The 55,631-nt window shown below is 74.3% G+C and carries 56 protein-coding genes and 1 pseudogene (2 of these 57 only partly in view); 27 read left to right on the top strand and 30 right to left on the bottom strand.

Annotated elements, in window-relative coordinates:
- Positions 1-1,553: the 3' portion of a sacsin N-terminal ATP-binding-like domain-containing protein gene (locus CRP29_RS15160; RefSeq protein WP_097195883.1), read on the top strand. It extends 1,423 nt beyond the left edge of the window; only the last 1,553 of its 2,976 coding nucleotides appear in the window; its start codon lies beyond the left edge, outside the window; it ends in the stop codon at positions 1,551-1,553.
- 10 nt (positions 1,554-1,563) lie between these two features.
- On the opposite strand, the gene CRP29_RS22825 is transcribed toward CRP29_RS15160, so the two are convergent.
- Both CRP29_RS22825 and CRP29_RS22820 read right to left on the bottom strand, forming a co-directional pair.
- Positions 1,564-1,932, bottom strand: coding sequence for a hypothetical protein (locus tag CRP29_RS22825; protein ID WP_101541100.1), 369 nt, complete (start codon positions 1,930-1,932; stop codon positions 1,564-1,566).
- 162 nt (positions 1,933-2,094) lie between these two features.
- Positions 2,095-2,427 carry a hypothetical protein gene (locus tag CRP29_RS22820; protein ID WP_176522989.1) on the bottom strand — a complete coding sequence of 111 codons (333 nt, stop codon included), beginning with the start codon at positions 2,425-2,427 and terminating at the stop codon, positions 2,095-2,097.
- A 193-nt stretch (positions 2,428-2,620) separates the two neighbouring features.
- Here CRP29_RS22820 and CRP29_RS22815 point away from each other — a divergent pair, with 193 nt between their 5' ends.
- The 3 genes from CRP29_RS22815 to fabG all read left to right on the top strand — a co-directional run bounded on the left by CRP29_RS22815 (position 2,621) and on the right by fabG (position 5,111).
- Positions 2,621-2,998 (top strand): STAS domain-containing protein, encoded by a 378-nt coding sequence (locus CRP29_RS22815; protein ID WP_176522988.1) that lies wholly within the window; start codon positions 2,621-2,623, stop codon positions 2,996-2,998.
- A gap of 108 nt (positions 2,999-3,106) precedes the next feature.
- Positions 3,107-4,321, top strand: a complete 1,215-nt coding sequence (locus CRP29_RS15150) for an acetyl-CoA C-acetyltransferase (RefSeq protein WP_097195881.1) — start codon at positions 3,107-3,109, stop codon at positions 4,319-4,321.
- A gap of 40 nt (positions 4,322-4,361) precedes the next feature.
- Positions 4,362-5,111, top strand: a complete 750-nt coding sequence (gene fabG, locus CRP29_RS15145; protein ID WP_097195880.1) for a 3-oxoacyl-ACP reductase FabG — start codon at positions 4,362-4,364, stop codon at positions 5,109-5,111.
- A gap of 3 nt (positions 5,112-5,114) precedes the next feature.
- Here the strand turns inward: fabG and CRP29_RS15140 are convergent, their stop codons facing one another.
- The 3 genes from CRP29_RS15140 to CRP29_RS15130 are packed head-to-tail and all read right to left on the bottom strand — an operon-like array spanning position 5,115 to position 8,208.
- A complete protein-coding gene (locus CRP29_RS15140) occupies positions 5,115-6,482 on the bottom strand; it encodes a DUF2254 domain-containing protein (RefSeq protein WP_097195879.1) in 1,368 nt (455 codons plus the stop codon).
- The gene (locus tag CRP29_RS15135; RefSeq protein WP_097195878.1) at positions 6,479-7,345 is read right to left on the bottom strand and encodes a DUF1206 domain-containing protein; all 867 of its coding nucleotides are present in this window, start codon (positions 7,343-7,345) and stop codon (positions 6,479-6,481) included. Before CRP29_RS15135 ends, CRP29_RS15140 begins: the two co-directional genes overlap by 4 nt.
- Positions 7,346-7,368: 23 nt before the next feature.
- Entirely contained in the window at positions 7,369-8,208 is an 840-nt protein-coding gene (locus CRP29_RS15130; RefSeq protein WP_097195877.1) for a DUF1206 domain-containing protein, read from the bottom strand.
- A 100-nt stretch (positions 8,209-8,308) separates the two neighbouring features.
- Here CRP29_RS15130 and CRP29_RS15125 point away from each other — a divergent pair, with 100 nt between their 5' ends.
- Positions 8,309-8,959, top strand: coding sequence for a hypothetical protein (locus tag CRP29_RS15125; protein WP_097195876.1), 651 nt, complete (start codon positions 8,309-8,311; stop codon positions 8,957-8,959).
- Positions 8,960-8,980: 21 nt separating this feature from the next.
- Here CRP29_RS15125 and CRP29_RS15120 read toward each other — a convergent pair whose 3' ends face one another.
- Both CRP29_RS15120 and CRP29_RS15115 read right to left on the bottom strand, forming a co-directional pair.
- A complete protein-coding gene (locus tag CRP29_RS15120) occupies positions 8,981-11,293 on the bottom strand; it encodes a helicase domain-containing protein (RefSeq protein WP_176522987.1) in 2,313 nt (770 codons plus the stop codon).
- Positions 11,294-11,375: 82 nt separating this feature from the next.
- On the bottom strand, positions 11,376-12,044 hold the full coding sequence (locus tag CRP29_RS15115) for an alpha/beta fold hydrolase (protein ID WP_245852837.1): 669 nt from the start codon (positions 12,042-12,044) through the stop codon (positions 11,376-11,378).
- A 107-nt stretch (positions 12,045-12,151) separates the two neighbouring features.
- Here CRP29_RS15115 and CRP29_RS22810 point away from each other — a divergent pair, with 107 nt between their 5' ends.
- Positions 12,152-12,295 (top strand): hypothetical protein, encoded by a 144-nt coding sequence (locus tag CRP29_RS22810; RefSeq protein WP_176522986.1) that lies wholly within the window; start codon positions 12,152-12,154, stop codon positions 12,293-12,295.
- 4 nt (positions 12,296-12,299) lie between these two features.
- Here CRP29_RS22810 and CRP29_RS15110 read toward each other — a convergent pair whose 3' ends face one another.
- Positions 12,300-13,082 carry a hemerythrin domain-containing protein gene (locus CRP29_RS15110; protein ID WP_097195875.1) on the bottom strand — a complete coding sequence of 261 codons (783 nt, stop codon included), beginning with the start codon at positions 13,080-13,082 and terminating at the stop codon, positions 12,300-12,302.
- Positions 13,083-13,315: 233 nt separating this feature from the next.
- Here CRP29_RS15110 and CRP29_RS15105 point away from each other — a divergent pair, with 233 nt between their 5' ends.
- The 4 genes from CRP29_RS15105 (at position 13,316) to CRP29_RS15090 (ending at position 18,788) form a co-directional block, all read left to right on the top strand.
- Complete coding sequence (locus CRP29_RS15105; protein ID WP_245852836.1) at positions 13,316-14,116, top strand: alpha/beta fold hydrolase; 801 nt, start codon at positions 13,316-13,318, stop codon at positions 14,114-14,116.
- Positions 14,113-16,377 (top strand): SpoIIE family protein phosphatase, encoded by a 2,265-nt coding sequence (locus tag CRP29_RS15100; protein ID WP_245852835.1) that lies wholly within the window; start codon positions 14,113-14,115, stop codon positions 16,375-16,377. Before CRP29_RS15105 ends, CRP29_RS15100 begins: the two co-directional genes overlap by 4 nt.
- A gap of 204 nt (positions 16,378-16,581) precedes the next feature.
- The gene (locus tag CRP29_RS15095) at positions 16,582-17,742 is read left to right on the top strand and encodes an acyl-CoA dehydrogenase family protein (RefSeq protein WP_097195873.1); all 1,161 of its coding nucleotides are present in this window, start codon (positions 16,582-16,584) and stop codon (positions 17,740-17,742) included.
- Positions 17,739-18,788 carry an acyl-CoA dehydrogenase family protein gene (locus CRP29_RS15090; RefSeq protein ID WP_097195872.1) on the top strand — a complete coding sequence of 350 codons (1,050 nt, stop codon included), beginning with the start codon at positions 17,739-17,741 and terminating at the stop codon, positions 18,786-18,788. Before CRP29_RS15095 ends, CRP29_RS15090 begins: the two co-directional genes overlap by 4 nt.
- Positions 18,789-18,794: 6 nt before the next feature.
- Here the strand turns inward: CRP29_RS15090 and CRP29_RS15085 are convergent, their stop codons facing one another.
- The 6 genes from CRP29_RS15085 to CRP29_RS15060 form a co-directional block, all read right to left on the bottom strand.
- Entirely contained in the window at positions 18,795-19,847 is a 1,053-nt protein-coding gene (locus tag CRP29_RS15085; RefSeq protein WP_097195871.1) for a hypothetical protein, read from the bottom strand.
- Between the two features lie 31 nt (positions 19,848-19,878).
- Complete coding sequence (locus tag CRP29_RS15080) at positions 19,879-20,499, bottom strand: hypothetical protein (RefSeq protein ID WP_097195870.1); 621 nt, start codon at positions 20,497-20,499, stop codon at positions 19,879-19,881.
- Between the two features lie 102 nt (positions 20,500-20,601).
- Positions 20,602-21,339, bottom strand: a complete 738-nt coding sequence (locus CRP29_RS15075; RefSeq protein ID WP_217991613.1) for an acyl-CoA thioesterase domain-containing protein — start codon at positions 21,337-21,339, stop codon at positions 20,602-20,604.
- Position 21,340: 1 nt separating this feature from the next.
- Complete coding sequence (locus tag CRP29_RS15070; protein ID WP_217991612.1) at positions 21,341-22,078, bottom strand: acyl-CoA thioesterase domain-containing protein; 738 nt, start codon at positions 22,076-22,078, stop codon at positions 21,341-21,343.
- A gap of 95 nt (positions 22,079-22,173) precedes the next feature.
- Positions 22,174-22,935: an AAA family ATPase gene (locus CRP29_RS15065; RefSeq protein ID WP_217991611.1), complete on the bottom strand. Its 762-nt coding sequence runs from the start codon at positions 22,933-22,935 to the stop codon at positions 22,174-22,176.
- A 21-nt stretch (positions 22,936-22,956) separates the two neighbouring features.
- Positions 22,957-23,994, bottom strand: coding sequence for a glutathione S-transferase family protein (locus CRP29_RS15060; protein ID WP_097196015.1), 1,038 nt, complete (start codon positions 23,992-23,994; stop codon positions 22,957-22,959).
- A 142-nt stretch (positions 23,995-24,136) separates the two neighbouring features.
- Here CRP29_RS15060 and CRP29_RS15055 point away from each other — a divergent pair, with 142 nt between their 5' ends.
- Positions 24,137-25,666 (top strand): class I adenylate-forming enzyme family protein, encoded by a 1,530-nt coding sequence (locus CRP29_RS15055; protein WP_245852834.1) that lies wholly within the window; start codon positions 24,137-24,139, stop codon positions 25,664-25,666.
- 12 nt (positions 25,667-25,678) lie between these two features.
- On the opposite strand, the gene CRP29_RS15050 is transcribed toward CRP29_RS15055, so the two are convergent.
- Together CRP29_RS15050 and CRP29_RS15045 are read right to left on the bottom strand one after the other, a co-directional pair.
- A complete protein-coding gene (locus CRP29_RS15050) occupies positions 25,679-26,893 on the bottom strand; it encodes an HNH endonuclease signature motif containing protein (protein ID WP_097195869.1) in 1,215 nt (404 codons plus the stop codon).
- A gap of 144 nt (positions 26,894-27,037) precedes the next feature.
- Positions 27,038-28,594: an amidase gene (locus CRP29_RS15045; RefSeq protein WP_097195868.1), complete on the bottom strand. Its 1,557-nt coding sequence runs from the start codon at positions 28,592-28,594 to the stop codon at positions 27,038-27,040.
- 289 nt (positions 28,595-28,883) lie between these two features.
- Between CRP29_RS15045 and CRP29_RS15040 the strand changes: the two genes are divergently transcribed.
- From CRP29_RS15040 to CRP29_RS15005, 8 genes are read left to right on the top strand one after another with little or no spacing between them, the layout of a single operon-like run.
- Positions 28,884-30,533 carry an ABC transporter substrate-binding protein gene (locus CRP29_RS15040; protein ID WP_217991610.1) on the top strand — a complete coding sequence of 550 codons (1,650 nt, stop codon included), beginning with the start codon at positions 28,884-28,886 and terminating at the stop codon, positions 30,531-30,533.
- Positions 30,521-31,489: an ABC transporter permease gene (locus tag CRP29_RS15035; protein ID WP_217991609.1), complete on the top strand. Its 969-nt coding sequence runs from the start codon at positions 30,521-30,523 to the stop codon at positions 31,487-31,489. The genes CRP29_RS15040 and CRP29_RS15035 overlap by 13 nt, the downstream gene beginning before the upstream one ends.
- Entirely contained in the window at positions 31,486-32,412 is a 927-nt protein-coding gene (locus CRP29_RS15030; protein WP_097195866.1) for an ABC transporter permease, read from the top strand. The genes CRP29_RS15035 and CRP29_RS15030 overlap by 4 nt, the downstream gene beginning before the upstream one ends.
- Positions 32,413-32,432: 20 nt before the next feature.
- Positions 32,433-33,467: an ABC transporter ATP-binding protein gene (locus CRP29_RS15025; protein ID WP_097195865.1), complete on the top strand. Its 1,035-nt coding sequence runs from the start codon at positions 32,433-32,435 to the stop codon at positions 33,465-33,467.
- Positions 33,454-34,251: an ATP-binding cassette domain-containing protein gene (locus CRP29_RS15020; RefSeq protein ID WP_097195864.1), complete on the top strand. Its 798-nt coding sequence runs from the start codon at positions 33,454-33,456 to the stop codon at positions 34,249-34,251. The genes CRP29_RS15025 and CRP29_RS15020 overlap by 14 nt, the downstream gene beginning before the upstream one ends.
- A complete protein-coding gene (locus tag CRP29_RS15015; protein ID WP_097195863.1) occupies positions 34,248-35,819 on the top strand; it encodes an amidase in 1,572 nt (523 codons plus the stop codon). The genes CRP29_RS15020 and CRP29_RS15015 overlap by 4 nt, the downstream gene beginning before the upstream one ends.
- 33 nt (positions 35,820-35,852) lie before the next feature.
- Positions 35,853-36,050, top strand: a complete 198-nt coding sequence (locus tag CRP29_RS15010) for a hypothetical protein (RefSeq protein ID WP_091984048.1) — start codon at positions 35,853-35,855, stop codon at positions 36,048-36,050.
- Between the two features lie 2 nt (positions 36,051-36,052).
- Positions 36,053-37,453: an amidase gene (locus CRP29_RS15005; protein ID WP_097195862.1), complete on the top strand. Its 1,401-nt coding sequence runs from the start codon at positions 36,053-36,055 to the stop codon at positions 37,451-37,453.
- An 89-nt stretch (positions 37,454-37,542) separates the two neighbouring features.
- Here the strand turns inward: CRP29_RS15005 and CRP29_RS15000 are convergent, their stop codons facing one another.
- Genes CRP29_RS15000 through CRP29_RS14980 form a run of 5 tightly spaced genes read right to left on the bottom strand, consistent with a single transcriptional unit; the run spans position 37,543 to position 41,993 of the window.
- Complete coding sequence (locus CRP29_RS15000; RefSeq protein ID WP_176522985.1) at positions 37,543-38,355, bottom strand: urease accessory protein UreD; 813 nt, start codon at positions 38,353-38,355, stop codon at positions 37,543-37,545.
- Positions 38,352-39,056, bottom strand: a complete 705-nt coding sequence (gene ureG, locus CRP29_RS14995; RefSeq protein WP_097195860.1) for an urease accessory protein UreG — start codon at positions 39,054-39,056, stop codon at positions 38,352-38,354. Before ureG ends, CRP29_RS15000 begins: the two co-directional genes overlap by 4 nt.
- Positions 38,971-39,633, bottom strand: a complete 663-nt coding sequence (locus tag CRP29_RS14990) for an urease accessory protein UreF (RefSeq protein ID WP_097195859.1) — start codon at positions 39,631-39,633, stop codon at positions 38,971-38,973. The genes ureG and CRP29_RS14990 overlap by 86 nt, the downstream gene beginning before the upstream one ends.
- A gap of 6 nt (positions 39,634-39,639) precedes the next feature.
- The gene (locus tag CRP29_RS14985; RefSeq protein WP_097195858.1) at positions 39,640-41,322 is read right to left on the bottom strand and encodes an urease subunit alpha; all 1,683 of its coding nucleotides are present in this window, start codon (positions 41,320-41,322) and stop codon (positions 39,640-39,642) included.
- Positions 41,319-41,993: an urease subunit beta gene (locus CRP29_RS14980; RefSeq protein ID WP_097195857.1), complete on the bottom strand. Its 675-nt coding sequence runs from the start codon at positions 41,991-41,993 to the stop codon at positions 41,319-41,321. The genes CRP29_RS14985 and CRP29_RS14980 overlap by 4 nt, the downstream gene beginning before the upstream one ends.
- Positions 41,994-42,282: 289 nt before the next feature.
- On the opposite strand from CRP29_RS14980, the gene CRP29_RS14975 reads away from it, so the two are divergent.
- Positions 42,283-43,401 (top strand): class II histone deacetylase, encoded by a 1,119-nt coding sequence (locus CRP29_RS14975; RefSeq protein ID WP_097195856.1) that lies wholly within the window; start codon positions 42,283-42,285, stop codon positions 43,399-43,401.
- A 43-nt stretch (positions 43,402-43,444) separates the two neighbouring features.
- Positions 43,445-44,839: an amidase gene (locus CRP29_RS14970; RefSeq protein WP_097195855.1), complete on the top strand. Its 1,395-nt coding sequence runs from the start codon at positions 43,445-43,447 to the stop codon at positions 44,837-44,839.
- 76 nt (positions 44,840-44,915) lie between these two features.
- Here the strand turns inward: CRP29_RS14970 and CRP29_RS23595 are convergent, their stop codons facing one another.
- From CRP29_RS23595 to CRP29_RS14960, 3 genes and pseudogenes are all read right to left on the bottom strand, one after another.
- Entirely contained in the window at positions 44,916-46,064 is a 1,149-nt protein-coding gene (locus tag CRP29_RS23595) for a copper amine oxidase (RefSeq protein WP_281256808.1), read from the bottom strand.
- 91 nt (positions 46,065-46,155) lie between these two features.
- A pseudogene (locus CRP29_RS23590) lies at positions 46,156-46,929 on the bottom strand (primary-amine oxidase); the annotation flags it as partial.
- A 185-nt stretch (positions 46,930-47,114) separates the two neighbouring features.
- Positions 47,115-47,534 carry a DUF1810 domain-containing protein gene (locus CRP29_RS14960; protein WP_097196012.1) on the bottom strand — a complete coding sequence of 140 codons (420 nt, stop codon included), beginning with the start codon at positions 47,532-47,534 and terminating at the stop codon, positions 47,115-47,117.
- A gap of 48 nt (positions 47,535-47,582) precedes the next feature.
- Between CRP29_RS14960 and CRP29_RS14955 the strand changes: the two genes are divergently transcribed.
- Both CRP29_RS14955 and CRP29_RS14950 read left to right on the top strand, forming a co-directional pair.
- Positions 47,583-47,792 carry a hypothetical protein gene (locus tag CRP29_RS14955; RefSeq protein ID WP_097195854.1) on the top strand — a complete coding sequence of 70 codons (210 nt, stop codon included), beginning with the start codon at positions 47,583-47,585 and terminating at the stop codon, positions 47,790-47,792.
- A 39-nt stretch (positions 47,793-47,831) separates the two neighbouring features.
- Entirely contained in the window at positions 47,832-48,410 is a 579-nt protein-coding gene (locus tag CRP29_RS14950) for a TIGR03086 family metal-binding protein (RefSeq protein WP_097195853.1), read from the top strand.
- A gap of 19 nt (positions 48,411-48,429) precedes the next feature.
- On the opposite strand, the gene CRP29_RS14945 is transcribed toward CRP29_RS14950, so the two are convergent.
- Positions 48,430-48,822 carry a hypothetical protein gene (locus CRP29_RS14945; protein WP_141437146.1) on the bottom strand — a complete coding sequence of 131 codons (393 nt, stop codon included), beginning with the start codon at positions 48,820-48,822 and terminating at the stop codon, positions 48,430-48,432.
- A 74-nt stretch (positions 48,823-48,896) separates the two neighbouring features.
- Complete coding sequence (locus CRP29_RS14940; RefSeq protein WP_245852832.1) at positions 48,897-49,640, bottom strand: hypothetical protein; 744 nt, start codon at positions 49,638-49,640, stop codon at positions 48,897-48,899.
- Between the two features lie 255 nt (positions 49,641-49,895).
- On the opposite strand from CRP29_RS14940, the gene CRP29_RS14935 reads away from it, so the two are divergent.
- From CRP29_RS14935 to CRP29_RS14920, 4 genes are all read left to right on the top strand, one after another.
- Positions 49,896-51,326, top strand: coding sequence for a DUF4407 domain-containing protein (locus CRP29_RS14935; RefSeq protein WP_097195850.1), 1,431 nt, complete (start codon positions 49,896-49,898; stop codon positions 51,324-51,326).
- Between the two features lie 56 nt (positions 51,327-51,382).
- Entirely contained in the window at positions 51,383-51,613 is a 231-nt protein-coding gene (locus tag CRP29_RS14930; RefSeq protein ID WP_097195849.1) for a hypothetical protein, read from the top strand.
- Between the two features lie 99 nt (positions 51,614-51,712).
- The gene (locus tag CRP29_RS14925) at positions 51,713-52,123 is read left to right on the top strand and encodes a hypothetical protein (protein WP_097195848.1); all 411 of its coding nucleotides are present in this window, start codon (positions 51,713-51,715) and stop codon (positions 52,121-52,123) included.
- A gap of 65 nt (positions 52,124-52,188) precedes the next feature.
- Positions 52,189-52,719 carry an NUDIX hydrolase family protein gene (locus tag CRP29_RS14920; protein ID WP_097195847.1) on the top strand — a complete coding sequence of 177 codons (531 nt, stop codon included), beginning with the start codon at positions 52,189-52,191 and terminating at the stop codon, positions 52,717-52,719.
- Between the two features lie 48 nt (positions 52,720-52,767).
- Here CRP29_RS14920 and fmdA read toward each other — a convergent pair whose 3' ends face one another.
- The 4 genes from fmdA to CRP29_RS14900 form a co-directional block, all read right to left on the bottom strand.
- The gene (gene fmdA, locus CRP29_RS14915) at positions 52,768-54,021 is read right to left on the bottom strand and encodes a formamidase (RefSeq protein ID WP_097195846.1); all 1,254 of its coding nucleotides are present in this window, start codon (positions 54,019-54,021) and stop codon (positions 52,768-52,770) included.
- Between the two features lie 79 nt (positions 54,022-54,100).
- Positions 54,101-54,802 (bottom strand): AmiS/UreI family transporter, encoded by a 702-nt coding sequence (locus tag CRP29_RS14910; protein ID WP_097195845.1) that lies wholly within the window; start codon positions 54,800-54,802, stop codon positions 54,101-54,103.
- A gap of 68 nt (positions 54,803-54,870) precedes the next feature.
- Entirely contained in the window at positions 54,871-55,155 is a 285-nt protein-coding gene (locus CRP29_RS14905) for an FmdB family zinc ribbon protein (RefSeq protein ID WP_097195844.1), read from the bottom strand.
- Between the two features lie 217 nt (positions 55,156-55,372).
- Positions 55,373-55,631 carry the final stretch of an antibiotic biosynthesis monooxygenase family protein gene (locus tag CRP29_RS14900; protein WP_097195843.1) on the bottom strand. The gene runs 365 nt beyond the window's last position, so 259 of the gene's 624 nt are visible here — the last part of the coding sequence; its start codon lies off the right edge, out of view — the gene reads right to left on this strand; the stop codon is at positions 55,373-55,375.

Here is a 55,631-nt window from a genome sequence, read left to right as displayed (position 1 = left end):
CCGCGCTGGACGGGGCCGACCGGGAGGAGCTCGGGGCGCTGCCGGTACCGCTGGCCGACGGGCGGACCGCGCACGGACCGGCGGGCGTGCTGCTGCCCGACGAGGGGCTGCCCGCCGCCCGGCTCGCCCCGCTGGGCCTGCGGCTGGCCGACCCCGAGGCCGTCGGGACGCCGGAGGCCCGGCGACCGCTGGAGCGGCTGGGCGCGCGGCCGGCGACGGCGGCCGCGGTGCTGGCGGACCCGACGGTGCGGGCCGTCGTGGAGGGCTCGCTGGAGGCGGTCGAGGACGGCGGGCCGGAGCCGGCCGACCTCGCCGACGCGATGCTCGCGCTGGTCGCGGCCGCCGGACCCGCGGCGGACGGGTCGACCTGGCTGGCCGAGCTCGCGCTGCCCGACGCCGACGGCGGCTGGGCGCCGGCGGGGGAGCTGCTGCTGCCCGGATCCCCCCTGGCCGACGTCCTCGAGCCGGGTGCGCTGGGCGTGCTCGACCCCGCGTTCGCCGCGGCGGCCGACGTCGACGTCCTGCGCCGGATCGGGGTGCTGGACACGTTCGCGCTCGTGACCGCCGACGACCCGGACGGGCTCGACGCCGACGCCGCCGAGGAGTGGGCCGACGCCGTCCTCGACCGGCTGCCCGCGGGCGCGCCGCCGCCGGAGTGGCCGGCGCTCACCGCCGTCCGCGACCTGGAGCTGGTGGCCGACTGGCCGGGCGCGCTCCGGCTGCTGGCCGCGCTGCCCGCTGCCGCCTGGGACGACGTGCTGCTCGACGGGACGGCGGTGCCGGGCTACCTCCGGTGGTGGCTCGCCACCCACCCGGTGCTCGACGGGCGCCGCCCCGATCGGCTGAGAGCACCGGGACCAGGCCCGTTACAGGGACTGTACGAACCGGCCGACATCGCGCCGGAGCTGCTCGCGCTGCTGCGCCCGCCCGCGACGCTCGACGACGTGCTGGCCGACGTCGACGGCGCGATCGACCTGCTGCGCCGGCTGGGCGACCCCTCGCGCACCGTTCGGCTGGGCGTGCTCGCGACGGTCTACGCCCGGCTCGCCGAGGTGCTCGACGGGCTGGAGGTCGATCCGCCGGAGCGGGTGCGCGCGGCCCCGGACCGCGTCGTCGACGACGCCGTCGTCCTCGACGCCCCGTGGTTGCAGCCACTGGTGCGAACCGCCGTCGTCCCCGGCGGCGGGCGGCCCGGATCCGTCGCGGACCTGCTCGACCTCCCGCTGGCCTCGGAGGAGGTGCGCGGCACGCCGACCGGGCGGCCCGGTACCGCCCGGCGCTGGGCGGAGCTGCCCGGCGCCGGCCTGGCTGCCACCCGGCTCGGGCTGGACGAGCTGACCGGTGAGGTGGTGGTCGACGAGCGGCTCGCCGTCGGCGGCACGCCGGTGCCGTGGTGGCCGGGGGAGCCGGACCGGGTGGACGGGACGCCGGGGGCGCTCGGCCGCGCGCTGGCCTGGCGGGCGGGGCGCTGGGAGCTGCGTCAGGCGCTGGCGGAAGCGTTCGCGCACCCCGATCGCGTCCTCGACCTGGCGGCCGAGGACGCGATCGGCTGAGCCGTGCGGGTCACTGACCCCAGCGCGGGATGGCGGTGGCTCCGGGCGCGTGCCCGTGCGTCGACGGCCGGCTGCCGCGCCCGGAGCGCGGCGCACCGGCGGCCGGTGCACGCGACGTCCGGGTCCAGCAGTCGAACAGCGAGCGCCACTGCGGAGCGGTGAGCGCCGTCGGCCGGGCGGTCGGCGGCAGCCCCTCGTGCCGCAGCCACTGCACCCCGGCGGTGCCGGGCAGCTGGGCGCGGAGCAGCGGCCCCAGGGGAGCCGACGGCGACGCCAGCACGGCGTGGGCCAGCCGGTCGAAGGCGGCGGTCTCGGACTCGGGCAGGCCGGCGCGGGCGTCGGCCGCGGGGCCCTCGGGGAGCGGATTCGGACGTGACACGGGATACCTCCAGGCGAGGCGGTGCAGAGGGGCCGCGGGCAGCAGAGGGCCCGGCGGGCGAGGAGAGGGCGCGAGGGCCCGGATCTCAGGAGGAGGTGCGCAGCCGCACGACGTACCGCATGACCGGGACCCTACGAACGGGTCGCGGCGCCGTCGAGCGATTTACCGCGAGGAGTCCTCGGTGCCGGCCTGCTGGGCCTGCTGGGCCTGGTGCGCCTCCCAGCGGCGGCGGTCCCGCTCGCGGGCGCCGGCGTTCTGCTCCCACTTCTCCTTGCGCCGGAGGGCCCGCTCCTGCTCCCGCTCCTCGAAGGTGGAGTGCTCGTCCCAGCCGCGGGCGGCGAGGGCCATGCCGAGCACGGTCAGCAGCACCACGGTCACGGCCACGGCGATGATCGCGTCGAGGACGACGAAGGCGACGGCGGACAGGACGACCGCTCCGACCGCTCCGAGGACCGGTCCGGGGCTCCACCGTCCGCGCGCAGGCTCTGTCGTCACGCGCCCAGTATCCGCGCCGTCCCGGTGTACTGCCGCGGCCCCTTGCCAGGCGAGGGGTGGTGCTCTTACGGTGGGGCGGCGGTTCAACAGCAAGCCGTTCCCTTCGCGGTACGGATCTGTCGCGTCGCTCGTTCCGGGCACGATCGATCGGCTTCCCCTGGGGTTCCAGGCATCAATCGCCGAGAGGCTTCCCGTGGCCGCACTCTTCGCCGACTCGTCGGCTTCCCACCTGGTCAGCATCGATGTCGTCGCGCACGGCCCCGCCGTGCAGGTGACCGCCGCCGGCGAGATCGACTCCTCCTCGGCCCCTGTGCTCGAGCAGCGCCTCGAGGCCGTGCTCGCCGCCGAGCTCGAGCGGCTGACCATCGATCTGCGCGGCGTGAGCTTCCTCGACTCCGCCGGGCTCTGCGTCCTCGCGGCGGCGCACAAGCGCGCGGGGGAGAAGCAGGTCGCCCTGCGCGTGCTGGCCTCCTCCCGCGCGGTCATCCGGCCGCTCCAGATCACCGGCCTGTGGCAGTTGCTCGGCGCCGAGCAGGTCGCGGCTGTGTCCGACGACGCGAGCGTCGCCTGACCGGAGGAGGGTGCGTGCGCGCGCCCGTGTGCCGCGGGGCACACTTCTCCTGACGTGCGGCGGCCGTTCCAGGGGCCGTGGACGCGGACCTACCCCAGGAGGAACCCCGTGCGAGATGCGGTCATCTGCGAGCCCCTGCGGACCCCGGTCGGCGGCTTCGGCGGCTCGTTGCGCGACGTGCCCGTGCAGGAGCTCGCGGCGACGGTCATCCGTGCGCTGATCGAGCGCACCGGCATCCCCCCGGAGTCCGTCGAGGACATCCTGCTGGGCAACTGCTACCCGACGATGGACGCACCGGCCATCGGCCGCGTCGCCGGCCTGAACGCCGGCCTGCCGGTCACCGCCTCCGGGCTGCAGATCGACCGGCGCTGCGGCTCCGGGCTCCAGGCCGTCGTCAACGCCGCGATGCAGGTGCAGTCCGGCGCTTCCGACCTGGTCCTCGCCGGTGGCGCGGAGTCGATGAGCAACGCGCCCTTCTACTCGACGGCGATGCGCTGGGGCGTCCGGGCCGGCACCGGCGTGCTGCTCGAGGACGGTCTGGTGCGCGGCCGGGTCACCGCGGGCGGCACGAACCACCCGGTGCCCGGCGGCATGATCGAGACCGCGGAGAACCTGCGCCGCGAGTACGAGATCGGCCGCGGGGAGCAGGACGAGTACGCGGTGCGCAGCCACCAGCGCGCCGCCGCAGCCGTCGAGGCCGGCCGGTTCGCCGACGAGATCGTCCCCGTGACGGTGAAGGGCCGGAAGGGCGACACCGTGGTCGACCGGGACGAGCACATCCGCCCCGACGCGAACGTCGAGACCCTCGCCCGGCTGCGTCCGATCATGGGCAAGCAGGACGACGAGGCGACCGTCACCGCCGGCAACGCCAGCGGTCAGAACGACGGCGCCGCTCTCTGCATCGTGACCACGCCCGAGAAGGCGGCCGAGCTGGGGCTGCGCCCGCTGGCGAAGCTCGTCTCGTGGAGCGTCGCCGGCGTCCCGCCGCGGACCATGGGCATCGGCCCGGTCCCGGCGACGGCGAAGGCGCTCGCGATCGCCGGCCTGAGCCTCGCCGAGATCGACCTCATCGAGCTCAACGAGGCCTTCGCGAGCCAGGTGCTCGCCGTGGCCCGCGAGTGGGAGTTCACCGAGAAGGACTGGGAGCGCACCAACGTCAACGGCTCCGGCATCTCGCTGGGCCACCCGGTCGGCGCGACCGGCGGCCGGATCCTCGCCACGCTGCTGCGCGAGATGGACCGCCGCGAGGCCCGCTATGGCCTGGAGACGATGTGCATCGGCGGCGGGCAGGGCCTGGCCGCGGTGTTCGAGCGCGTGGCGTGAACGCCCGCACACCCACCACCACGACGAACGGGAGCAACGGATGAGCAAGGTCGCCATCGTCACCGGCGCAGCGCGCGGCATCGGGGCAGCCACCGCACAGCGGCTGGCCCAGGACGGCTTCGCCGTCGCGGTGCTGGACCTCAAGGCCGAGGACTGCGCCGACACCGTCGCCGCGATCGAGTCGGCCGGTGGCCGCGCGATGGCCGTCGGCGCGGATGTCAGCGACGCGGAGCAGGTCCAGGCCGCCGTCGACCGCATCGCCGCGGAGCTCGGCCCGCCGGTCGTGCTGGTCAACAACGCCGGCGTCACCCGCGACAACCTGCTGTTCAAGATGAGCGACGCCGACTGGGACGTCGTCATGAACGTGCACCTGCGCGGCTCGTTCCTCATGACCCGCGCCGCCCAGAAGCACATGATCGAGGCCAAGTGGGGCCGGATCGTCAACCTGTCGAGCGTCTCGGCGCTCGGCAACCGCGGCCAGGCCAACTACTCGACGGCGAAGGCGGGCCTGCAGGGCTTCACCAAGACCCTGGCCATCGAGCTCGGCAAGTTCGGCGTCACCGCCAACGCGATCGCGCCCGGCTTCATCGTCACCGACATGACGCGGGCCACCGCCGAGCGGATCGGCGAGGAGTGGGAGCCCTACGTGGCCAAGCGCGCCGCGGCGATCCCGGTCGCCCGGGCCGGTCAGCCCGAGGACATCGCGCACACCGTCTCGTTCTTCGTCAGCGAGGGTGCGGGCTTCATCTCGGGCCAGGTCATCTACGCCGCCGGCGGCCCGCGGACCTGACCGTCAGGGGCGGGGCCAGTCGCGCGCGAGAGCGCGGTCGACGGCCTCGCCCCGGCGGCGCACGTCCTCGGCCGTCCAGCCGACCGGGAGGTCGTCGCGGTACTGGGCGACCAGCAGGTCCCGCTCGCGGCGGACGGCGTCCTGCTGCGCCGATGCCCGGGTGTGCCACCCGACCTCGGAGAGCAGGGCGAACAGCCGGTCGGCGACGCCCGGATCGGTCCCGCCGTAGGCGCGTGGCTGGGTGACCGCCTGGGACAGCAGGGTCTCGAAGTCCCAGGACGGCGCCAGCAGCCGCAGCTCCCCGTCGTCGTCGGCGACCCGCCGGTGCCACGTCGTGCGCTGCGCGACCAGGCCGAGCAGGTCCGAGACGTGCGAGAGCGCGTGGACGGCGGTCGTCGGGTCGTTGATGCCGGGCGACAGTGCCCGGGCCGCGATGTCCACCAGCTTCCGGAGGCCGTAGCTGGGATCGCCGCGGTCGGCCCGCTCGTAGCCCACGACGAGGGCGCCGGCGAGCGCGTCCTCGAGCGCCTCCGTCGACGGATCGCCGCCGGGACCATCGCGCCACGCCCAGGCGACCGGGACGCCGGCGAGCACGGACTCGCCCGGGCGCGGGATCAGCCGCAGCACGACACCGGCATCCCTCGCCGCCGCGAGCAGGGGCGCCTCGGTCACCTGCACCAGGAAGCCGCTGTGCCGGGCGCACAGCGGCCAGGCGTCGGCCGGTACCGGGGGCAGGTCGGTGTCCGGCTGCTCGTCGTCGGCCTGCTCCCGCGTCAGTCGGCCCAGGGTGGCGCCGGCCTCCACGTGGACGTCGCGCAGCATCGTCTCGACGCGCAGCTGCCGGCTCTGGTGGCTGAGGAAGGCGACCAGCGCCCCGACCGAGACCAGCGTCAGGAGCAGCGCCACGGTCACCGAGAGCCGGGGGACGAACGACGCGTCCTCCGACTCGTCGGCCGAGCGGACGCTGCGCAGCACGACGAGGGCGAAGACGAACGTGCCGAGCAGGATGCCGAGGCAGCTCTGCACCACTCGGTCGCGCACGAACGTCTGCAGCAGCCGCGGCGAGTACTGGCTGCTGGCCAGCTGCAGCGTCACGATGGTGAGCGAGAACAGCAGCGTGGTCACGGAGATCAGCGACGTGGCGATCGCGGACAGCACGGTCCGGGCGGCGGACGGGCCACCGCTGAACACGAACGTCAGTGGTTCGCCCGGCCCCTCCTGCAGGTGCCGGTCCACCTCCGGCAGCCCCAGCGCCAGCGCGATCGCCAGGAGCACCGCCGCGGCCGGCACCGGCCAGAGCGCGCCGCCCAGGGCCCGCCGGGCGGTGTGCAGCCGGCCGCCGCGCGCGCGGGTGCCCGCGTTCCGGCTCACGAGGAGGGGTCCCGGTCGGGGTAGCGGGCGCGGGCGAGGGCGTAGACCCCGAACGCGGCGAACCCGATCGCGACCCCGGCCAGCAGCCACGGGCCGGCGCCCACGCCGGCGATCGCCGTCATGGCCCCGTCCAGCCCGGTGGCGTCGGTGACGTCGGCCGAGGTGGCCGCGCGCCACAGCAGGACGCCGACCAGGCCGAACGCGATCCCCTTCGCGACGTAGCCGATCCGGCCGAGCCCCTCGATGACCGGCTCCCAGCGATCGGGGGCGGCGGGCAGGTCGACGTCCTTCATGAAGCCGCCGGTGAACCCGCGGACCAGCGTGTACAGGCCGACGGCGACCACCCCGGCCGCGACCAGGCCGACCGCCGCTGCACCGCCGGGGATCTCCAGCGCGTCGTCGGTGAGCTGGGGTAGCCGCTCGTCGGCCTGGTACTCCAGCCCGAGGGCGAACAGCAGCGCGGTGACGCCGAAGAAGCCGTACACCCCGCCCTTGGCCAGGCACTTGGTGCACACCACCGCGGCCCGCCGGCGGTGCGCGGGGTCGAGCAGCCCGCGCCACCACAGCAGCACCTCGGCCGCCTGCCACAGCCCGAGGCAGAGCAGCCCCAGGCCGATGACCCACAGCAGCGTGCGGCCGCCCGGACCGGCGCCGACGGTCTGCAGCGCGCCGGTCTGGTCGGCGTCCGCGCCCCGCAGCCCGAGCGCCATCCGGGCGGCGAGGAACGCGATGAGCAGGTGCATCGCGCCGTAGGCGATCAGCCCGACGCGGGCCAGGTGCCGGAGCGCCGGATGGTCGGTGACCTCGCGGGCCTGCTCGACGGCGGCGTGCACCCGGTCGAGCAGCACGCGGGGGGAGGTCACCAGTTGATCGTGCGGGACGTCGGTCAGGTGCGCTCGGGGTAGCGGGCGCGGACGAACAGGTAGGCGCCGAACGCGGCGATGCCGAGCGCGACCAGCGTCAGCAGGAACCGGCCGAACGGCGCCTCGAGGATGGTCCGCAGCGCGCCGTCCAGGCCGCTCGCCTTGGCCGGGTCGAAGGTGACCGCCGCCCAGACGAGCAGCCCGCCCAGGACGCCGAGGGCGACGCCCTTCCCGGGGTAGCCGACCTGGCCGAGCCGGGTCACCAGCCGGGTGGCCGATGCCGGCGCCGAGGCGAGGTCGATCTCCTTGAGGAAGTGCTTCGTGACGCCCTTGTAGACGTGGTAGATCCCGACGCCGACGACGACGAGCCCCGCGGCCCCCACGAGCCACCGGCCCCCGGGCCAGCCGAAGACACCGGCCACCGTCTGCTGCTGGGAGCCACCCCCGCCGCTGCTCCCGGTGGCGACGCGGAAGGCCAGCACGGCGAGCGCGGCGTAGATGATGGCCTTGGCGACGGCCTTGCCGGACCTCTTCACGGCGGTGTTGCGGGTGTCTCCCGAGGCCGACCAGCCGGACCGCCAGCGCAGCACCTCGAGGGCCTGCCAGACGGCGAGCGCGATCAGGCCGATCGCGACGACCCAGAGCAGCGGCTTGCCGATCGGCGACTCGGCCAGGGTGGCCAGCGCGCCGCTCTCGTTGGCCGACTCGCCGCCGCCGCCGGCGCCCCACGCAAGCTGCAGGGCCAGCCACGCCAGGACCAGGTGGATCACTCCGTAGGACACCAGGCCGACGCGCGCCAGGTTCTCGAGTCCGTCGCCGTCGGCGGCGCCCAGGGCGCCACCGGTCGAACGCTGCCCGCTCATCAGGACTCCAGTCGGTGGGAGAAGATCAACCGGCTCAGCGTGGCACGCGGACGGCCACGGTGCCTGCCGTCGTCCCCCGTCGGTGAGGGACACTGGCTGCGTGGCGAACGCTGGAACCGTCCTGACCGCTCAGCCGACCCCCGAGGTCGCCCGTCGTGCGTGGCCGCAGTGGCTCGCGCTGGGCGGCGCGATGCTCGTCGTCGCGGCGGTGTCGATCGTGTGGTCCGACGGCGGCGCCCGGCTGCTGCTCGGCGCGCTGGGCCTCTTCCTCGCCGTCCGCGGCGGGGTGCTCCTCCGGAACGCGTCGGGCCTGGACGGCGAGCTGTCCGGCCGCGCCCGCACGCTCGGCTCGGCCGCGGCCGGTGCCGGCGTCGTCGCGCTGGCCGTCGCGCTGGTCCCCGGCGGAGCGGCGGCCCGCGTGCTGCTGGTCGGCGTGCCGGTGGTCCTGCTGGCCGGCGCGCTGGCGCTGCTGACCCGCACCGGTGCCGCCCGGCGCGGCGGTTCGGTGCTGCTCGGAGTCGGCGTGGTCGTCACCGCCCTGCTGGTGGCCCGCGGGCTCGACCAGGACTGGGCCCGGGCGGCCGACGCCGCCACCGTCGTCGCCGCGGTGCTGGTCGCCCTGCTGGCGGTGCCGGTGCTGGTCAGCGCGGCCAACCTGCGGACCGTCGCCGCGCAGCCCGCGCCCGCGCCCGCCCCGGCCGGTGGCGGCTGCGGCGGCTGCGCCTGCGGCGCCGGGGGCTGCGGCTCCTGAGCTCCGCTCCGGGGGTGCGCGCTAGGCGCGCGGCTCGAGGCCGGCCAGCTCGGCCGGCAGCTCGCCCGGGTGCAGGACACCGAGCCGCTGGGTCGCGCGGGTGAGGACGACGTAGAGGTCGTTCCAGCCGCGCACGCCCTCCGCGACGATCGCGGCCGGGTCGACCACGAGCACCGAGTCGAACTCCAGGCCCTTGGCCCCCTCCGGGGGCAGCACCACCGGGGCGTCGGCGCGGTCGGGGTCGGCCTGCAGGCGCGCGGCCACCGCGTCGGCCACCGCGTCGAGCCGGCTGCGCGGGACGAGCACCCCGAGGGTGCCCTCCTCCTTGGCGAACTCCAGCGCGGCCTCGGCCACGGCATCGGCCAGCTCCGCGTCGGCGACCCGCTGCCCCCACGGCTGCACCCCGGTGGAGCGCACCGAGGTCGCGGCCGCGGTCGGTGCGCCGGTGGCGGCCAGCACGCCGGCGGCGACGGCCATGATCTCGCTCGGCGTGCGGTAGTTGACGGTGAGCTCGGCCAGCTGCCAGGTGCGGCCCAGGTGCGGGTCCAGCACCTGCGCCCAGCTGGTCGCGCCGGCCAGGGTGCTGGTCTGGGCGACGTCGCCGACCACGGTCATCGACCGGGTGGGGCAGCGGCGCAGCAGCAGCCGCCACGCCATCGCCGACAGCTCCTGGGCCTCGTCGACGATGATGTGCCCGTAGGTCCAGGTGCGGTCGGCCGACGCCCGCTCGGCGGTGCTGCGGTAGTCGACCTCCTCCTGCCGCTCGGCCAGCCCCTCGGCGTCGAGCAGGTCGCCGGCGAGCAGCTCCTCGGCCTCGTCCTCGGTCTCGGCGTCGGTGGAGCGCGAGCCGTGCAGCAAGTCCAGGGTCTCCTGGGCGTCCCGCAGCCGGCGCTGGCGGTCGCGCTCCTCGGCCCGGCGCTGCGCGGACTCGTCGATGCCGAGCAGCTCGTCGATCTCCTCCAGCAGCGGCACGTCGGCCGGCGTCCAGGGCGCGGACGGCGGGCGCTGCAGCAGCGTGCGCTCGTCCTCGGTCAGCTGGGGCGCCACCGCGTCGAGCTGCCGGCGCGAGGCGAACAGGTCGCGGAGCACCCGCTCGGCGGTGAGCCGGGGCCACAGCCGGTCGATCAGGCCGTGCACCGCGGGCTCGGCGGAGACCTCGCGGCGCAGCGCGGCGACGTCGGCCGCGTCGAGCAGGTTGGCCCCGCCGAGCACGTTCTCGCCGAGCTTGTCGGCGTACTTGCGGGCCAGCACCTCGATCACGGTGCGCCCGGCCGCCGGCCGGGCCTCGTTGTGCACCCGCGAGGCCGACCGCGCCCGGCTGCGGACGCGGGCGGCGTCGGCCTTGGTGAAGCGCAGCGGGATGCCGTCGATCTCGATCTCGGCCGGGCGGTCGAGCACCGCCTGGCGCTGCTTCACCGCCGCGGCGACGACGTCGGCCATGACCAGGCGGCCCTTGACCTCGGCGACCTCCGGCCGCTCCGGCGCGTGCGCCTGCAGGCCCGGGCGCAGCCCGCCGACGTCGGCCAGGACGACGCCGGTCTCGCCGAGGGAGGGCAGCACGTCGGCGATGTAGCGCAGGAACGTGGGGGAGGGGCCGACGACGAGCAGCCCGCTGCGGGCCAGCCGCTCGCGGTGGGTGTACAGCAGGTAGGCGGCCCGGTGCAGGGCGACGGCGGTCTTGCCGGTGCCCGGCCCGCCCTGCACGACCAGGACGCCACGGACGTCGGCGCGGATGATCCGGTCCTGCTCGGCCTGGATGGTCCGGACGATGTCGGTCATCCGGCCGGTGCGCGACGCGTTGAGCGCGGCGAGCAGCACCGACTCGCCGGCCAGCCCGCCGCGGTCGGTCGTGCCGCCGTCGAGGGCGGCCGCGCTGATGTCGAGGGTCTCGTCGGCGACGCTCACCACGGTGCGGCCGCGGGTGCGGATGTGCCGGCGGCGGCGCACGCCCTCGTCGTGCAGCGGCGTCGCCGTGTAGAACGGCCGGGCGGCCGGGGCGCGCCAGTCGATGAGCAGCGGCTCCTCGGCGCCGTCGGCGAACAGCCCGATCCGTCCGATGTACCGGGGCGTGTCCGACTCGTGCCGGTCCAGCCGGCCGAAGACCAGGCCGTGCTCCGCGGCGTCCAGGGCGACGATCCGGTGGGTGTGCAGCTCGACGGCGGCCTCGCGCTCGCCGACGGCCTGCGGGTTGTGCGGCACCATCGCCAGCGCGTCGTCGAGCCGGCCGACGCTGCGCGCCCGCACCTCGTCCAGCCGATCGAACAGCGCGGTCACGTAGGGCTGTTCCGCGGCGATCCCGGCGTCGGGGGCGTCCGCGGCTCGAGCTGTCGACAAGAGTGCCGCTTTCGGTCGGAGATGCAGTGGATCCCCGCGAGGGGCGCCGGTCGGGGCGGCCGCCCATTATGCGCGCGCGGGATCAGCTGCCGAGGTAGGCGACCAACCGCTCGGCGAGCTCGGCCGGGCGGCTCAGCGCGACCAGGTGCCCGCCGGGCAGCTCGTCCACCGGGAGCCCGAGCCGGTCGGCCGCGACCCGTCGCTGGAACGCGAGCGGGAAGAAGCGGTCGTCCCGCCCGGCCAGCACGCGGGTGGGCACGGCGGGCCACCGGTCGAGGGGCCACGGGTCGTCGAACGGGCGGCCGGACTGCTCGAACGGCTCGGCCTGCACCGCGGCGGCGACGTCGGGTGGGACGTCGGCGAAGAAGGCCTCGGTGGGATCGCCCGGATCGGCGTGTCCCGTGGCCGCCCACCACGCGCCGCCGGTCTCGCCGGGGCGCGGCACCATCGCGTTGAGCAGCACCAGCAGGCGGACCGGCAGCCGGTCGCACACCAGCGGCGCGGTCAGGCCACCCATCGACTGCGCGACCAGCACCAGCGGCGCGGGATCCGCGCCGAGCGAGGCCCGGACAGCGCCCACGACGGCGTCGGCGTAGGCGGCGAGCCCGGCGTCCGGGTCCGCGGCCGGCAGGTCGACGGCCAGGCCGCGGTGCCCCCGGCGCGCCAGCTCGGGCACCAGCCGCTGCCAGTACGAGGCGTTCCCGCCGGCGCCCGGGACCAGCACGAAGGTCGTCACGGGGAAGGAGACCACGGCGGGTGAGCCAACTCATCGGGCCTCGGGCGAAAGGCAACTCCGCGGACACCTCCACGACATCCGGGCTGCCTAGCGTCGTAGCCGTCCGCGAGGAAGGAGACCCCATGACCACCAGCACCCTCGAGCGGCCGGATGTCCGGACCGCTCCCGACGACGCGCACCACGCCACCTGGACGTGCGAGAACTGTCGGACCGAGACCCGCGCCGTCCGCAAGCGGTGCACCGACTGCGGCACGTCCCGCTACTGAGACCTCACGCGGCGGGCGGCTCCCCCCGGAGCCGCACGACGGCCGCGCGGTAGCGGCCGGCCCCGACCAGCCGCCAGGCCCACCGCCGCCGCCGGGACAGGCCGTCGAGCAGGCGGGCGCGGTCACCGGCGCAGGAGTCCTCGAGCGCGAGGCCGAGCACGAGCCGCCGTTCGCGGCGGGTCAGCCGGCACGAGGCGGTTGCGGCGACGGCGGACCAGCGTGCGGCGTCGAGGTGCGCGTCGAGCAGGGGGAGGAGGACGCGCTCCTCGTCGGCGGTGTGCGCCTCGACGGCGCCGGCGAGCCGGAGGCAGGCTCCCGCCAGGGCGTCGCGGGCCGCGGCCGTGCCGGTCACCTCCCACTGGCGGGCGGCGGTGGCGAGGCCGCGCACGGCGGAGTCGATGCCGGCGGCACGGGTCGTCCAGTCGGCGATCGCGTCGTGCAGCGCCGTCCCGGCCCGCCCCGGGACGGCGTCCAGCAGGGCCGGCCACAGGGCCTCGCGCTCGAGCCGGTGGTGGGCCAGCAGCAGCCGGGAGACGAGGTCGGCGTGCTGGGTGAGCGCCCGGGTGCGTCCGGGCTCGGCCGGGGGAGCCCACGACAGCAGCTCGGCGAGCAGCCTCAGCTCGCGGCGCACCAGCCGGTGCAGCACCCGCTGGTAGGCGGCGGCGCGGCCGCCGGGCACGGGGACCGTTCCGGCGAGGCCGGACGGGGCGGGGCCGACCGGGCCGTCGGCGGGCGCGCGCGGCACCGGGAGGACGGAGGTGGCGGTACCGGCGTGGACAGCGGTCATGCGGGACCTCGCGGGAGGCTCGGGCCGGGGCCCCGGGTGGCTCCGGTGCACGACGCGGCGAGAGTAGGGCCGGTCGGCACCGCGGGGACAGGGACTTCCGGAACGCGTCGGTCGGCCGGGCCGAGCGCGCCGGTGCGCGGCATCCGTCCGTGCCCGGAGGCTGACCCGCGGTGACCCCCTGGTCGGGTCGCGGGGCGCAGACACGCCCGGCCTCCTCCCTTAGGGTTCAGCGCGTGGGGAACGTGCTGCAGCGGAACTGCGTGCGTCTCGGTGGGACACCGGACGGACGGCCGATGATGTTCGCCCACGGGTTCGGCTGCGACCAGGAGATGTGGCGCTTCGTCGTCCCGGCGTTCGAGGACGACCACCGGATCGTGCTGTTCGACCACGTCGGGGCCGGCCACTCCGACCTCTCCGCCTACGACCACGCCGCCTACGACTCGCTGCGCCGCTACGCCGACGACGTCGTCGAGATCTGCCGCGAACTCGACCTCCGCGACGTCGTGTTCGTCGGGCACTCGGTGAGCGCGATGATCGGCGTCCTGGCGCTGCAGTCGGCTCCCGAGCACTTCGGGGCGCTGGTGATGATCGGCCCCAGCCCCCGGTACGTCGACGACGGCGACTACACCGGCGGGTTCAGCCGCACCGACATCGCCGGCCTGCTCGACGCCCTGGACGCCAACCACCTGGGGTGGTCGGCGCAGATGGCGCCGGTGATCATGGGGGTGCCCGACCACCCGGAGAGGGCCGCGGAGCTCACCAACAGCTTCTGCCGCACCGATCCCGACATCACCCGGCACTTCGCCCGCGTGACGTTCCTGTCGGACAACCGCGCCGACCTGGCGGGCGTCGACGTCCCGACGCTCGTGCTGCAGTGCAGCGAGGACGTCATCGCGCTCGAGGTGGTCGGCCGCTACGTGCACGAGCACATCCCCGGCAGCACGTTCACCCAGCTCGCCGCGACCGGCCACTGCCCGCACCTGAGCGCGCCGGAGGAGACGGCCGCCGCGATCCGGGCGTTCCTCCCGGGGTGACCGTGTCCAGGCTGCGGTCCGCCGGGGCGCCGGACCCCGACGAGTTCGGCCGACTGGACCGGCTGCTCGACGACGACCCCGCCGACCTCTACGAGAACGCCCCCATGGGCTACCTGTCGGCGGTGCCGGACGGCCGGATCGTCAAGGTCAACCGCACGTTCTGCGGCTGGATCGGCCGGTCGGCCGACGAGGTGCTGGGGGTGCGCTTCCAGGACCTGCTGAGCATGGGCGGGCGGGTCTACTACGAGACCCACCTGGTGCCGCTGCTGCGCATGCAGGGCGCCGTGCGCGAGATCGCGCTGGACCTCGTCCGGGCCGACGGGACGGCGCTGGCCTGTCTGGCCAACGCCGTCGAGCTCCGGGACGACGACGGCGCACCGCTGCTCATCCGGGCGACGCTCTTCGAGGCCACCGCCCGCCGTCGCTACGAGCGCGAGCTGCTGGCCGCGCAGCAGGTGGCGGAGGAGTCGGAGCTGCGCTCGCTGACCCTGCAGCAGGTGGTGTCCGACCTGGCCGCCGCGGTCTCGGTCGAGGACGTCGCCTCGGTCATCGTGGAGCGCAGCTGCGAGGCCCTGCTGGCGCGCGGCGCCGCGCTCGTGCTGGTCGAGGCCGATCCGCACGACCCCGAGGCGCTGCCCGACCTGCGGCCGGTGCGGGCCGAGGGGCTGCCCGAGAACCTGCTGCAGGAGCTGCGCGACGCCGCGGGCAGCCGGCTCGCGGTGGAGCTGACCCGCGGCGTGCGGTCGATCGCGCTGACCGAGCAGCTGCGGGCCGACCAGCCCTCGCTGTCGGCGGCCCTGGCCGCGGCGGCGTTGTCGGAGCTGGTGATCGTGCCGGTGACCGCCGACGGCCGCGGGCTGGGCGTGCTGGTCCTCGCGCTCGGCAACGCGCAGGGTGACCTGATCAGCCTGGACGAGCCGGGGGGCAGTCGGGAGCTCACCACGGCCGACGTCAACCTGCTCTGGACGATCGGCCGGCAGGCGGGGCAGGCGGTGGAGCGGGCCCGGCTGCACGAGCAGACGGCGCGGCAGGCAGGGCGGGCGGCGTTCCTGCTGGAGGCGGCCCGGCTGCTCGCCGAGGCCGCCGACGTGACGGAGACCGCGGACCGGCTGGCCGGGCTGGTCGTGACGCGGCTGGCCGACCTCTGCGTCGTCGACCTGGACACCGAGGAGGGGCTGATCCGGCCCGCGGTGCGGCACCGCGACCCCGCGCGGGCTCGAGTGGTCGACGAGCTGCGCAGCCGGCACCTGCCCCGGCGGTCCGCCAGGCACCCGAGCGCCCGGGCCCTGCTGAGCGGGGGCACCGAGTGGGTCCGCACGGTCGACGACGAGTTCCTGCGGGCGGTCGCGGTCGACGACGAGCACCTCGAGGCAGCGCGGGCGCTGGACCTGGCCGCGGTCGTGGCGGTGCCGCTGACCGCCGAGGGGCGCCACCTGGGCGTGCTGACCGTCGCCACCGACCGGGAGCGCGGGCCGTTCACCGTCGCCGACGTGGAGGTGGTCGAGCAGCTCGCCCTGCAGCTCGGGCTGGTGGTGGCGCGGGCGCAGCGCTTCGACCTCGCCGTCCGCACGTCGCACGCGCTGCAGGACAACCTGCTGCCGCCAGCGCCCCCCGCGCTCGAGGGGCTGGGGATCGCGGTCCGCTACCTGGCCGCCACCCGCGGAGTGGACGTGGGCGGGGACTTCTACGACGTCATCCGGATGCCGGGTGGCGAGATCGGGCTGGCGGTCGGCGACGTCGTCGGCCACGACATCACCGCCGCCGCGACGATGGGCCAGCTGCGCAGCGTCTACCGGGCGCTGCTGGCCGACGGCCCGGCGCCCGGCGCGGTGATCGAACGGCTGCAGACCGGCTGGCCGCTGCTCGGCCTGCAGCGCATGGCGACCGCGCTGTTCGCCACCCTGGACCCGGCGTCGGGCCGGCTCCGGATCGCCTCGGCCGGGCACCCGCCGCCGGTGCTGCTGGTCGGCGGCGAGGCCTCGTTCCTGCCGGTGCCGCCCAGCCGGATGCTGGGCGCCCCGCCGTCGGTCGCCGACGAGTGGATCGGGGTGCTGCCCGAGGGGGCCAGCCTCGTCCTGTTCACCGACGGCCTGGTGGAGAGCCGCTCGGCCGACATCGACGAGGGGTTCGCCCTGCTGCTGGCCGCCGTCGCCTCGGCCGGGACGTCGGATCCGGGCGCGCTCTGCGACCACCTGCTGGCCGAACTCACCGGGCCGCACCGCGCCGACGACATCGCCCTGCTGGTCCTGACCCGGGTCTGACGCGTCCGCGCTGGGATCAGGTGACCTGATCATCGAGCGTCCTCCCTCACGTCCCACGGCGAGGGAGGACGCTCGGCGGCGAGGGAGGACGTCCCACGGAGGAAGGACGCCGACGAATCACGGAGGATGTTCCAGGCCGGGCGCGCACGCGGGCGAGGGGCCCTGTACAACCGAGGCAGCAGTCCGCATCGAGCTGGGAGTGGCATGACCAACCCGTTGACACTGGCGCCGGCACCCCGGTCCGGGGCGGCCGAGCGGGTACGCGGCGAGGTGCGCGACTTCCTCGCCGAGGAACTGGCCGCCGGCACCTTCAGCACGCACGTGGACACCTGGCTGTCCGGCGTCGACCCGGAGTTCTCCCGCAAGCTGGGCGCGCGCGGCTGGCTGGGCATGACCTGGCCGAAGGAGTACGGCGGGCACGAGCGCACCGCGATGGAGCGCTACGCCGTCACCGAGGAGCTGCTGGCCGCCGGCGCGCCGGTCGCGGCGCACTGGATCGCCGACCGGCAGTCCGGGCCCAACCTGCTGCGCTACGGGACCGAGGCGCAGCGGCGCGAGATCCTGCCGCGCATCGCCCGCGGCGAGTGCTACTTCGTGATCGGGATGAGCGAGCCGGACTCCGGCTCCGACCTCGCCTCGATCCGCACGAAGGCGACGCGCAACGAGGCCGGCGACTGGGTGGTGAACGGCGCCAAGGTCTGGACGTCGAACGCGCACGCGTCGCACTACGGCATCGTCCTCGTGCGCACCGCCCCGGTGGACACCGCGAACCGGCACGCGGGCATGTCGCAGCTGCTGATCGACCTGTCGCTGCCGGGCATCACGATCAACCCGATCCGCATCCTGGACGGCGGGCACCACTTCAACGAGGTGGTCTTCGAGGACGTCGTCATCCCCAGGGACATGCTGCTGGGCACCGAGGGCGACGGCTGGCACCAGGTGACCGCCGAGCTGGCCTTCGAGCGGTCCGGGCCGGAGCGCTTCCTGTCGACCTATCCACTCGTCGCCGAGTTCGGGCGCCGGGTCGTCGACTCGGGCGACCCCGCGGCGCTGGCGGTGCTCGGCCGGCTGTCGGCCCGCCTGCTGGCGCTGCGCCAGATGTCGCTGCGCATCGCGGCCGCACTGGACCGCGGCGAGCTGCCGAACATCCCCGCAGCCCTGGTCAAGGACGTCGGGACGACGTTCGAGGCCGACGTCATCGACGAGATCCGGCGGGTGGTCGACGTGCTGCCGTCGCTGGACTCGCCCGACCCGCTCGCGCGGGCGCTGGCCGAGGCGCAGCTGCACGCGCCGGGCTACACGCTGCGCGGCGGCACCAACGAGATCCTCAGAGGGATCGTGGCGCGTGGATTGGGCCTGCGATGAGTGATCAGGATCTGGTGGTCGAGACGGTCCGCGGGCTGTTGACGCGCCACGAGCCGTTCGACCCGACGCCGGACCGCCGGTGGGACGCCGGGCTGTGGGGTGCCCTGGCCGGGAACGGGCTGACCGGCGTGGGGCTGCCCGAGTCCGCCGGCGGCTCCGGCGGCGAGCTGGCCGACGCGGTGGCGATCGTGCGCACGCTGGCCTCCGGCGCGGCCGCGGTGCCGGTCGCCGAGCAGCTGCTGGTGGCCGGCCCCGCGGTGATCGCGGCGGGCCTGTCCCTGCCGCCGGTCGACGAGCCGCTCACCTTCGGGCACGCCGAGGGCGTCCGGGCGACGCCGGCCGGCGACGCGTGGACGCTCACCGGCACCGTCGCCGACGTCCCGTGGGGTTCGACGTCCGCGCACGTGGCGCTGCTGGCGACCGGGCCGGACGGCGCGGTGCTGGCGCTGCTGCCGACGACGGGGCTGCCGGCCTCGGACGCGGTGAACCTCGCCGGCGAGCCGCGGAGCACGCTCACCCTGGACGGCGTCCCCGCACTCGCCGCACCGCTGAACGCGGCGCAGGTGCGCGAGCTGCGGGCCGGCTACGCGCTGGCGCGGGCGGTGCAGCTGACCGCCGCGCTGGAGCAGGTGCTGGCGTGGACGGTGCAGTACGCGGGGGAGCGGCAGCAGTTCGGCCGATCGCTGGCGAAGTTCCAGGCCATCCAGATGGAGCTCGCGGAGATGGCCGGCGAGGTGACGGCGGTGACCGCGCTGACCGACGCCGCGGTGCAGGCGCTGCACCACGGCTCGGACGACTTCTGGCTGGCGGCCGCGGCGGCGAAGGTGCGGGCGGGTGCGGCCGTCGAGGTCGTCGCGCGGCTGGCGCACCAGGTGCACGGGGCCATCGGCTTCACCCAGGAGCACAAGCTGCACCACCTGACCAAGCGGCTGTGGTCGTGGCGGGACGAGGCCGGCAGCGAGCTGGTCTGGTCGAAGGTGCTCGCGCAGGGGCTGCTGGCCGACGGCCCGGACGGGCTCTGGCCGGCGCTCACCCGGGTGGTCTGAGGCCGCTCAGCCGGGCAGCTTCCGCGGGACGCAGGCGGGCGGGGCCATGCCCGCGCCCGCGCACCACTGCTGCGCCTCGGCCTCGCTGCCGAACGGCAGCGCGGCGAGGGTGAGCCACCAGGCCTCGTCCAGCCCGGCGCCGGGGAGGTCGTCGCCGCGGACCAGCAGCACCGGCTGGCGCGCCGTCCACGCGCGGTGCTGCACGGAGTAGCCCGTGGCGGCGGTGTCGTCGCCGATCGGCGCCGCCGCCACCTGGGGCACCCAGGCGCCCGGGAGGTCGGCGGCCACCGCGGCGTCGGCGGCGCGGATGCTCAGCAGCCCGGCCACGTCCTGCGGCGGTCCCGCGGGGCCCAGGCCCTCGGCCTGGACGTGGCCGACGGTGGCGCCGCCGAGGAGGAGCAGCAGCGCCAGCCCGAAGCCCCCCACGGCCGCGCTCGCCACGCCGGCGGCCCCGCCTCCGGAGCCCGCGACCTTCTCCTCCTTGCCCTGCTTGCCCTCGTCCGAGGGTGAGCGCCAGTGCGCCACGGCCGACACCGCGAGGGCGAACGCCGTCAGGCAGATCGCGCAGACGGTCAGCAGGTCCCAGATCCGGGCGTTGACCACGTCGAGGGTGGCCCAGGCCGCGCGGGCGGTGGCCAGGGCCAGGACGGCCGCGAGCGCGCCGACCACGAGATCGGGGAGCCGGACCCGGGCGAAGGCGAGCGCGATCACGACGACGGCCACGATCCCGGCCAGCAGCGCCACCCAGGAGGGCCAGAACCAGGGCTCGCCGTCGCCGGGCCAGCGGGTCGCGGCGCTGCGGGCGACCGCGGCCGCGCGGTCGGTGACGGAGAAGTCGAGCCGGTCGAGGATCGCGGGGGCGAGGAACAGCCCCAGGAGGAGCCCGGAGGCGAGCAGCAGCGGGTTCGCGGCCGGGTGCCGGCCCACCGGAGTGCCGCCGGCCGGCCGGAACCGCCTGGCCCGCTGGGGTGGCGCCTCGTCCTCCGGGGGCGGGTCGTCGGCCGGGTCCGCGTGCCGGCCGCGCTGGTCGGTGCTGGGGGAGGGTTCCGACGTCGCCACGTGTGTCCGTCCTGGAAGTCCGGGGAGGGGGTCAGACCGTCTCGGGCACGCGCAGGTGGGCGAGCACGAGGTCGAACGTCGCCTCGTCGGTGACCTCGCCGGCGTACTGACTGCCCAGCTCCTGCAGCAGCGGAGCGAGGTGCGCGCTCGCCTGCTCCAGGGCGGCGTCGTCGGCGAAGGTGACCGCGGCGGCGCTGCGGCCCTCCACCGGATCGGCGAAGACGCTGACGCTGCAGAAGCCCGGCAGGTCGGACAGCCGCGGCACGATGCTCTCGGCGTAGGCGTCGAGCATGGGGTCCAGGCGGTCGGGATCGGTGCGATACCAGGTCACCCGGGTGCGCGCGCCCTCGGGGGCGCTCCGCTCGCGGTGCAGCAGCGCGATCTGCCACTCCTCGAGCGCCTGCGGGCTCTGCAGCACGTCGGCGGTCCGGGCGCGGATGCCGCGCATCTCCGACGCGCTGCGGTGCAGCGCGGCGAGGTCCTCGAAGGAGCTGGTGATGATGCACCGGCCCGAGTCGCGGTCGGCGAGCATGGAGAGGCCGACGAAACCGTCCATGCCCATCAGCGCCGGCATGGCCCGGTCGCGCAGGTAGACGAGCGCCTCGTCGATCCGGTGCGGATCAGCGTGGAACGTGGTGGAGCGTGCGTACATGCCGATTCCCCCTCGGACACCGGCGGTCGCCGCCTCGTGCGTCCGCCGCCGAGGCACACTGTGACGCAGGCCACCCCCTCGGGGCCAGTCGAGCGGTCGCGGTCAGACGGCCCGGATGTTGGCGACCGCGACCGCCATGCTGAACCCGATCGGGCCCTCGGCGTCGTGCATCGTGCAGTGCCCGACCGCGACGCCGGAGTCGCCGGCATGGCCGCCGGACTCCAGGCCGATGGAGTCGCCGACGGGATCCCGGCTCAGGGTGAGCGTGTAGTCGGCGTTGATGAACTCCAGCTCGCCGTTGCTGCGGTGTGCCAGCGGGCTGGCCAGGTCGGCGGCCAGGGCGGCCCGGACGAAGGGGGAGAGGGCCTCGCCCTCGACCAGCGGGCTCTTCTCCGTCACCCACATCCGGCGGCGGGCCGGGTTCTCGCCGAACTCGGTGACCGAGCGGGGGAACGAGGCCGGGTCGGGGGCGTCCCAGGCCGGCGTGCGCGTCGGCACGGGGCCGGGCGGCTGCTCGCCGCGGCGCAGCTGCACCGCGGTGGCCCGGGCGACCGCCCCGACGCCGGCGGTCACCGTCCCCTCGGTCACCCGGATGCGGCGGCCCTCGCGGACGACGACGCTGTTCACCTCGACCGGCTCGAAGGGCGCGTTGCGGAACATGTCCACGGTGAGCCGGCTGAACTGGAACCCCGGGTCGCCGTGGACGGCCTCGAGCTGCCTCGCCATCAGCCCGCCCAGCAGGCGGCCGTGGATCATGCCGGGCACCCACCAGCTCGCGGCGCTCTCGCCCGGGGCGAACCGGCCGTCGTCGGTCAGGGTGAAGTAGGCGGGCCGGGTCACGTCACACCGTCCGGACGTTGGCGACGGCGGTGGACATGCTGGAGCCGATCGGCCCCTTCTGGTCGTGCACCGTGGCGTGCCCGACGGCGACGCCGTCCTCGCTGACGTGGCCGCCGGCGGCCAGGCCGATGTACTCACCGACCGGGTCGCGGCTGAGGGTGAGCGTGTAGTCGGCGTTGATGAACTCGAGCTCGGTCTCGCCGCGGTGCGCCACCGGGCTGCCCTCGTCGGCGGCCAGGGCGGCGCGGACGAACGGCGTGAGCTCCTCGCCGGCCACCAGCGGGCGGTCCGCCCGGATCCACATGCCCCGGCGGGAGTGGTCCCCGTCGGGGACGAACTGGAAGTAGGGATCGGTGATCCCCGTCGGGTCGGGAGCGTCCCAGTCCGGCGTGCGGGTGGGCACGGGGCTGGGCGGCTGCTCCCCGCGGCGCAGCTGCACCCCGCTCGCCCGGGCGACGACGCCGATGCTGGTCAGCACCTTCGCCTCGGTGACGCGGATGCGGCGTCCCTCGCGGATGACCTCCGTGGTCACCTCGATCGGCTCGAACGGGGCATTGCGGAACAGGTCGACGGTGAGCCGGCTGAACTGGAACTCCGGAGCGCCGTACGCGGTGTCGAGCGCGCGGGCCAGCAGGCCGCCGAGCAGGGGGCCGCTCAGCATGCCCGGCGTCCACCAGCTCCGGGCGTCCTCGGAAGGGACGAAGCGCCCATCGGTCAGCGTGAAGAAAGCGGGCTGCACGAGCAGGCTCCTCAGGGTGGTGCGAGGACCTGGTCGGGCCCTTCGGGAGACGGGATGGGTGCCCCCAGCCTATCGCCGTGCCGGCGCGGGCTCCGTCAGCGCAGGTGGCGCAGGAAGGCGGCCGGCCGCTCCAGGAAGGCCCGCCACGACGTCACCAGGTCGCAGTCGTCGTACTCGACCTGCGTGATGCCGCCGTCGTCGAGCTGCAGCAGCGTGGCTCCGGGCAGCGCGGCCAGGACGGGGGAGTGGGTGGCCAGCACGACCTGGCTGCCCGCGGCGAGCATGTCCTGCAGGATCGTCAGCAGCATCAGGCTGCTGTCGAAGGAGAGCGCCGACTCGGGCTCGTCGAGGACGTAGAACCCGGGTTCGGCGGTCATGCCGGCGAGCACCTGCAGGAAGCCCTCCCCGTGGCTGCGGTCGAGCAGCGGGCCGTCGATGCGCTCGCGCCACCGCCCGCGGCCGGAGAACTGCTCGGCCTGGGCGTGCAGCCGCTCGGCCCGCAGGAACAGCCCGCCGGTGGGCCCGCCGCGGGTGCAGGACAGCCGCAGCGCGCGGTGCAGGTCGGAGTCCTCGGCGGCCGGCTCCGCGATCGACCGCTGCAGCCAGTCCTCGCGGAAGGCGGTGACCCGGCGTGCCCAGGCCGCGGCGATCCCCTCGACGAGCGTGGACTTGCCGGCCCCGTTCGCGCCGATCAGCACCGTGGCCCCGGGCGCCAGCGCGAGACCCGACTCGTACACGTGCCGCACCGCGGGCACGGTGTAGGGCCACCGCCCCGGGTCCGACTGCCCGCGGTCGATCGTCAGCCCGGTGACCGGCACGCCGGGCTGCCGGCCGGTGCCACGCGCTGCGGGAGCCACGGCCCGATCCTGGCAGCCCGGTCAGCGGTGCGGGATGCCTCCGGGGCCGTGGCCCTCGGGCACCCGCTCGCCCTCGGCCACCGGGCCGGGCGGGGTGCCGTCGCCGAACGGGGAGCCGCCGAGCTGCTCGCGGCCGTGCGGGGTCAGCCAGACCGAGGTGTCCGGGCCGGCCGGGATGATCTGCGTCGGGTTGATGTCGGCGTGGACGACGTAGTAGTGCTCCTTGATCTGCGGGAAGTCCGTCGTGTCGCCGAACCCGGGGGTCTGGAACAGGTCACGGGCGTATCCCCAGAGCGCCCGGAACTCGGTCAGCTTCTGCCGGTTGCACTTGAAGTGGCCGTGGTAGACGGCGTCGAAGCGGGCCAGCGTGGTGAACAGCCGGACGTCGGCCTCGGTGATCGTGTCGCCCATGAGGAAACGGCGATCGGTGAGCCGCTCCTCCAGCCAGTCCAGGGCGGTGAACAGCCGCTCGTAGGACTTGTCGTAGGCGCGCTGCGAGCCGGAGAACCCGCAGCGGTACACGCCGTTGTTGACCTCGGTGTAGATCCGCTGCATCACCTCGTCCATCTCGTCCCGCAGGGGCTCGGGGTAGAGGTCCGGTGCGCCGTCCCGGTGGTGGGCGGTCCACTCGGTGGAGAAGTCGAGGGTGATCTGCGGGAAGTTGTTGGTGACGACGGCCTTCGTCGGGACGTCGACGACGGCCGGCACCGTGATGCCCTTCGGGTACTCCGGGTCGCGGGCGAAGTACGCCTCCTGCAACCGCTCGTAGCCGAGCACCGGGTCGCGGCCACCGGGGTCGAGGTCGAAGGTCCAGCTGCGCTCGTCGTGCGTGGGCCCGCACAGGCCCATCGAGATCGCCTGCTCCAGGCCGAGCAGCCGGCGCACGATGATCGTGCGGTTGGCCCACGGGCAGGCGCGGGCGGCGATCAGCCGGTAGCGGCCCGCCTCGACCGGCCAGCCGTCCCGGCCGTCGGCGGTGATCCGGTCCTCGATGTACTTCGTGTCCCGCTGGTACTCCGGCTCGACGTAGCCCGATCCGCTGGTGCTCGTGTCACTCACCCTGCCAGCCTGCCCGGTCACGGTCCGGCTCACACCCCGGCGGGCCGACGTCACTCCGTGCGGCGGCGTTCCCCGCCCCGATCGCCCCGGGAGTGCCCGTGCGGCGCAGAATGCGGTCAGCGGGCGCCGAGCGGTGCCGGGAGTGGGGGAGCACGTGGTCGCGGTCGGGCAGAGCCCCTTCGACACCAGCGGCATCGAGGTCGGCGCGGACGGGGTCCGGCGCTACATCGCGGTCGGCGGCACGGTCGTCGACATGCTGCGCCGGACCGTGGAGCGGTATCCGGAGCGGCCGGCCGTCCTCGAGCTCGGTGGTCCGTCGGCGACGTTCGCCGAGCTGTGGGACCGGGCGCTGCGCGTGGCCGGTGGTCTGCGCGACGCCGGCGTGCGGCCCGGTGACCGGGTGGCGATCCGGCTGGGCAACGGGCTGGACTGGGCGCTGGCGTTCTGGGGCGGGCACCTGGCCGGGGCGATCGTCGTCCCGATGAACACCCGGCTGGCCGAGCCGGAGGTCGAGTACATCCTCGGCGACTCGGGGGCCGCGTACGTCGTCCTGCCCGGGGTTCCGCTGCCCGACGGCGAGCCCGGCGAGGTGCCGCAGCGCGAGCACGGCGACGTCGCCGCGCTGTTCTACACGTCGGGCACGACCGGCCGGCCCAAGGGCGCGATGCTCACCCACGAGAACTTCCTGTCGACGGTGGAGAGCGTCATCCGCTGCCGGAGCCTGGCGCGCGGGCCGGAGCACGTCGGGCTCATCTCGGTGCCGCTGTTCCACGTCACCGGCTGCTGCTCGCAGTTCATGACGCAGATGGGTCTGGGCGGCCTGTCGGTCGTGATGCCGCAGTTCACCCCGGCGTCGTTCCTCGCGGCGATCCAGGAGCACCGCGTCACGCTGGTGACCGCGGTGCCGACCATCTTCGAGCTGGCCCTGCGGCACCCGGACTTCGCGACGACCGACGTCTCCTCGATCCGGACGCTCAGCTACGGCGGCTCCCCGATCGCGCCGGAGCTGGTGCACCGGCTGCTGGACGCCTTCCCGCACGCGCGGGTGGGCAACGGGTTCGGGCTGTCGGAGACCTCGGCGATCGCCACGTTCCTGCCGCACGAGTACGCCGTCGACCACGCCGAGTCGGTCGGCTTCCCGACGCCGGTGAACGAGGTGCGCCTCGATGCGCCGGACCCGGTGTCCGGGGTGGGGGAGCTGCTGGTGCGCGGGCCGAACGTGGTGGCCGGCTACTGGGGCGACCCGGCGCGGACGGCGGAGACCTTCGTCGACGGCTGGCTGCACACCGGCGACATCGCCGCGATCACCGACGGCATGGTGCGGATCGTCGATCGCGCCAAGGACATGATCAACCGCGGCGGCGAGAACGTGTACTCCGTCGAGGTGGAGAACGCCCTCGCCGCGCACCCCGACGTGCTGGAGGTCGCCGTCGTCGGCGTCGCCGATCCGGTGATGGGGGAGAAGGTGGGCGCCGTCGTCCTGCCCCGGCCGGGTGCGCCGGAGGACTTCGTGCCCTCGCTGATCGCCTTCGCCCGCGAGCGGCTGGCCGACTACAAGGTGCCGCAGTACGTCCGGGTGCTGGACGACGCGCTGCCGCGCAACGCCGGCGGAAAGGTGCTGAAGACGACGCTGCGCGGCAGCGAGGGGTGGACCGAGATCCCGCGGCGGTGAGCCGCCGGCGGCTCACGGGCCGGCGCGGCTGAGGACCTCGGTGCCGTCGGGGCGGTAGGTGTGCCAGCGGCCGGTGCCGGGGTCGCGGCGGATGGTGAACCCGCCTTCGTGACAGCACGTGTGGTGCCGCTCGCAGAGCAGTGCCCCGTTGTCGCAGCTGGTCGGTCCGCCGTGGGCCCAGTGGACGACGTGGTGGACGTCGCACCACTCGGGGAGGGCGTCGCACCCTGCGAAGACGCAGTGCTCGTCGCGCAGTTCGACGGCCCGGCGGATCGCGGCGCTGGCGGTGCGCTGGGCGCGGCCGACGTCGAGCGGGAGGCCGTCCGGACCGGTGATGATCCGGGCGACGCCGGCGTCGCAGGCCAGCCGCCGGGCGGTCTCGGGGGTGATCGGCCCGGCCCACGCCAGCCGGCCGCCGGTCACGCCGGGGGCGCCGCGTTCGGCGCACAACGCCATCCAGTCGATGGTGACCCGGACGTGAGGGCGTTCGCCGCGGACGTCGGGCAGGGTGCCGCCGTCCAGCGCGCCCTTGGCGAGGGCGACGAGGGCGTCGGCCTGCCGCTCGGCGTGGCCGCGGGGGTCACCGGCGGGCCGGTCGCCGTTCATCAGCGCGGCGAGGGCGGTGTGCAGGTACTCGCCGCCGACCGAGTCCATCTCCCCCCGGAGGTGCTCCCGGCCGTCGAGCCCGGGTGCCATGGTGAAGCGGCGGCGGGTGTCGGCGGCGTCGTCCAGGGCTCCGTCGGGGTCCACTCCTGCCACCCACTGCGCGACGCCGCGGCCGGTCTCGTTCGGGGCCGTGGCACGGGCCAGGTCGGCCAGGATCGAGTCGGTCACGTCGAGGTCGATGCCGGCCTCGGCCGCCTGGGCGATCCGGCGGGGAGTCATGGCCTTGGTGATGACCCGGGCGTGGGCCGCGCTGATGGCACCGTCGGCGAAGGCGGCGGCGGTGGCGGGGAGCTGCTCGAGCCGACGGCCGGTCGAGACCGTTGCAGTCGCCTCTGCCGGATCCATCCGGCAGCTGCCGCGCAGCCACGCCTTCATCGACACCGCTCCGTCGCGGTCGTAGGCCTCGCGTCGATCGGCCGCGCGGACGGCTCGGGTGACCGCGGCCGTCATCCGGTTGGTGGCGGTCACCAGGCCGGCGACCAGGTCGAGCAGTCCGTCCGGGGACAGCTCGTCGAGGTCGATCGCGGCGAGCTCGTCGAGGGCGGACAGCAGCTCGGACACCGCGCCCCCTCCCGCTCGATCAGCTGGTCGACACGTCCAGACTAGAGCGGGGGTGCGACGGAAAAGCCCAGTTCAGAGTCGGTTTTCGGCGTGCAGCGCACCGTCGTCGTCGGGTGCGGCGACGACGGTGCGCTGCAGTGGTCGTCAGCCGAGCGCGGGTGGCGGCGGCGGCGCGAACACGTTCTTCTCGAAGGCGTCCGAGGCGCGCAGGATCGTGCGCTCGTCACCGTGCTTGCCGATCAGCATCATCCCGACCGGCAGGCCCGCCTCGGTCATGGCGCACGGCAGGCTGATCGCCGGGTGCCCGGAGACGTCGAACGGCGCGGTGTTCACGATCATCTCCAGCCCGCGGGCCACGACGTCGGCGGTCGGGGCGTCCGCCGGCGGGAGCACCGTGGCGACCATCGGCAGTGTCGGCATCGCCAGCAGGTCGTAGTCGGCCAGCACCGCGTCGTAGGCGGCGGTGAGCGCCGGCACGAGGTTCATCGCCTTGGCGTAGTAGGCCCCGCCGTAGGTGTCGAGCATCCACTGGCCGGCCAGCAGCGTGAGCTTGACCGTGTCGGAGAACCGGTCGGCCCGCTCGGCCTGCCCGCGGGCGAAGGCCTCGAGCAGGTCGGGGGAGTAGCGGCCGCGCCAGCCGGTGCCCATGCCGTTGCCGCGCAGCATGGTGTCGACCATGCCCTCGCTGGCCACCGCGCTCCAGATCGGCATCGCGGCGCTGTGCCACGGGATGGACACCTCCTCCACGACCGCGCCGAGCTCCGCGTACGCGGCGACCGCCGCGCGGACGGCCGCGTCGACCTCCGGCTCCGAGAGCCCCTCGATGGCGAAGCCCTCCCGGACGACGGCGATGCGCAGCCCGGTCACGTCGCCGGTGAGCGCGTCGGCGTAGGTGGGCTGCCGCGGCGGCGCCGACTGCGGCCCGCCCTGGCGCGGGTCCATCCCGTCGGTGCCGGCGAGCACCTCCAGCAGCAGGGCGACGTCGGCGGTGGTGCGGGCCATCGGCCCGAGGTGGTCGACGGTCGGCTCGATCGGCATGGCGCCGGTGTAGGGGACCAGCCCCCAGGTCGGCTTGAGGCCGTAGATGCCGGTCCAGCCGGCGGGCATGCGCACCGACCCGCCCTGGTCGCCGCCGACGGCCATGTCGACCACCCCGGCCGTCACCAGCGCCGCCGATCCGCTGGACGAGCCGCCGGTGGCCCGGTCGAGGTCGTAGGGGTTGCGCACGGGGCCGGTGTCGGAGGTGTGGCTGCCGCCGGAGAAGCACAGGTGCTCGCAGACGGACTTGCCCAGGATCGTGCCGCCGGCGTCCAGGATCCGCTCGACCACGGTGGCGTCCGCGGCGGGCACGAACCCCTCGAGCACGGCGCTGCCGTTCATCATCGGGATCCCGGCGACGCTGATGTTGTCCTTGATGGCGAGGGTCTTCCCGGCCAGCGGGCCGTCGGGGGCGCCCTCGATCCGGGCCGTGACGTACCAGGCGCCGTAGGGGTTGTCGGCCGGCTCCGGACGGGTCGCCGGACCCCGCTCGTAGCGGACCTCCGGCGCCGCGCTCTCCATCGCGTCCAGCGCGTCGTACCCGACCATCGGGCCCGCCTCGAGCAGGGCGCCGAACGTCTCGAGCTGGTCGGCGTCGAGCGTGAAGTGGAATTGACGGGCAATGCGGGACAGGTCGTCTGGGGACGGGCGGGAAACCGGCACGGGTCACCTCTCGGGAATGGGCAGGGACCCCGACCGTAGGAGCGGATTGTTTCCTGCCGGTTCCGATCCGTTTGCCGGTCCGATTCGGCATCTGCGCAGGTCGGGGCCGTGTTCGAGACGTGAGGCGCACCACTTTTGCGTTGGTTCCAGAGCCGAAACGCCGCAGCAACAAAGCGCCCTTACGTTCTGCTCGGTCGCTCCGCCAGCGTCGTCCGGATGCGCCGATCTCCCCTTTTTCTCGCGCCCCATGCAGTCGCGCTCCGTGCTGCTCCGATGGAGGGATCCAACCTTGCTCACCACCTTTGACCGCCGAGGTCGCCGTCCCCGTGCCGGCCGGCTCTCGGCCGGCCTCCTGGCGCTGGCTCTGCTCGTCTCGGCCTGCGGCGGCGCGGACGCCGCCGACGACGGTCCCGCCGGCGATCCGCAGAGCGGCGGCACCCTCGCCATCGGCATCGAGTCCGACACCGACGTGCTGGACCCGCACCGCGCCGGCGGCTGGGTGACCTACCGCGTGAACCGGCAGATGTACGAGGCGCTCGTCGACGAGGACCTCTCGAAGACCTCCGAGGAGGCGCCGATCCCGGAGATCGTCCCGGGGCTCGCCGAGTCGTGGGAGGTCTCCGAGGACGGCCTGACGTACACCTTCCACCTCCGCGAGGGCGTGACGTTCCACGACGGGACGGACTTCGACGCCGACGCCGTCGTCTTCAACGTCCGGCGCATGTCCGACCCCACGTTCGAGTTCTACGACGACCGCTCCGCCGGGCAGACCGTGTTCGTCTGGCAGCACCTGCAGTCAGTCACCGCGGTGGACCCGCTGACCGTCGAGATGACCATGAAGCAGCCGTTCTCGGCCTTCCTGCGCCTGCTCACCCAGGGCGGCGGCGGCTCGACCGGGATCATCAGCCCGACCGCGCTGGCGGAGTACGGCAACGACGAGATCGCCGACCACCCCACGGGCACCGGACCCTTCCGGTTCGTCGACCGCGTCCGCGGCCAGCGCATCACCCTGGAGCGCAACGAGGACTACTGGGGCGAGAAGCCCTACCTCGACAGCGTCGTCTTCCGGCCGCTGCCCGACCCCTCCACCCGGGTGTCCGCGCTGCGGGCCGGTGAGGTCGACATGATCGCCGTCCCCTCGCCCGACAGCGTGTCCAGCCTCGAGGAGGCCGGCTTCGACGTCGCGACCAGCGCGCCGCCGCACCTCTGGTACCTGGCCTTCAACATGACCGACCCGATCTTCTCCGACATCCGGGTCCGGCAGGCGGTCAACTACGCCATCAACCGGGAGGGCATGTCCGAGGACCTGCTGCGGGGCACCACCAACCCCGCCTACAGCGTCCTGCCCCCGGCCAACAGCGCCTACGAGGCGAGCGAGGAGTACTTCGAGTACGACCCCGAGCGGGCCAAGGAGCTGCTCGCCGAGGCCGGCTACGCCGACGGGTTCGAGACCACGCTGATGACCTCGGTGGACGGCTCCGGGCAGATCGTACCGGTTCCGATGGCCGAGTACATCCAGCAGGACCTGGCCGACGTCGGCATCCGGGTCAAGCTGGACACCACGGAGTGGATCACCTACCTCACCGAGTGGGCCGAGGGCATCCCGGCCGGCACCGGGATGGCCCAGATGTCCTGGGGCATGACGACGCCGTACTGGCTGCGCAACGTCACCTCCTCGACCCTGCAGGCGCCCAACGGCTCCAACGTCGGGCACTACAGCAACCCGGCGCTCGACGAGGTCATGCAGCAGGCGGCGACGGCGCTCGACGAGGCCACCGCCGACGAGCTGTGGCGCACGGCGGCCGAGATCGTGCACGAGGACGCGGCCCTGGCCCCGATCGTGAACGACAAGGCCCCCTACGTGCTCAGCGGGGACGTGCAGGGCTTCGTGAACCCGAGCGAGGAGTGGTACGACCTCACGTCGGTGTGGCTGCGCTGATGGTCGGCTACCTCGCCCGCCGCGCGGGCTCGATGATCCTGGTCCTGCTCGGGGTGTCGGTCCTGGTCTTCCTGATCATGCAGCTGGTCCCGGGTGACCCGGTCCGGACGATGCTCGGTCCCACGGCGACGGCGGAGTCCATCGCCGCCGTGCGGGCCGACCTCGGCCTCGACCAGCCGCTCGTGCAGCAGTACGTCAGCTACCTCGGCGGCCTGGTGCAGGGCGACCTCAACACCTCGCTGACGATGGCCCAGCCGGTCGCGGAGATCGTGTTCCCGAAGCTCGGCAACACGATCATCCTGGCCGCGGGGGCGCTGGTGATCTGCCTGGTCATCGGCGTTCCGCTGGGGGTGCTGGCGGCCACCCGCCAGTACTCGCTGTTCGACCGGGGGGCGATGTTCCTGTCGCTCGCCGGGGCGAGCGTGCCGGTCTACTGGGCGGCGCTGGTCGTGATCAGCGTCTTCGCCCTGGAGCTCGGCTGGCTCCCGACGTCGGGCATGTACGACGTCCGGGAGCCGGGCGGGCTCGGGGACCTGCTCCGGCACCTCGTCCTGCCGGCGGCCACCGCGGCGGTGGTCCCGACAGCGGTCATCGCGCGGCTCACCCGCAGCGTGATGGTCGAGGCACTCCAGCAGGACCACATCCGGATGCTGCGCGCCAACGGCGTCCCCGAGCGGCAGATCGTCTGGAAGCACGCCCTCCGGAACGCCCTGCCGCCCATCGTGAACATCGTCGGCCTGCAGGTCGGCTACCTGCTGGGCGGCGTCATCTTCATCGAGGTGGTGTTCAGCTGGCCCGGCCTCGGCGGGCAGCTCTACACGTCGATCACCTCGAACGACATGCCGATCATCCAGGCCGGCGTCCTGTTCATCGCGCTGGTCTTCGTGGTCGTCAACCTCATCGCCGACATCGTCGTCGCGCTCCTCGACCCACGTACCAGGGAGGCCGTCGGATGACCTCGACGACACTCGGCCAGAAGGTCGTCTCGCCGGTGGCCGCCGGCGACACGGTGGCCGCGCACATCACGAGCCGTTCCCGGCCCGCACTCATGTGGCGGGCGCTGCGCAGGGACAAGGCGGCCGTCGTCTCCATCGGGATCCTCGTGTTCCTGACGCTGGTGGCGGTGTTCGCACCGCTGCTGGCGCCCTACGACCCGCTCGACGGCGACGCCTCGCAACGGCTGGAGGGGATCGGCACCCCCGGTCACCTCCTGGGGCTGGACGGCCAGGGGCGGGACATCCTCTCCCGGCTGATCTACGGGGGGCGGTACTCGCTGACCGTCGCCGTCCTGCCGGTGCTCGCGGCCGCGCCGATCGCGCTGCTGATCGGCATGTTCGCCGGCTACTTCGGCGGCCGGGCGGGCAACGCGGTGATGCGCGTCCTGGACGTGCTGTTCGCCTTCCCGGTGGTGCTCCTGGCGATCGCCATCGCGGCGGTCCTCGGCCCGGGCCTGGCCAACGTCATGCTCGCGATCGGCATCACGATGGTCCCGTACATGGCCCGGGTCGTGTACACGGCGACGGTCCAGGAATCGGCCAAGGAGTACGTCGAGGCGGCCCGCGCCGCCGGGGCGACGCAGGCGCAGATCCTGCGCCAGCAGCTCATGCCGAACGTCATGTCGCCGCTGGTCGTCTACGGCACCAGCCTCTGCGGGCTGATGATCGTGCTCGCCGCCGGCCTGAGCTTCCTGGGCGTCGGGGTCACCCCGCCGGCGCCGGACTGGGGCGTCATGACCAGCGACGGCCGCAGCGTCCTGCTGGAGGGCTACGGCCACGTGGCGACGATCCCCGGCCTGGTGATCCTCGTCGCGGCGCTCGCCTTCAACCTCATCGGCGACGGCATCCGCGACGCCCTCGACCCGCACAAGCAGACCAGTTGAGCGCGACAGGAGAAGCGACGATGACCGAACCACTGCTGCGCGTCGAGAACCTGCAGACCCACTTCGCCTCCGAGCTCGGCACCATCAAGGCGGTCGACGGGGTGTCGTTCGACATCCCGCGCGGCGGGATCCTCGGGATGGTCGGGGAGTCCGGGTCGGGCAAGAGCGTGACCGGGCTGTCCATCCTGCGGCTGCTCGGCTCCCGCAACGCCACGATCGCCGGCGGCCGGATCCTCTTCCGGGGCGAGGACCTGCTGACCAAGTCCGAGGCCGAGATGCGGGCCATCCGGGGCGGCAGCATCAGCATGGTCTTCCAGAACGCGATGACCAGCCTGGACCCGTTCTTCCGCGTGGGCGAGCAGCTGGTGGAGGTCCTCCGGCTGCACCAGGGGCTGTCGAAGAAGGAGGCCCGCGAGAAGGCGCTGAACGCACTCGAGCTGGTGCGCATCCCCGATCCGGTGGCCAAGCTGAAGAGCCACCCCCACCAGCTCAGCGGCGGGCAGCGGCAGCGCGTCGTCGTCGCCCTGGCGCTGGCCTGCGAGCCGGACCTGCTGATCGCCGACGAGCCGACGACGGCGCTGGACGCCACGGTCCAGAAGCAGATCATCGAGCTGCTCCAGGAGATCAACCAGGAGCTGGGGACGGCGATCCTGATGGTCACCCACGACATGGGCGTGGTGGCGCACATGTGCCGGACCGTCGCGGTCATGTACGCGGGCCGGATCGTCGAGCACGGCGACGTGGCCGACGTGCTGCGCACCCCGCAGCACCCCTACACCCGGGGCCTGATGGCGTCGGTCCCGCGGCTGCGCACCGAGGCCGCCGGTGAGGGGCACGTGCGGCAGCGGCTCTACCAGATCGGCGGCTCGGCGCCGTTGCCGCTGCGGCTCACCGACGGGTGCGCCTTCGCACCCCGGTGCCCCGAGGTGGGCCCGGAGTGCTGGGAGGTGGACCCGCCGACGGTGGCGTCCGGAGCAGGGCAGGAGGCGGTCTGCCACCGGCGGGCCGAGGAGAAGGCGGAACTGACGGGGGTGGCTCAGCATGTCGGGGCGTGACGTACTGGTGCAGGCACAGGACCTGCGGAAGGTCTACGCGAAGCCGACGCTCTTCGGCACGGGGGAGGAGTTCGTCGCCGTCCAGGGGGCGACCTTCGACGTCCTCCGCGGGGAGACCTTCGGGCTGATCGGGGAGTCCGGGTCGGGCAAGACCACGATCGGGCGGATGCTCCTGCGGCTGGTCGAGCCCACGAGCGGCTTCGTCGGCTTCGACGGGCACGACGTGACCCGGCTGACCCCGAAGGGGATGCGCCGGCTGCGGCAGCGCATGCAGATCGTCTTCCAGGACTCCGGCTCGGCGTTCAACCCGCGCCGCGCCGTGGGCGAGCAGGTGGCCTTCCCGATGCGCCAGTTCGACCTGTGCCCGGCTGGTGAGGTGCGCGACCGGGTGGTCGACCTGCTGGAGCACGTGGGCCTGCGCGCCGACCAGGCCGACCGCTATCCGCACGAGTTCTCCGGCGGTCAGCGCCAGCGGCTGGGCATCGCCCGGGCGCTGGCCAGCGAGCCGGAGTTCCTGCTGCTGGACGAGCCGACCTCGGCGCTCGACGTCTCGGTGCAGGCGCAGATCCTCAACCTGCTCCAGCAGCTGCAGGAGGAGCGGCACCTCACGATGCTGCTCATCACGCACAACCTGGCGCTGGTGCAGCACATGTGCGACCGCGCCGCGGTGCTGCACCACGGCGAGCTGGTCGAGTCCGGCCCGGTGGACGACGTCTTCCACACGCCGCAGCACGAGGTCACCCGCCGGCTGCTCGACGCCGTCCTCGAGCCGGTGGCCGCATGACCGCCGTCGAGGAGACGACGACGGCGGACCCGGCGGCGGTCGCCGACCGGTTCCGGGCGCTCCCGCTGCGGGACCTCGAGCCCGCCCGCGGCGTGCGCTACCCGGAGCCGGGCGGTGCGGCAGATGAAGGCGTGGTGCCGGTCCTGGCAGCCGCTGGAGGCGCGCCGGACCGGGGCGACCCGGCCGCGCTCGGCCTGCAGGAGGCGGCCGCGCTGGTCGCCTCGGGCGAGCTCAGCTCCACCGCGCTGGTCGCGGCGGTGCTCGCCCGGATCGACCGTTCCGACGGCGTCCTGCAGTCCTACGCCCACGTGTACGCCGACGAGGCGCTCGCGCTGGCGGCCGAGGCCGACACGGCGGTGCGCGACGGCCGCCCGCTGGGGCCGCTGCACGGGCTGCCGGTGGCGCTCAAGGACCTCTACGACGTCGCCGGCCGGCCCACCCTGGCCGGCTCCGACGTCCGGGCCGGGCACGTCGCGGACGCCGACTCGGAGGTCACCCGCCGGCTGCGGGCGGCCGGCGCGATCGTCGTCGGCAAGACGGTCACCCACGAGTTCGCCTTCGGCGTCGTCTCCGCGCCCACCCACAACCCGTGGGACGTCGGCACCATCCCGGGCGGCTCCAGCGGCGGCTCGGGTGCGGCGGTCGCGGCCGACCTCTGCCTCATGGCGATGGGCTCCGACACCGGCGGCTCCATCCGGATCCCCGCGGGGCTCACCGGGGTGGTCGGGCTCAAGGCGACCTACGGGCGGATCAGCAAGCGCGGGGTCGCAGCGCTCAGCTGGTCGCTGGACCACGCCGGCCCGCTGACCAAGACCGTCGGCGACGCGGCACTCTGCCTGCAGGTCCTCGCCGGGCACGACCCGGCCGATCCGTCGTCGGTCGACGCCCCGGTGGGGGACTACCTCTCCGGGCTGACCGCGGGGGTCGTCGGGCTGCGGATCGGCGTCCCGGTCAACTGGTTCTTCGACTGGTCCGACGACGACGTGGACGCCGCGGTGCGCACCGCGATCGGGGTGCTCGCCGAGGCCGGCGCCACCCTGGTGCCGGTCGAGGTGCCCGACGTGGAGCTCACCGAGGACGTGCTCTCGACCCTGGCCGGCGTGGAGGCCAGCGCCATCCACCAGGACGAGATCCGCCGGATGCCTGCGGCCTACACCGAGGAGGTGCGGCTCCGGCTGCTCGCCGGCGAGCTGATCAGCGGCACCGCCTACGTCAACGCCCAGCGCGCCCGCGGGCTGGTGCAGGCCGGCTTCGCCGCCGCCCTGCGCGACGTCGACGTCCTGGTCAGCCCGACCCTCGCCATCCCCGCCCCCGCCTACGGCTCGACGACGGCGGCGCTGCGCGGGCAGGAGCACCCGATCCTGTTCGCGCTCAACTGCCTCACCGCACCGGCCAACGCCGCCGGCATCCCCGCGCTGACCGTGCCCTGCGGGTTCAGCGACGGCGGCCTCCCGGTCGGCCTGCAGGTCATGGGCCGGCCGTTCGACGAGGCCACCGTGCTCCGGGTCGGCGCCGCCTACGAGGCGGCCACGACCTGGCACCTGCAGTCCCCGCCACTGCCCGGCTGACCCGATCACCCCCCAACCCAGGAGGAACTCCCGATGTCCACCCAGTCCCGCGAACTCGTCGGCGAGGCGCTGGCGCTCGCCGCCCGCCAGGCCCGGCTCGACCTGGGCCCCGAACGGCTCGACGTCGTCGGCCCGATGATCAACGGCATCTACGCGATGCTCGACACGCTCGACGAGGTGCCGCTGGGGGAGACCCCGCCGGCCACCGCGTTCGACGCCCGGTGGGAGTGAGCGTGCAGCCCTACCAGCTGTCGCTGACCGAGGCCGCCGCGGCGATCCGCAGCCGCGAGCTCTCCCCGGTGGAGCTGACCGACTCCGTCCTCGAGCGGGTCGACGCCGTCGAGGGCGCGCTCAACGCCTTCGCCTGCGTGACCCCGGACCTGGCCCGGAAGGCCGCGGCCGACGCCGAGCAGCGGATCGTCGAGGGCGCCTACCGCGGCCCCCTCGACGGCCTGCCGCTCGGGGTGAAGGACCTCCTCGAGACCGCGGGCGTCCCGACGACGTCGAGCTCCCAGGTGCGGGCCAGCTTCGTGCCGGACACCGACGCGGAGATGGTCGCCCGGCTGCTGTCGGCCGGCATGGTCATGATCGGCAAGACGCACACCCACGAGTTCGCCTACGGTGCGACCACGCCGACGACCCGCAACCCGTGGGACGTCGACCGGGTGCCCGGCGGGTCCAGTGGCGGATCGGGCGCGGCTGTCGCGGCAGGGGAGTGCCTCGTCGGCCTGGGCAGCGACACCGGCGGCTCGATCCGGATCCCGGCCGCGGTCTGCGGCACCGTCGGGCTCAAGCCCACCTACGGCCGCATCTCCCGCCGCGGGGTGGCGTCGCTGTCCTGGTCGCTGGACCACGTCGGCCCGCTGACCCGCGACGTCGTCGACTGCGCGCACGTGCTGGCGGCGACGGCCGGCTTCGACCGCGCCGACCCCGCGTCGGTCGACGTCCCCGTGCCGGACTACGTCGCGGACCTGGCCGCGGCCGCGGACCGGGGCGTGCGGGGGCTCCGGGTGGGCGTGCCGTCGAACTTCTACTTCGAGCACGTGCAGCCCGAGGTCGAGGCCTCGGTCCGCGCCGCCATCGCGGTGCTCGAGGGCCTGGGCGCCACGCTGGTCGAGGTGACGATCCCGTACGCCGACCAGATCAAGGCCGTCTCCTGGGGGATGCTCGGCCCGGAGGCCGCGTCGTACCACCAGAAGGCGATGCGGGAGACCCCGGAGCTCTACACCGCGGAGGTGCGGGTCGCGCTGGAGGCCGGCGAGCTGGTGCTGGCCACCGACTACATCAACGCCACCCGCGTGCGCACGCTCATGCAGCAGGCCTGGCGGCAGATGTACGAGGGCATCGACGTGCTGGTCGCGCCGTCGGTCCCGGTGGTGGCGCCGCGGGCCGACCAGGAGGCCATCACCTGGGCGGACGGCTTCAGCGAGCGGCCGACCGACTGCCTGACGCGTCTGTCGGGGCCGGCCAACATCACCGGGCTGCCCGCGCTGTCGGTGCCGGTCGCGCCGGTCGACGGGCTGCCGGTGGGGATGCAGATCATCGGCCGGCCGTTCGCCGAGGGCACCGTCCTCGGCGTCGGTGCCGCGCTGGAGACCGCCACCGACTGGATCGGAGCGCTCGCCCCGCTCTAGCCGACCGGGGGGAGCAGCACTGCCCGGCAGGTCCGCGAGGACCTGCCGGGCAGTCGCGCGTCAGGAGAGTGGCGCGTCGGGGGATCGGCTCAGCGGCCGATCCGGCCCCAACCCCAACCGACCAGGTCGGGCCGCACCACCTCGGTGACCGCGCGGAGCAGGGCCGCGGCCTCGTACTGGGTGTCGACGACGGCCCGCAGCGCCAGCAGGTCCTCGGCCAGCGCGGACACCCCGGCGCACGCACCGGCCGCGGCGCGCACCCGGTGCAGCAGGTCGGGATCGGGCGGTGCGACGACGTAGGCGGTGACCAGGTGCCCGGCCTCGCGGGGAACCCCCGGCAGGACCTCGACGCGCTGGGCGTCGCGGACGACCAGCCGCCCGTCCCGGTACAGGTCGGTGGTGGTGTCGAGCCGGTCGGGCACCCACACCTCCCCGCGCGCGACGCGGCCGGGCGCGAGCACGCCGCCGACGACGGCGCACGCACCGGGCTCGAGCCGCACCACCGTGTCGACCCGGGACCGGGAGCGGCGCAGCGGCACCAGCGCGTTCGGTAGCAGGACCAGGCGCGCGCCGGCCGCGACCTCGAGCACGGTCGTCTGCCGGCCGTCGGGATCCCCGGCGCCGGCCCCGGGCAGCAGCTGGGTGGGGCCCGGATCGGTGACGACCAGGTCGGCGCCGGCGGCGAGCCGCACCCGCAGGTGCAGCTCGTCGCCCGCCGCGATGCCGGCCGTGTCCGTGGTGAGCACCAGGACGTCGGGCCCCCGGGAGGCCGGGTGGTGCACCGGGTGCACCGGCCCGGACCAGGTGCCGTGCACCCGCTGCCGCCCGGCGGCGTCGGGCGCGACCGTGCAGTCCAGCCGGGCGCGCACCGCCGGCCGGGCCAGGACGGGCGCTGCGGTCACCCGACCGTCGCCCAGGCGCCGACCAGCCCGGCGACCGAGGCCATCGACGCGTCGTCCCGGGTGGAGGTGACCGCGTAGGGCAGCTCGCCGCGGGCGGCGTCCAGGTCGCGCCGGAAGATCGCCACCGAGGCCCCGACCTGGTCGGCGATGTCGCTCTTGTTGACCACCACCAGGTCGGACTCGGTGATGCCGGGGCCGCCCTTGCTCGGGATCTTGTCGCCGGCGCCCACGTCGATGACGCAGATCCACCGGTGCACCAGCTCCCGGGAGAACGTCGCGGTCAGGTTGTCGCCGCCGGACTCGATGAAGACGACGTCGAGGCCCGGCTCGCGGGCGACCAGCCCGGTGACCGCGGCGTCGTTGACCGAGACGTCGTCCCGGATCGCGGCGTGCGGGCAGCCGCCGGTGGCCACGCCGACGATCCGCTCGGTCGGCAGCACCCCGGAGCGGGTGACGATGTCGGCGTCGACGGTCGTGTAGACGTCGTTGGTCACCACCCCGCAGGCGATGCCGTCGGCGGCCAGTCGGCGCACCAGCTCGATCATCAGCGTCGTCTTCCCCGACCCGATCGGGCCGGCGATGCCGATCCGCAGCGGGCGGGCCGGTGGCTCGGTCTCAGGTGATGAACATGCCGGATGTCCGGTGCTCGTGCCGTGACTGTGCGAGCTCCCATGATGGTGCGAAGCCGTGCCAATCCCCATGTGTTCTCTCCTCGCTGTCTGCAACCGCTCGATCGAGCGGGCCGGCCAGTCGGCCGAGGACGTGCTGTGCTCCGGTCGGCCCGACGCGGCCGATCCGGACGGCTGCCTGCGCCATCGCCGACACTTGGCTGAAGGCGGCGGCGCGGAGGGTGCTGCGCCGGTCGGCGCCGAGCAGCCGGGCCGCGACGCCGAACAGCACCGTGGAGCTGCCGACGGCGGCGTCGAGCAGTGGATCGCCGGGGTGCAGCGCGGCGACCACGCGCCGCAGCGCCAGCCCGCGCTGGCCCTCCGCCTGCCGGGTCGCCCGCGTGAGCCGGGTCGCGACCCGCTCGTCGACCAGCGTCTGCACCCGCGGGACGTCGTCGTCGGCCGCGGCGTCCCAGGCGAGCCCGGCGAACGCCAGGTCGCGCCCGGGCAGCGACTCCGCGACGTACTCCGTGAGCGCCGCGAGCAGGCTGTCGGCGTCGGTCACCCGGCCGCTGCGCACCAGCTCCTCCACCCCGTGGGAGTGGGCGAACCCCCCGGTGGGGCAGGCGGAGTCGGTGAGCTGCAGCAGGGCGAAGGGCAGGTCGGTCACCGGCGCTCAGACCAGCAGGTAGCGGCGGCTGAGCGGCACCGATGTCGACGGCGGGACCACGGCCTCGACGCCGTCGACCGTGACGACGAAGGAGTCGGGGTCGACCCGGACGTCGGGGGTGGCGGCGTTGCGGGACATGTCCGCCTTGGTCAGCTGCCGGGTGCCGCGCACCGGCAGCAGCCGGGACAGGTACGACGCCCCGCGCCGCTCCGCCGCGGCCAGCCCGGTCGCGCTGGTGAAGACGCGGGCCAGCCGGGCGGAGGTCGCCCCCGACGCGCCCCACTGGGGGCGGATCCGGATCGGCTCGGTGGAGACCACCGAGCCGTTGCCGGTGCCGGTGGCGGCGTGGCTGACCACCCCGGACTTCACGACCGTGGTCGGCTTGACCCCGAAGAAGCGCGGGTCCCACAGCACGATGTCGGCCAGCCGGCCGGGCGCGAGCGTGCCCACCGAGTCGCTGATGCCGTGGGCGACGGCCGGGCACCAGGTGTACTTCTCCAGGTACCGGAGGATGCGCTCGTTGTCGTCGGCGGGCTGCTCACCGGCGAGGTCGCGCATCTTGGCCGCCAGCTGCCAGGTGCGCCGCGCCGACTCCGCCGCCCGGCCCATGCCGTTGGAGTCCGAGCCCATCATGGAGATCGCGCCGACGTCGTGCAGGACGTCCTCGGCGGCCATCGTGGTGGGGCGGATCCGGGACTGCGCGAACGCCAGGTCGGTGTGGATCGAGCGGTGCTGCAGGTGCGCGCCCATGATCATGTCGAGGTGCTCGGCCAGCGCCGCCTCGGTGTAGGGGTTCGTCGGGTTGGTCGACGACGGCAGCACGTTCGGCTCGCCGCAGATCTCCAGGATGTCCGGCGCGTGCCCGCCCCCGGTGCCCTCCACGTGGTAGGCGTGGATCGTCCGGCCGGCGATCGCGTCCATCGTCTCGGCCAGCGTGACCGACTCGTTGATCGTGTCCGTGTGGATGATCGTCTGGACGTCGTGGTCGTCGGAGACCCGCAGCGCGGCGTCGATCACCGCCGGGAACGCGCCGAAGTCCTCGTGGATCTTGAACCCGGAGACGCCGACCTCGAGGTGGGCCTCCAGGTCGTCGCGCGCGCTGGCCGCCCGCCCGATCATGGCGATGTTGAGCGGCCACGCGCCGATGCCGTCGACCAGCGAGTCGTAGATCCAGCTGCCGCCCACGCCGACGTCGAACGACGGACCGGGGCTCGCCCCGATGACCGTGGTGTAGCCGTTCCGGCAGAAGGTGTCGGCCTGGGCGGCGTTCGCCAGGTGCACGTGGGTGTCGATCGAGCCCGGGGTGGCGATCAGGTTCCAGCCGCCGACGATCTGGGTCTGCGCGTCGACCACCAGGTCGATGCCGGAGGAGATGTCGGGGTTGCCGGCGGAGCCGATCCCGACGATCCGGTCCTCCTTGATCCCGATGTCGGCCTTGAGCACGCCGAGCACCGGATCGACGATGACCGCGCCCGTGATGACCATGTCGAGCGCGCTGTCCCGGGCGGCGCCGACGCGGACGCCGAGGCCGTCGCGGAGGTTGCGGCCCGCGCCGACGAGGGATTCCTCGCCGGGCTCGGTGACGCTGCGCTCGACCCGCAGCCGCAGCCCGGTGTCGGCGAGCGGGACGACGTCGCCCTCCCCCGGGCCGTAGAGCAGCCGGTGGACGTCGCGGGGGACGGCGGTCACGAGGTCACCCCGAGGTAGCCGGCGCGCTCGGCCGCGGCCAGGGCCCGGCTGCGCACGTCCGGGTCGTCGAGGGCGCCCTCGACCAGACCGGCGATGCCGCGGACGACGCGGTTGCCGGCCATCGGCACCAGCTGGACCGGGCGCCGGTCGCCGGGCTCGAAGCGCACCGCGGTGCCGGCGGCGACGTCCAGGCGCATGCCGAAGGCGGCCGCGCGGTCGAACCGCAGCCCGCGGTTGGCCTCGAAGAAGTGGTAGTGCGAGGTCACCTGGACGGCGCGGTCGAGGGTGTTGGTCACCTCGACGGTGACCCGCTCGCGGCCGGGGTTGATCAGCACGTCGTCGGTCGGCCCCGTCACGGCGGAACCGCCCCCGCCCAGCGGGAAGTACAGCGTGACCATCACGGTGCCCTCGTCGAACAGGGCCTCCACCTGGACCCGGTCCAGCAGCGCGGGGACGCCGTCCAGCACGTCGTCCGGGCCGAGCACGGTGCCGCCGATCTCGAGCGCTTCGGCGTAGGAGCGCCCGTCGCGGGCGGCCTCCATGATCTCGTCGCAGATCAGCGCGAGCGCCTCGGGATGGTTGAGGCGGAGCCCGCGGGCGCGCCGGCGGCGGGCCAGCTCGGCGGCCAGGAACAGCTGCAACCGCTCCTCCTCCTCGGGCAGCAGCTTCACCGGGTCCTCCTCATCGGGTGCTCGTTCCGGCCGTGCGCATGCGGGTGCCTTCCGTCGGGTGCGGGGGAGCGGTGAGGTGATCACCGCGGTGGACCCTGCCGGGGCGGTGTGTCGGGGCGGGGTCCGTCCGGTTCCGTTCCGGTGACACCCGCACCCCCGGACTTTCTGCACCGAAAGTCCGGGGTGGGGGCCGGACTTTCGGTGCAGAAAGTCCGGGGTGGGGGACGTCGCCGGACCTTTCACCCGATCGTCACCGCGCTGGAACACCGGCTCGGCAGGGTCGGCAGCCATGACGACCGGTTACCTGTGGCACCCGCTGTACGGCTGGAACGACACCGGCAGCGGGTCGCTGACCCCGGCCGATCCGGCGGTGGGGCTGCAGCCGGTGGGCCACCACTTCGCGCATCCCGACAACAAGCGGCGCATGCACGAGCTGGTCGAGGTCTCCGGACTGCTGGACCAGCTGCACCGGGTCCCCGCGCGGCCGGCCAAGCGGGCGGAGATCCTGCGGGTGCACACCGAGGAGCACCACGACCGGATCGTCGCCGAGAGCGCGCTGCCCAAGGGTGGCGACGCAGGGGACGGCGTCTCCCCGTTCGGCAAGGGCGGCTACGAGATCGCCGCGCTGGCCGCCGGCGGGGCGCTGGCGATGGTGGACGCCGTCGTCCGGGGCGAGGTGGACAACGGGTTCGCGCTGGTCAACCCGTGCGGGCACCACGCCGTGCCGGAGACCGGCATGGGCTTCTGCGTGTTCAACAACGTCGCCGTCGCCGTCCGCCACGCCCAGGAGGTGCTCGGGGTGGAGCGGATCGCCGTCGTCGACTGGGACGTGCACCACGGCAACGGCACCCAGGCGGTGTTCTGGGAGGACCCGCGGGTGCTCACCGTCTCGATGCACCAGGACCGGCTCTACCCGCCGAGGGGCGGCACCGTCGGCGAGCGCGGCGGCGGGGCCGGGCTGTACACGAACCTCAACGTGCCGCGGCCGCCCGGCACCGGGGACGCCGGCTACGTCGACGCGATGGACGCGGTGATCGTCCCCGCGCTCCGGGCGTTCCAGCCCGACCTCGTCGTCGTGGCCTGCGGTTTCGACCCCAGCTACTTCGACCCGCTGGCGCACACGATGGTCTCCGCCGCCGGCTTCGCGACCCTGACCGAGCGGGTGATGGAGGCGGCCGCGGAGCTGTGCGACGGGCGGCTGGCGATGGTCCAGGAGGGCGGCTACAGCATCCACTACGTCGCGATCTGCGGCGCCATCACGATCGCCACGCTGGCCGGCGTCGAGCCGATCGCCGACCCGTACCTCGCGCTGCTCGCCGACGTCTACGGCATCCACGCGCTCGAGGAGCACCAGCTCGCCTCGCGCAAGGCCGCCGAGGTGCTGGTCGCCGACATCCCCGGCCGCTGAGCCCTCCCGACCCCGATCCACCCGAACTCCCGAAGGAGCCGCCATGCAACCGTTCGAGCTGTCGCTGTCCGCCGCCGCCACCGAGATCTCCGCCCGCCGGCTGTCGCCGGTCGAGCTGACCGACTCGGTGCTCGCCCGGATCGAGGCGACCGAGCCGCGGCTGGGCGCGTTCGCCCACGTCACCGACGAGCTCGCCCGCAAGGCCGCCGCGCACGCCGAGCAGGAGATCGCCTCGGGCCGCTACCTCGGCGCCCTGCACGGCATCCCGCTCGGGGTGAAGGACCTCTACGACACCGCCGGGGTGCCGACGACGTCGAGCTCCGCGGTGCGCGCCGGCGTCGTGCCCGACACCGACTCGGCGTCGGTCGAGCAGCTGCTGGGCGCGGGCATGGTGATGGTCGGCAAGACGCACACCCACGAGTTCGCCTTCGGCGGGATCACCCCGACCACCCGCAACCCCTGGGATCCCGGCCGGATCCCGGGTGGCTCCAGCGGTGGCTCGGGCGCGGCGGTCGCGGCGGGCAGCTGCATGGTCGGCATGGGCTCGGACACCGCCGGGTCGATCCGCATCCCGGCCACGCTCTGCGGCACCGTCGGCCTCAAGCCGACCTACGGGCGGGCGTCCCGGCGCGGGGTCGCCTCGCTGGCCTGGTCGCTGGACCACGTCGGCCCGCTGACCCGCAACGTGACCGACTGCGCGCACGTCCTGAACGCGATCGCCGGCTACGACCGGCGCGATCCGGCGAGCGTCGACGTCCCGGTGCCGGACCACACGGCCGGGTTGGACGACGGCATCGCCGGCCTGCGGATCGGCGTCCCGAGCGACTACTTCTTCGAGCACGTGAGCGAGGACGTCGAGCAGGCGGTGCGGACGGCGATCGACGTCCTCGCCGGCCTCGGTGCCGAGCTGCGCGAGGTGTCCACGCCGTACGCCGAGCAGATCCTGGCCACCGAGTGGGCGATCGTCTACCCGGAGGCGAGCGCCTACCACCAGAAGGACCTGCGGGCGAAGGCCGAGCTGTACCTGGAGGACACCCGGCTCTCGCTGGAGGTGGGCGAGCTGGTGCTGGCCACCGACTACATCAAGGCGCTGCGCATCCGGACGCTCATGCAGCGGGCGCGGGCCGAGGTGTTCGACGACGTCGACCTCGTGGTCATGCCCGGCATGCCGTTCGCGGCGCCGGCGGTCGGGGCCACCGAGGTCACCTGGTCCGACGGCGTGACCGAGGCGATCTCCTCGGCGCTGATCCGGCTCACCTCACCGGGCAACCTGACCGGCCAGCCGGTGCTCTCGGTGCCGGTCGGGTTCGACGCCGCCGGGCTGCCGCTGGGGATGCAGCTGACCGGCCGGCCCTTCGACGAGGCGACGGTGCTGCGGGCCGGGCGCGCCTACGAGCAGGTGTCCGACGCGGTGGGCCGCATCGCACCGGTGGGCTGACCGCCGCGCCCGGATCGCTGTCCCTGAGGCGGACACCTCAGCGTGAGGAGTGTCCGCCTCAGGGACAGCACAGCGGTCAGGAGTGATCGTGCCCCGCGCAGCCGCAGGCGCCGGGGGCGCAGTGGCAGCGGGCGGGGCTCGGCGGCAGGTCGAGTGCGGGGTTGCCGTCGAAGAAGCCGACCGGCTTGAGCATGAAGCCGATGTAGGCGCACGGCATCACCGGCCAGTCCTCCGGGCGGACGACGTGGTGCGCGCCGACGGTGTACCAGAGCACGACGTCGGTGTTCTCCAGCGGCGCGTCGTCCGCGACGTACTCGGGCAGGCCCTGGGCGTCGCCGGACTGGTAGGGATAGTCGCCGGCGGCGTACAGCTCCCGCGGCTCGTACCTCGTCACCCAGAGGTTGTGCTGCACGAAGCGCGCCCGGTCGTAGATGGCCGAGCCCTGCTGCAGCATCGAGGGGACGACGTCGCGCGGCATGAGCTTGTAGCCGACCGGGCTGCCCAGCTCGTTGACCTTCGAGGGGTTGACCACCTTCCAGAAGCGGGCGGTGGAGAACTCCCAGTCGCGCGCGCCCTCGGCCTCGGAGGCGACCAGCGTCTCGCGGGTGATCCAGGCGTTGGAGTGCGGGTTGTGCGCCGGATCGGGCTCGGGGACCGAGTCGACCTCGTAGACGCTGTTGCCCGGCCCGTCGACGCACATGTCCATGCGGATGTTGAAGTGGTGCTGGTGGTGGGGGCCGTAGAGGCCCGGCGCCACCAGGTTTCCGTGCCGCGGCTGCTCGCCCTCGGCGATGGCACCGGTGGTGAGCACGCCGGTCAGCTTGACCTCGTACTCGATGGAGCCGTCGACGTAGAGGTACCAGAAGAAGCCGTACTCGTAGTTGCCGACGGTGGCGATGAAGGAGATGACCAGCCGTCGCGAGCGGCGGACCTCGGCGATGCCGGTGCGGAAGTCGGTGTGCTTCCAGGCGATGCCGTAGTCCTCCTCGTGCATGCACACGGCGTTCGGGATGGTCACGGCGTTGCCCCGGGAGTCGTTGACGACGCCGTCGAAGTAGAAGATCTCGCCGAGGCAGTCGCAGCCGAGGGTGAGCGGGTTGGCCGAGAGCCCCATGCCGATCTCGCCCATGTCGAAGACGTTCTTGTTCCAGTGGGTGGGGTCGGTCGCGCCGTAGGGGACGACCATCTCCGAGAGCGCGGCGCGGTACATGACCGGCCGGCGCACCCCGCGGTCGGTGTAGGCCAGCTCGTGCAGGACGAGGCCTTCGCTGCGGGTTGAAGCCCACCCGCAGCGACCACTTCTGCCAGCTGACCTGGTGGCCGTCGACGGTGAAGCTGGCGCCCTCGGGCTGGGTGATGTCGATCGGCTTGAGGCCTTCTCGGAACTGGGAGAACGCGGGGCGGTTGCCCTCGGCGAACAGGAACCGCTCCTCGTAGTTGCCGGCGAACCGGGGGAGGGGGACGACGCCGTGGTCCTCGACGTCGAGGACCGTCATGGCGTCGAGGTCGACGGTGACGATGACGCCCTCGACCGGGCGGGCGTAGCCGTGCTCGCCGGGCGCCGTGCGGACGAAGGTGAGCGGACGGCACAGCAGCGGGGAGTCGTCGTAGGCGTCCTGCGGGCCGTAGTAGCCGGCGGGCCAGGCGTCGACCATGACGAGGTCGAAGTCGGTGACGCCACGCCGGTGCATGGCCTCCTGCCAGCGCGGGTCCGCGATCACGAGCTGCTCCACGCCGGCCAGGTGCTCCAGCACGAACGAGGGGAACCGGCCGGGCACCGGCGTCCAGGAGTCGACGGCGCCGGCGTCGAGGTCGACGACCGCCTCGGAGACGAGCTTCGCCGCGCCGTCGTAGGCGACGACGAAGGCCTGCCGCGGCGGCACGTCGGAGGCGTCGAAGACCAGGTCCGCCGGCTTGGCCGGCTCGGCCAGCGAGATCATCACGAACCGCAGCGTGGGGGTGCCGTAGGCGCTCACCCGGACGATCGCGGCGGCGCGCTCGATCTCGGGGCCGCTCAGCGGGTCCAGCGGGTGGCGGGCGGCGCTGTCGGGCAGGTCGAGCTGGTCGGGCAGAGCGGTGTCGGCGGCCATGCGGGGTGAGCTCCTGACGCATCGGGGAGGCGAGCGGGACGGAGGCGGTGAGGCCCCGCGGATGCGGGTGCGCACCACCCTGCCCTGCACTGTCCGTGCGTGGTGTTTCCGCGAGCCGGGCTTCCGTCTTCCGTCGGTGTGAACGCCCGCGCGGTCGTGTGAACGCCGGATGACCGGCGGCGCGCTCAGAGCCGGCTCGTGGTCGCGTCGTCCTCCCGGCCGTCGAAGTACCGGTCGAGGACGGCGCGGAACCCCGGCTCGGCGGGGTCGGCGTGCGCGAACAGCGTCATCGAGGAGCGCAGCTTCTGCGCGTCCACCGACCCGAGGACGACGACGGGATCCGCGGCGCCGAGCTCGACCAGCGCCCGCGCGCACTCCCGGAGCCGCGGGCCGAGCACCGGGTGGGCCAGGTAGGCGCGCGCCTCGTCCAGTCCGGAGATCGCGAAGTGCTGGGCCGTGGCGCTGCGGCCGAGCCCGGCGACCTGCGGGAAGACGAACCACATCCAGTGGCCGCGCTTGGCGCCGTCGCGCAGCTCGGCGAGCGCGGTGCCGTAGCTGTCGCCCTGGGCGTCGACGAACCGCTGCAGGTCGAAGGGATCGCTCATGCCGAGCCAGGCTGCCACGCGGCTCCGGCTCCGGGGGAGACTCGGTCCATGACCGATCCGGGCCGGACCTGCGACGCCGAGCACTGCACCCGCCGCGCCACCCAGATGGGCGTGGCCGAGCTGCCGATCCGCCCCGTCGAGCTGCGCCTGTGCGACGAGCACGTCGCCGCCCTGCGCGCCGGCAAGGTGCGCGGGCTGAGCCAGCAGACCGGGTGGCGGAACGACGGCGCCCGGCCGCAGGTGTCGTTCTCCGACTAGCGGCCGATGAGGCGCCGGCGGTCGCCCGGTCCTAGCTGCATGGGAACTCCGAACTTCGACCTCGCCCCTGCGGCCGACGAGCTCCGCCGGGTGGCCGGGGCGGTCGACGATGCCCAGCTCGACGGGCCGACGCCGTACGGCCCGATGACGGTCGCGGGCCTGCTCGACCACCTGCTCGGCCTCACGCTCGCCTGCCGGATGGCCGCCGAGAAGGTGGTGCCCGGCGGCGCTCCGCAGGCCGACGCCGCGAACCTGGCCGCCGACTGGCGCACCCGGCTGCCCGCCCGGCTCGACGAGCTCGTCCAGGCGTGGCGCAAGCCCGATGCGTGGGAGGGCATGGCCGAGGCGGGCGGCGTGCAGATGCCCGGAGCCGTCATGGCGGTCGTCGCGCTGGACGAGCTCGTGGTGCACGGCTGGGACCTCGCCGTCGCGACCGGGCAGGAGTACCGGCCCGACGAGGCCTCGGCGCAGCGGTGCCTGGAGTTCGCCGCGTCGTTCGGCGACGACCCGGAGGCCCGCGCCGGCCTCTACGGCCCGGTCGTCCCGGTGCCCGAGGACGCGCCGCTGCTCGACCGGCTGCTCGGGCAGACCGGCCGCGACCCGCGCCGGCGGCCCTGACCGCTCCGACCCGGTGCGCTCAGCGGCGGAGTGCGACCAGCCCCGCGGCGCCCGCCAGCAGGAGCTGCGCGCCGACCAGGCCCAGGCCCAGCCACATCGCCGGCGGCGGAGCGGCGTGCGCGTGACCGGCCGCCGGGGCGAGCATCTGCGCGTGCAGGGCGAGCATCGCGGCGTCCAGGCCGGCGGTCGCCGCCCAGGTGCTGTCCGTCGGGGCGCGCCACAGGTGCCACGCGCAGGGCAGGCAGACCAGTGCCATGCCGAGCATCGCCAGCGAGCCGAGGGTGCCGGCGTCGACCAGCAGCAGGTGGACCGCGGCCGAGCCGAGGGCGAGCAGTGCCGCGGCGCGGCCGAGCAGCGGGGCGACGGTGCGGTCGGGCAGCACTGCTGCCGGCCGTGGGGCGAGCGTGGTCATGCGGCCGACCCTGGCTGCCCGGGGTTTCCGGCCGGTCTCGCGGGCGGGACGTTCCGCTTACGTCTCCCCGCCTCTCAGTCGGCCCGGTGCGCCGTCGTCGCGCCGTCGGCCGCGGCGTGTGCGAACCGCAGCGTCGTCGACAGCCACAGCAGCAGATCGTGCAGCCGCAGCCGGGTGAGCGCGAACCCCTCGGCGCGGACGGCGTCCTCGAGCGCGGCGAAGGCGTCTGCTGCGTGCAGCAGCTCCCGGTGGATCACCGCCTCGACGCCGCTGTCGCCCTCCCGCACGTGGGGGAGCAGTGGCCAGCGGGTGGTGTCGTGCAGGAGCGGGACCAGCGCGGGATGCCGGGCGTGCAGGGCCGCGACCACGTGCTGCCGGCTCACCTCGCGCTCGGCGCACAGGTCGGCGACCTGCCGCAGCAGCGCGCCGACCGTGCCCGGCTCGGCGAGCACGGAGAACTCGTCCTCCGGCAGCTCCCAGAACGCGCGGCCGGCGGCCCGGTCGACGACGTCGTCGGCCAGCGTCTGCACGGCGGGCAGCGCCGCGGCCATCGCCGTCCACGCGTCGCGACGGAGCCGGCCGTGCAGCCCCTCGGCGGTGAGGATGTCGGCCTCGCCGAGGGGGCCGTCCGGAACGGGCCGGGCGTCGAACCGCTCGTAGCCGAACGCCGGCACCTGCGCCCAGCGGCCGGTGCGGGCGTTGGGGGCGCGGTAGTACAGCGGCCGCCGCCCGCGGGCGTACCCGAGGACGGCGGCGAGCGCGGCGTCGCCCGGGATCGGCGCCGGGCCGGCGCTCGGCAGGTGCAGCGGTGCGGTCACGAGACCCCCCTCCGTCGGCGCCAGCATCCTCTCTCCCGCGCACCACCGAGGACCACATCGGCGCTGTGGGGCGTTCACCGCTCCGGAGCGCGCCACATCGCCGATCTGGGCGCGGGGAGGAGGACACGGGCAGCGCGGGTGGGGCGGCTGGGACGTGGCTCACCACCCGGGCGGTCCGCTCTGCGCCGGAGCCCGCCGATAGCTCACACCGGTGGCGGAGCTCCTCGATCCCGCCACCGAGGGGGCAGGTGCGGAATGGCGCGACGACGTGGACGGATCGGCGACGGACTGGCAGTGCTGTCCGGCGCCCGGGCCGACGTGCTCGAAGCGGTGCCGGGTGCGCGGGCGAAGTTCGTGGCGCTGGGTGGCGTGCTGCTCTCGACCGGCGGGCTCGCGGTGCTCTCCGCGGCGTTCGCCGTGCACATGGCGCTGGGCGTCTGGTGGCCGTTCGCGCTGCTCCTCGGCGTCGGCTGGGGCTTCGTCATCGTCAACCTCGACCGGATGCTGCTGGTCGGGATGGCGCACGACTCCTCGCTCAAGCGCAACCTGCTCATGGCGGTGCCCCGCGTCGGCCTGGCGCTGGTGCTGGGCATCGTGATCTCCACGCCGCTGACGCTGCAGATCTTCCACAAGGAGATCGACAGCCAGGTCGTCGCGCTGCAGGCCGAGGCCTCCGACGCCTACAAGCAGAGCCTGGACGGTGACGCGCGCTTCGCCGGCCTGCCCGAGCTGCGCGAGCAGGTCGCCGCCGAGCAGGCCGTCGTCGCCAGCGGGGGCGCTGCTGCCGCCGACCTCGCGCCCCTGCAGATCGGGGTGGCCACCGCGCAGGCGGCCTACGACGCGGCGCTGACCACCCAGCGGGAGCTCTCGGCCCGGGCGCAGTGCGAGCTCGACGGCACCTGCGGCACCGGCGACGCCGGCACGGGAGAGGCCTACGCCCAGGCGCGGGCCGCGGCCGACGCGCAGCGCGACGTCGTCGACTCGGCGAAGGACGACCTCGACGCCGCGCTCACCGCCGTCTCGGCCGGCGCCTCGCGGAGCATGACCCAGGCGGCCGCGAACCTGGAGACCGACCGGGCCGAGCTCGCCCGGCTGACCGAGCAGCAGACGACGCTCCAGGCGGCCTTCGACGAGACCAACGCCGACAACACCGGCATCCTCATCCGGCTGCAGGCGCTCTCCGCGCTGAGCGAGTCCAACGCCACGATGGCCGTCGCCCACTACATGCTCGCGCTGCTGTTCATCTCGATCGAGCTGCTGCCGGTGCTGATGAAGATGCTGCTCAACGTCGGGCCGCGCAGCACCTACGACCGGCTCACCGACCTGCGCGACGACGGCGACCTCGAGATCGAGCAGCTGCAGCAGTCGGCCCGGGTGGAGGTCGAGCAGGCGGTGCAGGAGCTGCTGGTCATGGCGGAGAAGGAGCGCGTCGACCGGCAGAAGGAGCAGGTGCTCGCCCGCCGCCGGGCGCGCCTGGCGGCCGCCGTGGCGCAGCGCGCGACCGCCGAGGGCGAGATCCCGGCGCCGCGGACCGAGTCCGAGGAGCCCGGCCGGCGCGCCTGGGACACCGGCCCGATCATCGGCCTGGCCCGCACCGCCGCCTCGCGGACGGTGCGGACGATGCGCCGCCGTCCCGACGCCCGTCCCGACGTCCGTCCCGACGCCCGGGAGATCGAGCGGGTCTGACTGACCGTGCGCGAAGGACTACCGACGCGAGCCGCTGACCTCTAGGTTCGCGCTCCATGGAGATCGAGCCCGTCGCGCACCGGTGGTCTCCGATCCCTCCTCAGCGCACCGGCGTCACCGCCGAGCTGGCCGAGGCGCGGGCGGCGCTGCGCGAGCTCGCGCCGGCCGACCGCTGGGACGACGTGCTCGCCGAGGTGCGCCGGCTGCAGGCAACCGAGGGGCTCGCTCCGCTGGCCGCGCTGCAGGCCGTGCACGCCAAGCTGGCCTCCGGGTGGCTACCCCGCTGAGGCTGTCGGTTCGCTGTGAACCCGCGGGGCTGCTCGCGGAACGGCGTCGTTCCGTGACAGGGTGCAACCTTCAGCACCGACGACGTGAGGCCTGCACCGATGAGCACCGACCACAGCCAGCCGACCGCTGTCCCCGTGGCGACGCAGGAGGTGCCCGGTGACCCCGGCGCTCCGTACTTCGGCGGCGCCGCAGGCCCGGCCGAGGAGCCCGAGCCGGGCTGGTTCGACCGCAACGCCACCCTCGTCATCAGCGTCTCGGTGGCGATCATCGCCGCCGCGGCGGCCTTGGTCTCGCTGTTCTTCTACCGCGAGTCGGTGGACGAGAAGAACGCCGACACCGAGTCCGCGGTGAGCGACTTCGTCGAGGAGCAGGGCGGCGAGGTGGAGAGCGTCCAGTGCGACGAGGACTCCTGCACCGCCATCGTCGACGGCGCGGCGTACAGCGTCCTGGTGCACGAGGACGAGGACGGCGAGCAGACGTTCGGCGTCTCGGCCTACGCCGGCAACTGACGTGCGGGGGGACGCGCCGCGCCCCGTGCGCGGTGCGGCCGCGCGGCGTGAGCTAGACAGAGCACATGACTGAGGTGACGAACTCGGACGCGGGCTGGCTCTCCCGGGAGGACATGGACCTCGCCCGCGAGCGGCTGCCGATCCTCTACGTCGACGTGGTGCCGGTGCGCGTGGACGGCCAGGGCACCGTGATCGCCGTCGGCCTGCTGCTGCGCGCGGGCGAGGACGGGCAGATCAAGCGGGCCCTGGTCTCGGGGCGGGTGCTGTACCACGAGCGCATCCGCACGGCCCTGCTCCGGCACGTGGAGAAGGACCTCGGCCCGCTCGCGCTGCCTCGGGTGCCGCCGGCGCCGCAGCCGTTCACCGTGGCCGAGTACTTCCCGACGCCCGGCGTGACGCCGTTCCACGACCCGCGGCAGCACGCCGTCTCGCTGGCCTACGTCGTTCCGGTCGAGGGCGACTGCGCGCCGCAGCAGGACGCCCTCGAGCTGACCTGGGTCACGCCCCTGGAGGCGCGGGACCCGGGCGTGCTCGCCGAGCTGATGAACGGGCAGAGCACCCTGCTGCTGCAGGCGCTGGCGCACCTCGGCGTCTGACGGGCAGGCCGCAGGGCCCCGGCCGGCGGCCGGGGCCCTGCGCCGGTCTCAGAAGCTGGACTTCGGGACGCCCATGCCGGGATCGATCCGGGTCGGCCCCGACGCGGACGGCTCGACGTCGAAGTCGAAGATCCCGGTCGGGATGTACACCGTCGAGCAGGAGTTCGGGATGTCGACGACGCCGGACAGCCGGCCCTCGATCGGCGCCGCCCCCAGGATCATGTAGGCCTGCTCGGGGGAGTAGCCGAACTTCGTCAGGTAGTCGATCGCGTGCAGGCAGGCCCGCTGGTAGGACAGGTGCGAGTCCAGGTAGCGCTGCTCGCCGTCCAGGGTGACCGACGTGCCGGAGAAGGCCAGCCACCGCTCGTAGCGGGGATCGACGTTGCCCGGGATGAAGATGGCGTTCTCGCTCACGCCGTAGGTCTCCATGCCGCCCTTGATCAGGTCGACGTGCAGGTCGATGAACCCGCCCATCTCGATGGCGCCGCAGAAGGTGATCTCGCCGTCGCCCTGGCTGAAGTGCAGGTCGCCCATCGAGAGCTTCGCGCCGTCGACGAACACGGGATAGAAGACGCGGCTGCCCTTGGTGAAGTTCTTGATGTCCTGGTTGCCGCCGTTCTCGCGGGGCGGTGCGGTGCGCGCTGCCTCGGCGGCCGCCCGCTCGAGGTCCGCGCCCTGCAGCGTGCCGAGGATGGCGTCCTGGGGGAGCGGGGGCAGGGCGAGCGGCGGTACGCGGTCGGGATCGGTGTCGATGAGCGCCTGCTCGCGGCGGTTCCACCTCGACAGCAGGTCGGCCGACGGCGCGGTGCCCATGAGCCCGGGGTGCACGATGCCGGTGAAGGAGACGCCGGGGACGTGCCGTGAGGTGGCCTTCTGGCCGGTGAAGTCCCAGATCACCTTGTAGGCGTCGGGGAACTGCTCGGTGAGGAAGCCGCCGCCGTTCTGCGTGGCGAAGATGCCGGTGTAGCCCCAGCCCTGACCGGCGAGCGGCCCGGAGTCCTCCTGGGGGATGGGGCCCACGTCGACGATGTCGACGATCAGCAGGTCGCCGGGCTGCGCGCCCTCGACGGCGAAGGGGCCGCTGAGGACGTGGACGGTCGACAGCGGGGCGTCCCGGACGTCGTCGGCGGAGTCATCGTTGTGGATGGCGCCGTCGAACCACTCCCGGCAGTCGACCCGGAAGGTGTCACCCGGGCGGACGGTGACGTTCGCCGGGACGTCCGGGTGCCACCGGTTGTGGCCGACGTACTTCTGGTCGGTGAACTTCTTGGACGAGTCGAGCGGGTACACGACTTTCGGCACGGCGTGCCTCCAGGGTCAGGAGTGGCTGCACCACCGCGGTGCAGCGCGTGGGGACGGCGGACTGCGGACAGCGGGCCGGTCACCTCCTCTCGCCGGTGGTGGTCGTGCCCGGACGTGCGGTGGGGACGTCCGCACGGTGCGACGGCGGGGCGGCACCCTCCCGCAGCTCGGGGGCGGGCTCGGCCGCGGGCGCCTGGGGGCCACGCAGCCGGGGGGCGAGCGCCAGCGAGGCCAGGAAGACGATCGCGAGGACGATCGCCGACTCGGTGAGGTAGTCGTCCCACACCTCGGTGAGCAGCATGAACGCGGGGACGGCGCCGGAGAAGACGCCGGCGACGACGGCCACCAGGCCGGTGAACCGGGTCCACTCCTCGCGCTTGAGGCCCAGGACGACGAAGAACAGCGCCCACAGCACCGCCCAGTAGAGCCAGATGACACCGAAGGCGGCGTCGTCGAGGCGGCCGAAGTTGAGCCCGGCGTAGACCAGGGCGCAGCCGGCGACGAACGCGGAGAACCAGCCCAGCCCGGTGCCGTCGAGGCCGGCGAGCAGGTTGAAGCCGACGTACAGGTAGGTGAAGCCGAACAGGTACAGACCGGAGGCGGCGAGGATGGTGTTCGCATCGCCGTCGGCGGTGAAGATCAGGTAGGTCGGGGTGATCACCTGCAGGCCGCCGACGAAGAAGTTCAGCGGCGCGGCCGCCCGGGCGTCGACGAATCCGAGCAGCATCAGGCCGTTGAGAATCAGTACGGCTCCGACGTACAGCAGTCCCACGCTGGCCATGGGAACCCCTTCCTCGATGGTTCGTGCTGACGATCCCCGTGCGCTGGCGGTGGTGGTGGAGCCGTGCCTCAGGGCCGCGGCAGCCGGCGCAGCGCGGGGTTGGCGCTCACGGGCACGCGGCGGCTCGGCCGGGGGCCGGGGGAGGAGACGACGTCGGGCTGGTCCGCGGTGCGCTCGGTCCGGTCGATGAGCGCGCGGCGGGTGGCGTCGCCGAGCGACAGCCGGGGGGCGGTGAAGACGCGGACCGCGGTCGCCCCGCAGGCGGTGCACTCCGTCGTCGGGCGGGCGGTGCCGATCGGGAGCGAGCGCTCCGTGGCGCCGTGGGTGTCACACCGGTACACGTAGGTGGCCATGAGCGTCCTCGTCGGCGCGTCCCCCGCTGCCGTCCGCCCGCGGTGTGCGGGCGGACGACCACCGTGCTCGCGCGCCGGAGGGCCGGTCAAGGGGCTCGGTGATCATGCGGTGGGTGTGCGCACCGCCCCGGCCGGGGTCTGGCGCGTCCTCACCCGGTGTGCTGCGCCGGTGCCGGGGCGTCGGGCGGCCGGGAGCGAGGCCGGCCGCCCGCCCGCCTCAGACCAGCTCGGGCACCCGGAGGCTGTGCACGACGACGTCGAACTCGGCCTCGTCGGTGATCATGACGCCCAGCTGCGTGGTGAAGGCGTCGCGCATGGTCGAGATCTGGTCCCGGGTCGCGTCCATGGCGGCACGGTCGGCGTAGACGGTGGTCAGCGAGCCCGTGCCGGTCTCGCGGTCGATGAGCAGGCTCAGGCTGCAGAAGCCCGGTAGGTCGTCCATGGCCGGGATGATCTGGCTGCGGAAGGCGTCCAGC

Source organism: Blastococcus aggregatus, assembly GCF_900221005.1.
Lineage (GTDB): Bacteria > Actinomycetota > Actinomycetes > Mycobacteriales > Geodermatophilaceae > Blastococcus > Blastococcus aggregatus.
Note: the sequence above shows the minus strand (reverse complement) of the source record. Positions and strands in the feature narration are given on the sequence as shown.

What these genes read in the sequence shown, in the direction of transcription:
- CRP29_RS14970 (WP_097195855.1), top strand. Translation starts at nt 43,445, where the DNA reads ATGCAACCGTTCGAGCTGTCGCTGTCCGCCGCCGCCACCGAGATCTCC.
- CRP29_RS15010 (WP_091984048.1), top strand. Translation starts at nt 35,853, where the DNA reads ATGTCCACCCAGTCCCGCGAACTCGTCGGCGAGGCGCTGGCGCTCGCC.
- CRP29_RS15095 (WP_097195873.1), top strand. Translation starts at nt 16,582, where the DNA reads ATGACCAACCCGTTGACACTGGCGCCGGCACCCCGGTCCGGGGCGGCC.
- CRP29_RS14960 (WP_097196012.1), bottom strand. Translation starts at nt 47,534, where the DNA reads ATGAGCGATCCCTTCGACCTGCAGCGGTTCGTCGACGCCCAGGGCGAC.
- CRP29_RS14930 (WP_097195849.1), top strand. Translation starts at nt 51,383, where the DNA reads ATGGAGATCGAGCCCGTCGCGCACCGGTGGTCTCCGATCCCTCCTCAG.
- ureG (WP_097195860.1), bottom strand. Translation starts at nt 39,056, where the DNA reads ATGGGGATTGGCACGGCTTCGCACCATCATGGGAGCTCGCACAGTCAC.
- CRP29_RS15020 (WP_097195864.1), top strand. Translation starts at nt 33,454, where the DNA reads ATGTCGGGGCGTGACGTACTGGTGCAGGCACAGGACCTGCGGAAGGTC.
- CRP29_RS14955 (WP_097195854.1), top strand. Translation starts at nt 47,583, where the DNA reads ATGACCGATCCGGGCCGGACCTGCGACGCCGAGCACTGCACCCGCCGC.
- CRP29_RS14975 (WP_097195856.1), top strand. Translation starts at nt 42,283, where the DNA reads ATGACGACCGGTTACCTGTGGCACCCGCTGTACGGCTGGAACGACACC.
- CRP29_RS22810 (WP_176522986.1), top strand. Translation starts at nt 12,152, where the DNA reads ATGACCACCAGCACCCTCGAGCGGCCGGATGTCCGGACCGCTCCCGAC.
- CRP29_RS14910 (WP_097195845.1), bottom strand. Translation starts at nt 54,802, where the DNA reads ATGGCCAGCGTGGGACTGCTGTACGTCGGAGCCGTACTGATTCTCAAC.
- fabG (WP_097195880.1), top strand. Translation starts at nt 4,362, where the DNA reads ATGAGCAAGGTCGCCATCGTCACCGGCGCAGCGCGCGGCATCGGGGCA.
- CRP29_RS14925 (WP_097195848.1), top strand. Translation starts at nt 51,713, where the DNA reads ATGAGCACCGACCACAGCCAGCCGACCGCTGTCCCCGTGGCGACGCAG.
- CRP29_RS15015 (WP_097195863.1), top strand. Translation starts at nt 34,248, where the DNA reads ATGACCGCCGTCGAGGAGACGACGACGGCGGACCCGGCGGCGGTCGCC.
- CRP29_RS15090 (WP_097195872.1), top strand. Translation starts at nt 17,739, where the DNA reads ATGAGTGATCAGGATCTGGTGGTCGAGACGGTCCGCGGGCTGTTGACG.
- CRP29_RS14950 (WP_097195853.1), top strand. Translation starts at nt 47,832, where the DNA reads ATGGGAACTCCGAACTTCGACCTCGCCCCTGCGGCCGACGAGCTCCGC.
- CRP29_RS15080 (WP_097195870.1), bottom strand. Translation starts at nt 20,499, where the DNA reads ATGTACGCACGCTCCACCACGTTCCACGCTGATCCGCACCGGATCGAC.
- CRP29_RS15025 (WP_097195865.1), top strand. Translation starts at nt 32,433, where the DNA reads ATGACCGAACCACTGCTGCGCGTCGAGAACCTGCAGACCCACTTCGCC.
- CRP29_RS14935 (WP_097195850.1), top strand. Translation starts at nt 49,896, where the DNA reads ATGGCGCGACGACGTGGACGGATCGGCGACGGACTGGCAGTGCTGTCC.
- CRP29_RS14945 (WP_141437146.1), bottom strand. Translation starts at nt 48,822, where the DNA reads ATGACCACGCTCGCCCCACGGCCGGCAGCAGTGCTGCCCGACCGCACC.
- CRP29_RS15030 (WP_097195866.1), top strand. Translation starts at nt 31,486, where the DNA reads ATGACCTCGACGACACTCGGCCAGAAGGTCGTCTCGCCGGTGGCCGCC.
- CRP29_RS15130 (WP_097195877.1), bottom strand. Translation starts at nt 8,208, where the DNA reads ATGAGCGGGCAGCGTTCGACCGGTGGCGCCCTGGGCGCCGCCGACGGC.
- CRP29_RS14905 (WP_097195844.1), bottom strand. Translation starts at nt 55,155, where the DNA reads ATGGCCACCTACGTGTACCGGTGTGACACCCACGGCGCCACGGAGCGC.
- CRP29_RS14920 (WP_097195847.1), top strand. Translation starts at nt 52,189, where the DNA reads ATGACTGAGGTGACGAACTCGGACGCGGGCTGGCTCTCCCGGGAGGAC.
- CRP29_RS15110 (WP_097195875.1), bottom strand. Translation starts at nt 13,082, where the DNA reads ATGACCGCTGTCCACGCCGGTACCGCCACCTCCGTCCTCCCGGTGCCG.